Source organism: Pseudomonas sp. S3E12, assembly GCF_001702295.1.
Taxonomy (GTDB): domain Bacteria; phylum Pseudomonadota; class Gammaproteobacteria; order Pseudomonadales; family Pseudomonadaceae; genus Aquipseudomonas; species Aquipseudomonas marginalis.
Map to the genome: position 1 here is coordinate 1 of NZ_MBDT01000038.1, position 55957 is coordinate 55957.

Annotated in this window: 56 protein-coding genes (1 of these 56 cut by a window edge); 24 read left to right on the forward strand and 32 right to left on the reverse strand. The window is 60.7% G+C overall.

Features of this window, described 5'->3' with window-relative positions; all coding sequences use genetic code 11:
- The 8 genes from BB029_RS31215 to BB029_RS31245 form a co-directional block, all read left to right on the forward strand.
- Positions 1-3256: RHS repeat-associated core domain-containing protein (locus BB029_RS31215; RefSeq protein ID WP_065942234.1), on the forward strand; the 3256-nt coding region annotated here is incomplete at its 5' end.
- Complete coding sequence (locus BB029_RS34015; protein ID WP_065942235.1) at positions 3256-3894, forward strand: hypothetical protein; 639 nt, start codon at positions 3256-3258, stop codon at positions 3892-3894. The genes BB029_RS31215 and BB029_RS34015, both read left to right, overlap by 1 nt.
- Positions 3895-4170 carry a hypothetical protein gene (locus BB029_RS33150; protein WP_141696618.1) on the forward strand — a complete coding sequence of 92 codons (276 nt, stop codon included), beginning with the start codon at positions 3895-3897 and terminating at the stop codon, positions 4168-4170.
- A gap of 582 nt (positions 4171-4752) precedes the next feature.
- Positions 4753-5892 carry a Fic family protein gene (locus BB029_RS31225; protein WP_065942236.1) on the forward strand — a complete coding sequence of 380 codons (1140 nt, stop codon included), beginning with the start codon at positions 4753-4755 and terminating at the stop codon, positions 5890-5892.
- A gap of 86 nt (positions 5893-5978) precedes the next feature.
- Positions 5979-6221, forward strand: a complete 243-nt coding sequence (locus BB029_RS31230) for an exodeoxyribonuclease VII small subunit (protein WP_003176346.1) — start codon at positions 5979-5981, stop codon at positions 6219-6221.
- Positions 6218-7105 carry a (2E,6E)-farnesyl diphosphate synthase gene (gene ispA / locus BB029_RS31235; RefSeq protein ID WP_065942237.1) on the forward strand — a complete coding sequence of 296 codons (888 nt, stop codon included), beginning with the start codon at positions 6218-6220 and terminating at the stop codon, positions 7103-7105. The genes BB029_RS31230 and ispA overlap by 4 nt, the downstream gene beginning before the upstream one ends.
- Before the next feature lie 110 nt (positions 7106-7215).
- Complete coding sequence (gene dxs / locus BB029_RS31240) at positions 7216-9114, forward strand: 1-deoxy-D-xylulose-5-phosphate synthase (RefSeq protein ID WP_065942238.1); 1899 nt, start codon at positions 7216-7218, stop codon at positions 9112-9114.
- A gap of 75 nt (positions 9115-9189) precedes the next feature.
- Positions 9190-11079, forward strand: coding sequence for a TonB-dependent receptor domain-containing protein (locus tag BB029_RS31245; RefSeq protein ID WP_065942239.1), 1890 nt, complete (start codon positions 9190-9192; stop codon positions 11077-11079).
- An 18-nt stretch (positions 11080-11097) separates the two neighbouring features.
- Here the strand turns inward: BB029_RS31245 and BB029_RS31250 are convergent, their stop codons facing one another.
- From BB029_RS31250 to nrdR, 11 genes are all read right to left on the reverse strand, one after another.
- Positions 11098-11886: a cobalamin-binding protein gene (locus BB029_RS31250; protein ID WP_065942240.1), complete on the reverse strand. Its 789-nt coding sequence runs from the start codon at positions 11884-11886 to the stop codon at positions 11098-11100.
- A complete protein-coding gene (locus BB029_RS31255; RefSeq protein WP_027605198.1) occupies positions 11883-12302 on the reverse strand; it encodes a hypothetical protein in 420 nt (139 codons plus the stop codon). Before BB029_RS31255 ends, BB029_RS31250 begins: the two co-directional genes overlap by 4 nt.
- On the reverse strand, positions 12299-12916 hold the full coding sequence (ribA, locus tag BB029_RS31260; protein WP_065924905.1) for a GTP cyclohydrolase II: 618 nt from the start codon (positions 12914-12916) through the stop codon (positions 12299-12301). Before ribA ends, BB029_RS31255 begins: the two co-directional genes overlap by 4 nt.
- Before the next feature lie 129 nt (positions 12917-13045).
- Positions 13046-13774: an ABC transporter substrate-binding protein gene (locus BB029_RS31265; RefSeq protein WP_065942267.1), complete on the reverse strand. Its 729-nt coding sequence runs from the start codon at positions 13772-13774 to the stop codon at positions 13046-13048.
- A gap of 64 nt (positions 13775-13838) precedes the next feature.
- Positions 13839-14804 carry a thiamine-phosphate kinase gene (gene thiL, locus BB029_RS31270; RefSeq protein WP_065942241.1) on the reverse strand — a complete coding sequence of 322 codons (966 nt, stop codon included), beginning with the start codon at positions 14802-14804 and terminating at the stop codon, positions 13839-13841.
- Between the two features lie 18 nt (positions 14805-14822).
- Complete coding sequence (gene nusB, locus BB029_RS31275; RefSeq protein WP_027605194.1) at positions 14823-15323, reverse strand: transcription antitermination factor NusB; 501 nt, start codon at positions 15321-15323, stop codon at positions 14823-14825.
- A complete protein-coding gene (ribE, locus tag BB029_RS31280; protein ID WP_065942242.1) occupies positions 15320-15796 on the reverse strand; it encodes a 6,7-dimethyl-8-ribityllumazine synthase in 477 nt (158 codons plus the stop codon). The genes nusB and ribE overlap by 4 nt, the downstream gene beginning before the upstream one ends.
- 88 nt (positions 15797-15884) lie before the next feature.
- Positions 15885-16976 carry a bifunctional 3,4-dihydroxy-2-butanone-4-phosphate synthase/GTP cyclohydrolase II gene (gene ribBA / locus BB029_RS31285; RefSeq protein WP_027605193.1) on the reverse strand — a complete coding sequence of 364 codons (1092 nt, stop codon included), beginning with the start codon at positions 16974-16976 and terminating at the stop codon, positions 15885-15887.
- Between the two features lie 15 nt (positions 16977-16991).
- On the reverse strand, positions 16992-17654 hold the full coding sequence (locus BB029_RS31290) for a riboflavin synthase (RefSeq protein WP_027605192.1): 663 nt from the start codon (positions 17652-17654) through the stop codon (positions 16992-16994).
- Between the two features lie 48 nt (positions 17655-17702).
- Complete coding sequence (gene ribD / locus BB029_RS31295; RefSeq protein ID WP_065942243.1) at positions 17703-18839, reverse strand: bifunctional diaminohydroxyphosphoribosylaminopyrimidine deaminase/5-amino-6-(5-phosphoribosylamino)uracil reductase RibD; 1137 nt, start codon at positions 18837-18839, stop codon at positions 17703-17705.
- Complete coding sequence (gene nrdR, locus BB029_RS31300; RefSeq protein ID WP_027605190.1) at positions 18836-19306, reverse strand: transcriptional regulator NrdR; 471 nt, start codon at positions 19304-19306, stop codon at positions 18836-18838. The genes ribD and nrdR overlap by 4 nt, the downstream gene beginning before the upstream one ends.
- 140 nt (positions 19307-19446) lie before the next feature.
- On the opposite strand from nrdR, the gene BB029_RS31305 reads away from it, so the two are divergent.
- Genes BB029_RS31305 through trxA form a run of 3 tightly spaced genes read left to right on the forward strand, consistent with a single transcriptional unit; the run spans position 19447 to position 21466 of the window.
- Entirely contained in the window at positions 19447-19902 is a 456-nt protein-coding gene (locus tag BB029_RS31305) for a YbaY family lipoprotein (protein WP_065942244.1), read from the forward strand.
- Positions 19899-20561, forward strand: a complete 663-nt coding sequence (locus BB029_RS31310) for a methyltransferase (RefSeq protein WP_065942245.1) — start codon at positions 19899-19901, stop codon at positions 20559-20561. Before BB029_RS31305 ends, BB029_RS31310 begins: the two co-directional genes overlap by 4 nt.
- Before the next feature lie 32 nt (positions 20562-20593).
- Positions 20594-21466 carry a thioredoxin gene (trxA, locus tag BB029_RS31315; protein ID WP_065942246.1) on the forward strand — a complete coding sequence of 291 codons (873 nt, stop codon included), beginning with the start codon at positions 20594-20596 and terminating at the stop codon, positions 21464-21466.
- Between the two features lie 101 nt (positions 21467-21567).
- Here trxA and BB029_RS31320 read toward each other — a convergent pair whose 3' ends face one another.
- The gene (locus tag BB029_RS31320) at positions 21568-21918 is read right to left on the reverse strand and encodes a hypothetical protein (protein WP_065942247.1); all 351 of its coding nucleotides are present in this window, start codon (positions 21916-21918) and stop codon (positions 21568-21570) included.
- A gap of 131 nt (positions 21919-22049) precedes the next feature.
- Between BB029_RS31320 and BB029_RS31325 the strand changes: the two genes are divergently transcribed.
- The 5 genes from BB029_RS31325 to BB029_RS31345 all read left to right on the forward strand — a co-directional run bounded on the left by BB029_RS31325 (position 22050) and on the right by BB029_RS31345 (position 25959).
- Entirely contained in the window at positions 22050-22649 is a 600-nt protein-coding gene (locus BB029_RS31325) for a DUF2796 domain-containing protein (protein ID WP_065942248.1), read from the forward strand.
- 6 nt (positions 22650-22655) lie between these two features.
- The gene (locus BB029_RS31330; protein ID WP_065942249.1) at positions 22656-23366 is read left to right on the forward strand and encodes an ABC transporter ATP-binding protein; all 711 of its coding nucleotides are present in this window, start codon (positions 22656-22658) and stop codon (positions 23364-23366) included.
- A gap of 1 nt (position 23367) precedes the next feature.
- On the forward strand, positions 23368-24633 hold the full coding sequence (locus BB029_RS31335; protein ID WP_065942250.1) for an ABC transporter permease: 1266 nt from the start codon (positions 23368-23370) through the stop codon (positions 24631-24633).
- A gap of 11 nt (positions 24634-24644) precedes the next feature.
- Positions 24645-25166, forward strand: coding sequence for a DUF3299 domain-containing protein (locus tag BB029_RS31340; protein WP_065942251.1), 522 nt, complete (start codon positions 24645-24647; stop codon positions 25164-25166).
- Positions 25167-25260: 94 nt separating this feature from the next.
- The gene (locus BB029_RS31345; RefSeq protein WP_027605181.1) at positions 25261-25959 is read left to right on the forward strand and encodes an OmpW family protein; all 699 of its coding nucleotides are present in this window, start codon (positions 25261-25263) and stop codon (positions 25957-25959) included.
- A gap of 99 nt (positions 25960-26058) precedes the next feature.
- On the opposite strand, the gene BB029_RS31350 is transcribed toward BB029_RS31345, so the two are convergent.
- On the reverse strand, positions 26059-26943 hold the full coding sequence (locus BB029_RS31350) for a sugar nucleotide-binding protein (RefSeq protein ID WP_027605180.1): 885 nt from the start codon (positions 26941-26943) through the stop codon (positions 26059-26061).
- A gap of 166 nt (positions 26944-27109) precedes the next feature.
- Here BB029_RS31350 and BB029_RS31355 point away from each other — a divergent pair, with 166 nt between their 5' ends.
- Entirely contained in the window at positions 27110-31357 is a 4248-nt protein-coding gene (locus BB029_RS31355) for a DEAD/DEAH box helicase (RefSeq protein WP_065942252.1), read from the forward strand.
- Positions 31358-31368: 11 nt separating this feature from the next.
- Here BB029_RS31355 and BB029_RS31360 read toward each other — a convergent pair whose 3' ends face one another.
- Positions 31369-33474, reverse strand: coding sequence for a mechanosensitive ion channel family protein (locus tag BB029_RS31360; RefSeq protein WP_065942253.1), 2106 nt, complete (start codon positions 33472-33474; stop codon positions 31369-31371).
- A 244-nt stretch (positions 33475-33718) separates the two neighbouring features.
- Between BB029_RS31360 and BB029_RS31365 the strand changes: the two genes are divergently transcribed.
- Genes BB029_RS31365 through BB029_RS31380 form a run of 4 tightly spaced genes read left to right on the forward strand, consistent with a single transcriptional unit; the run spans position 33719 to position 37623 of the window.
- Entirely contained in the window at positions 33719-34645 is a 927-nt protein-coding gene (locus BB029_RS31365; RefSeq protein ID WP_065942254.1) for a DUF72 domain-containing protein, read from the forward strand.
- Positions 34642-35418, forward strand: coding sequence for an endonuclease/exonuclease/phosphatase family protein (locus BB029_RS31370; RefSeq protein ID WP_027605176.1), 777 nt, complete (start codon positions 34642-34644; stop codon positions 35416-35418). Before BB029_RS31365 ends, BB029_RS31370 begins: the two co-directional genes overlap by 4 nt.
- Positions 35415-36677 carry a cardiolipin synthase ClsB gene (gene clsB / locus BB029_RS31375; RefSeq protein ID WP_065942255.1) on the forward strand — a complete coding sequence of 421 codons (1263 nt, stop codon included), beginning with the start codon at positions 35415-35417 and terminating at the stop codon, positions 36675-36677. Before BB029_RS31370 ends, clsB begins: the two co-directional genes overlap by 4 nt.
- The gene (locus BB029_RS31380; protein ID WP_065942256.1) at positions 36667-37623 is read left to right on the forward strand and encodes a lysylphosphatidylglycerol synthase domain-containing protein; all 957 of its coding nucleotides are present in this window, start codon (positions 36667-36669) and stop codon (positions 37621-37623) included. The genes clsB and BB029_RS31380 overlap by 11 nt, the downstream gene beginning before the upstream one ends.
- A gap of 5 nt (positions 37624-37628) precedes the next feature.
- On the opposite strand, the gene BB029_RS31385 is transcribed toward BB029_RS31380, so the two are convergent.
- From BB029_RS31385 to BB029_RS31395, 3 genes are all read right to left on the reverse strand, one after another.
- The gene (locus BB029_RS31385; protein WP_027605173.1) at positions 37629-38384 is read right to left on the reverse strand and encodes a S9 family peptidase; all 756 of its coding nucleotides are present in this window, start codon (positions 38382-38384) and stop codon (positions 37629-37631) included.
- Complete coding sequence (locus tag BB029_RS31390; RefSeq protein ID WP_065942257.1) at positions 38374-39483, reverse strand: DUF3182 family protein; 1110 nt, start codon at positions 39481-39483, stop codon at positions 38374-38376. Before BB029_RS31390 ends, BB029_RS31385 begins: the two co-directional genes overlap by 11 nt.
- 171 nt (positions 39484-39654) lie before the next feature.
- Complete coding sequence (locus tag BB029_RS31395) at positions 39655-40614, reverse strand: GlxA family transcriptional regulator (RefSeq protein ID WP_065942258.1); 960 nt, start codon at positions 40612-40614, stop codon at positions 39655-39657.
- Positions 40615-40710: 96 nt separating this feature from the next.
- Here BB029_RS31395 and BB029_RS31400 point away from each other — a divergent pair, with 96 nt between their 5' ends.
- Positions 40711-41274 carry a cysteine hydrolase family protein gene (locus BB029_RS31400; protein WP_065942259.1) on the forward strand — a complete coding sequence of 188 codons (564 nt, stop codon included), beginning with the start codon at positions 40711-40713 and terminating at the stop codon, positions 41272-41274.
- Between the two features lie 21 nt (positions 41275-41295).
- Here the strand turns inward: BB029_RS31400 and tam are convergent, their stop codons facing one another.
- Positions 41296-42057, reverse strand: a complete 762-nt coding sequence (tam, locus tag BB029_RS31405; RefSeq protein ID WP_065942260.1) for a trans-aconitate 2-methyltransferase — start codon at positions 42055-42057, stop codon at positions 41296-41298.
- A gap of 343 nt (positions 42058-42400) precedes the next feature.
- Here tam and BB029_RS31410 point away from each other — a divergent pair, with 343 nt between their 5' ends.
- Complete coding sequence (locus BB029_RS31410; RefSeq protein ID WP_065942261.1) at positions 42401-43225, forward strand: alpha/beta fold hydrolase; 825 nt, start codon at positions 42401-42403, stop codon at positions 43223-43225.
- 81 nt (positions 43226-43306) lie between these two features.
- Here BB029_RS31410 and BB029_RS31415 read toward each other — a convergent pair whose 3' ends face one another.
- Positions 43307-43822: a single-stranded DNA-binding protein gene (locus BB029_RS31415; protein WP_003232445.1), complete on the reverse strand. Its 516-nt coding sequence runs from the start codon at positions 43820-43822 to the stop codon at positions 43307-43309.
- Between the two features lie 9 nt (positions 43823-43831).
- Positions 43832-45226, reverse strand: coding sequence for an MFS transporter (locus BB029_RS31420; RefSeq protein ID WP_015886131.1), 1395 nt, complete (start codon positions 45224-45226; stop codon positions 43832-43834).
- Positions 45227-45404: 178 nt separating this feature from the next.
- Between BB029_RS31420 and uvrA the strand changes: the two genes are divergently transcribed.
- Positions 45405-48239 (forward strand): excinuclease ABC subunit UvrA, encoded by a 2835-nt coding sequence (gene uvrA, locus BB029_RS31425; protein ID WP_065942262.1) that lies wholly within the window; start codon positions 45405-45407, stop codon positions 48237-48239.
- Between the two features lie 66 nt (positions 48240-48305).
- Here uvrA and bfr read toward each other — a convergent pair whose 3' ends face one another.
- From bfr to rpsE, 12 genes are all read right to left on the reverse strand, one after another.
- Positions 48306-48770: a bacterioferritin gene (bfr, locus tag BB029_RS31430; protein WP_017525959.1), complete on the reverse strand. Its 465-nt coding sequence runs from the start codon at positions 48768-48770 to the stop codon at positions 48306-48308.
- Positions 48771-48925: 155 nt separating this feature from the next.
- The gene (locus BB029_RS31435) at positions 48926-50374 is read right to left on the reverse strand and encodes a catalase (RefSeq protein WP_065942263.1); all 1449 of its coding nucleotides are present in this window, start codon (positions 50372-50374) and stop codon (positions 48926-48928) included.
- Positions 50375-50619: 245 nt separating this feature from the next.
- Positions 50620-51006 carry a 50S ribosomal protein L17 gene (rplQ, locus tag BB029_RS31440; protein WP_003176402.1) on the reverse strand — a complete coding sequence of 129 codons (387 nt, stop codon included), beginning with the start codon at positions 51004-51006 and terminating at the stop codon, positions 50620-50622.
- A gap of 41 nt (positions 51007-51047) precedes the next feature.
- The gene (rpoA, locus tag BB029_RS31445) at positions 51048-52049 is read right to left on the reverse strand and encodes a DNA-directed RNA polymerase subunit alpha (protein WP_003176403.1); all 1002 of its coding nucleotides are present in this window, start codon (positions 52047-52049) and stop codon (positions 51048-51050) included.
- A gap of 22 nt (positions 52050-52071) precedes the next feature.
- Positions 52072-52692, reverse strand: a complete 621-nt coding sequence (gene rpsD, locus BB029_RS31450) for a 30S ribosomal protein S4 (RefSeq protein ID WP_003176404.1) — start codon at positions 52690-52692, stop codon at positions 52072-52074.
- A gap of 18 nt (positions 52693-52710) precedes the next feature.
- The gene (rpsK, locus tag BB029_RS31455) at positions 52711-53100 is read right to left on the reverse strand and encodes a 30S ribosomal protein S11 (protein WP_002555466.1); all 390 of its coding nucleotides are present in this window, start codon (positions 53098-53100) and stop codon (positions 52711-52713) included.
- Positions 53101-53130: 30 nt separating this feature from the next.
- The gene (gene rpsM, locus BB029_RS31460; RefSeq protein WP_024077676.1) at positions 53131-53487 is read right to left on the reverse strand and encodes a 30S ribosomal protein S13; all 357 of its coding nucleotides are present in this window, start codon (positions 53485-53487) and stop codon (positions 53131-53133) included.
- A 129-nt stretch (positions 53488-53616) separates the two neighbouring features.
- Positions 53617-53733 (reverse strand): 50S ribosomal protein L36, encoded by a 117-nt coding sequence (gene rpmJ / locus BB029_RS32675; RefSeq protein WP_002555468.1) that lies wholly within the window; start codon positions 53731-53733, stop codon positions 53617-53619.
- A gap of 27 nt (positions 53734-53760) precedes the next feature.
- On the reverse strand, positions 53761-55089 hold the full coding sequence (secY, locus tag BB029_RS31465; RefSeq protein ID WP_003194637.1) for a preprotein translocase subunit SecY: 1329 nt from the start codon (positions 55087-55089) through the stop codon (positions 53761-53763).
- On the reverse strand, positions 55090-55527 hold the full coding sequence (gene rplO, locus BB029_RS31470; protein WP_003176407.1) for a 50S ribosomal protein L15: 438 nt from the start codon (positions 55525-55527) through the stop codon (positions 55090-55092).
- Between the two features lie 3 nt (positions 55528-55530).
- Positions 55531-55707 carry a 50S ribosomal protein L30 gene (gene rpmD, locus BB029_RS31475; protein ID WP_003176408.1) on the reverse strand — a complete coding sequence of 59 codons (177 nt, stop codon included), beginning with the start codon at positions 55705-55707 and terminating at the stop codon, positions 55531-55533.
- Positions 55708-55709: 2 nt separating this feature from the next.
- Positions 55710-55957, reverse strand: partial view of a 30S ribosomal protein S5 gene (gene rpsE, locus BB029_RS31480; RefSeq protein ID WP_003186035.1) — the 3' portion only. 253 nt of this gene lie beyond the right edge of the window; 248 of the gene's 501 nt are visible here — the last part of the coding sequence; its start codon lies off the right edge, out of view; its stop codon occupies positions 55710-55712.

Consider the following 55957-nt stretch of genomic DNA (forward strand, 5'->3'; position numbering starts at 1 on the left):
GGTGTCGGGCGATTCGGTGGTGTGGACGGACCATGAGAATCGCTCGATTGGGTTTCCACTGCCGACTGTTGCTCGACCTGCCATCACCAATAGCCTGGCCGAAGCCGCCATCTATTTGGGCGCGTCGCCGGATGAACTGGTGCTGGCCCAGGCGTCGCGCTTTTATCACTTTCGCGACGGTGTGCTGGTCTCCATCAGCGATGCGTACGACAACCGGCTGCGGATTTCCCGGGATTATTTGGGGCGCATCGAGCGGCTGGATAACGGTGTCGGGCGTTCGCTGTTCCTGCGCTATGCATTTGGCCGCATCGTCGCGGTGGACTATCAGGTCCAGCGCGCCAAAGGGCGTGAACCCTTCGAGTGGGTGACCGAGCAGACCGTTGTTTCCTACGCCTATGACGACCTGGGACGGTTGGTTTCGGCGACCAATGCCATCGGCGAAAGCGAGGTTTATCGCTACGACGATCAGCACGTCATTCTTGAGCGGGGCTTGGCCGGTGGGGCGAGTTTCTTCTGGGCGTGGGAACGGGCGGGCAAGGCCGCGCGATGTGTCCGGCATTGGGCCAGTTTTTCCCAGATGGACACGCGGTATGCCTGGGGGGACGACGGCCGTGTCACGGTGCATAACGCCGATGGCAGTCAGGAAGTGTACGTCCATGACGACCGGGCGCGGCTGGTGCAGCGGATTGATCCGGACGGTGCCCAGCATTTCAAATCCTACGATGCCAAAGGCCGACTGACGGTTGAGCAGGATCCGCTGGGGGCGGTGACGGCGTATCAGTACGACGAAGCCGGACGCTTGGTGGCGTTGTTTCCCGGGGATGATGAGCCGACGTCCTACGAGCATGAAAACGGCTTCGTACGGGTTATGCGCCGTGGTGAGGCGGTCTGGAAGTACGAGCGCAATGACCAGGGCGATGTCATTCGTAAGACCGATCCCGACGGACATGTTACGGATTACAGCTACGACCAATACGGGCAACTGGTTGGGGTTTGGTACCCGGATCACAGTTGCCATCGGCTGGTGTGGAATGAGCGGGGGCAACTGGTTGAGGAGCAGTTGCCCAATGGCGGGATCAAGCGTTATCGCTATGACGATCTTGGCCGGCAGTTGGCGCGCGAGGATGAGCATGGCGCGCTGACCCAGTATCAGTGGGACAGCGTGGGTCGGTTGGTTCGCGTCGTATTACCAGGCGGTGCATGTCGGGAATACAGCTACAACCCCTACGGAAAAATCACCGCCGAACGCGACGAACTGGGCCACGTCACCCGCTACGAATACGCCGACGGGTTGCACCTGATCAGCCGCCGTATCAACGCCGACGGTAGCCAGGTCAAGTACCGCTACGACAACGTGCGGTTATTGCTGACCGAGATCGAAAACGAGGTTGGCGAGACCTACCGACTTGCTTATCACCCCAACGGCCTGATCCAGCAGGAAACCGGGTTTGACGGGCAGCGTACGGCCTACGTCTACGACCTCAATGGCAACCTGCAGGAAAAGACCGAACACGGTGACGACGGCAGTCAGCTCGTTACCCGTTACGAGCGAGACCATGCCGGACGCCTCGTCAGAAAAACCCTGCCCGACGGTAGCCTTGTTGAATATGCCTACGACCGTCAGGGCAACCTCCTCAGCGTCGACGACGGCCATTGGGCGCTGGCCTACGAATACGATAGCCAAAACCGCCTCACCGCCGAACACCAAGGCTGGGGCACCTTGCGTTATGGCTACGACGCCTGCGGCCAGCTTCAACACCTGCGCCTGCCCGATAACAACCGGCTGGTTTTTAATCACGCGAAAGGCGGCCACCTCGCCACCGTCGAATTAAACGGCGCGCTGCTGACCTCTCATCTGTTCAAAGCCGGCCAGGAACACCAACGCCAACAAGGCCAACTCCTCAGCCACTACCACTACGACGACCAACACCGCCTCCATGCCCACGCGATCACCCAGCAACAAGACCACCTCTACCAACGTCAATACGACTACGACAAAACCGGCAACCTCACCCGCCTGCTCGACACCCGCAAAGGCGAACACCACTACCACTACGACCCACTAGGCCGCCTTACCCGCGCCGACCACTCCCAAGACCTGCAGGAACGCTTCGGCCACACCCACGCCGGCAACCTGCTCATGCAAGACCGCCCCGGCCCCGATATCGTTGCCGGCAACCGCCTGATGATCCAGGGCGACCGCCACTACGACTATGACGCCTTCGGCAACCTGATCCGCGAGCGGCGTGGCAAAGGCCATCAACTCGTCACCGAATACCGCTACGACTGCCAGCATCGGCTGATCGCCATCACCCAACCCAACGGCCAAACCGCCAGTTACCGCTACGACCCATTTGGGCGGCGCATCAGCAAAACCGTGGACGGCCTAACCACGGAGTTTTTCTGGCAAGGCGACAGGCTGATTGCCGAGCACCATGCGGACCGCCATCGCAGCTATCTCTATGAACCCGACAGCTTTCGTCCACTGGCCCTACTGGATGGCTTTGGTCCACAAGACACCAAAGCCTTTCACTACCAACTCGACCACCTCGGCACACCGCAGGAACTCACCGACCCCGACGGCGACATCGTGTGGTCCGCGCATTACCGCGCCTACGGCCAGATCAGCCGTCTCGACAAAGGCACAATCGACAACCCGCTACGTTTTCAGGGGCAGTACTTTGATCTGGAAAGCGGGCTGCACTACAACCGTCATCGCTACTACAATCCGGATGTTGGTCGCTATCTGACGCCTGATCCGGTGAAGTTGGGCGGCGGGATCAATGCGTACTTGTACGCGCCCAACCCTACTGGGTGGGTGGATCCCCTGGGACTGAGCGTCTGCCCAGGTGGGGATGGATGTAAACCATCCTACAACGCTGAAAGCCCAACAAAGCACGCAAAAGCTAACAATGGCGAGCCAACGCTCCCCGCTCCCGCGTCAAAACAAGACACCACCGTCAGAGTACGGCATTACACAAGCAGAGCAGGCTCAAAAGGAATTGAAAAAACAGGAGTGATATTGGCCCAAGATAACAACAGAGTCTATCTCGAACCTGCAAAGAGCAAAGTGCTAAGTCCTAGAGATGCACAGGAAAAATATCAGATCGACAAAAGCAAAGGCCGAGATTACATTGAAACGGACGTACCTGAGTCACAATTAGAACTGGTAAAAAACCCCAGATATAGCACCATGGAACTAACCGTAAAAGGTAACCTGACATTAAACAACCCTACCTTTACGAGGAGAAAGTAATGCTAGAGCAAAATCAAAAAATAGTTCTTACCGGAAAAGAAGCACTTGACGCCCTTAAAGAAATTGAATACATACTTATATCCCTACACAAAATGGGCAGCTTTTATGCTGAAAAACCTGGCACTCTGGAAGAGTATCGCAAAGCGACCACTGACTTTATCGATGACTGTGCCGTTACCCAACGATTGTCAAAGGTACGCACGATAATTTCTCAACACTTTGACGACTCTCTCGGCGATGACGAACTGGATGATATAGAGAGACATTTTTCCGACTTGAAATTTTGGAAACCCGATCAACCCTTGAATAAAAAAACACCTGAAACAGAAGTACTGGAAGTCTCGAAGGGAACCATTCAACAAGTAACGTGCAAGCGTAACGAATTACTGGTGGTTTTTACCAACCAGCAAGGTGAACTTCTACTAATCACCTTTCACAGCCCCGTAGCATTCAAAGGCATTAGCGCGATTGGAACCGAAACAGATGGCCTTTTTAAAGAAGGAGACCCTACGCTTTTAGAAGACGCAAAATGCATTACCCCTCTGCCAAATACGGAAACTTATTGCTTCAAAGCAACCACGAGCAGAGAGATTATTTTTATAGTAACTTCAGAAGGATACAGCGTTGAAAAAATATGATTGAAAACGCAACAACCTTTCCAGATCAAAAATTCAAATTTTAGCGACCACCCAACGTATGAAACACTGATCAATACTCCTAATGAGCAAACCGCTACTTACCGTTACGACCTGCTTGGAAGGTTCGCAAAAAAAATGAGCTATTTTGATGACGAGCTAATTACGGAGCTGAATTCCCAGAATATTGCCTTTGATATTCCACCCACAAATGACCACGTTTCCATTGTTAGAGAACCTAATGAAAACATACCTTTTTCAGGAAGCAAAATTGCCTGAAACAAACTGCACAAAAGCATTAAGCTTGCGGACAACCTCCCGAACTTGGCAACCTCACGACCGGCCAGGAAAATCATAAAAATCGCCGACAATAAGATAATTATTGTGGGTAATTCGGTTTGTGAAGAAGCGTATTGCATAAATATCCAACAACCAGAAGAAGCACTCAGAGTCTTCTCCAAAATACCACGACACACATATATTCTTCAGAGAAATCCAGATTGGATTGCTTGCATTTTATTTGAGGGCGATATCGACTTCACACTATTGAATCCCCCTACACTACAAAGACCCATGTATTGAATGGCGCTGCCGATTCTAAAACACTCTATATGTACAAAATATCAACCTAGTTGGACGAGAAAGCTACTGCTTTATGGTGAGCGATGCCAGGTAGGTAATCTTCCAGTGGTTGCTGATCGATATATGATCCAAGAGGCATAAGTCAAAATTTCACATCACAAAAACTACAGAAAACACCGATCACCAGACTAGACCCTGAGCCGAATCCGCAGCACAATCGGCTCACCAAATGAGCCGAATAACTCTCTTTATTCGGCTCACGCACCCAGGCATTCCACCATGGCTCATCCGCACTGGATCTGGCAACACGCCGACTGGCCTCACTTCCACTGGCAACCCGGTCGCCTCGCGGCTTTGCTGCGCGAGTGCGGACAAGCCCAGGGCAAGTTGTTGGGCATGCTCGGCTCCGTCAGCCAGGCAGTCAGCGCACAGAATGAACTGGATGCGCTGCTGCAAAATATCCTGACGTCCTCGGCGATTGAGGGTGAGCAGTTGAATGTCGGCTCGGTGCGCTCGTCCCTGGCAAGGCGGATGGGCCTGGAAGCGATGGAAGGCGGTCAGGTAAGCCGCCGCAGCGAAGGCCTCGCCGAGTTGATGATGGATGCCACTCAACAATTCACCCAGCCGTTTACCCTCGCCCGCCTATTGAACTGGCATCACTTATTGTTCCCGGGCCCGGAAGCGGGCTATGCCGCTCGAGCGCTCAATATTGGATCCTTGAGGGGAGATGAGCCGATGCAAGTGGTGTCGGGCCGGCTTGATCGGCCGACCGTGCATTTCGAGGCCCCGCCACGTATGGGACTGGAGCAGGCACTGGCGGATTTCCTGGAGTGGTTCGAAACCAGCCGCGATCAGCCGGAACTGGACCCATTGGTACGCGCCGGCGTCGCGCACTTCTGGTTTGTCACACTGCACCCCTTTGATGACGGCAATGGTCGCCTGACACGGGCTATCACCGATTTGGCACTGGCCCAGGGTGAACACCAGGCCATCCGTTTCTATGCCATGTCAGCCAGCATCCTCGAAGACCGCACCGGCTACTACAACGCGCTGGAATCCAGCCAGAAGTCCTCCCTGGATATCACTGCCTGGCTGGAGTGGTTCCTTAAAACCCTGTTACGCAGCGTGCAGCAGGCCATGGCGCGGATTGACCGGGTGCTGGAAAACAGTCGCTTCTGGCAGCAACACCGCGACGTCCCTTTGTCGGCTGAACAGATCAAGGTCCTCAATCGACTGCTCGACGGTGGTGAGAAGGGCTTCGAACACGGCATCAGCGCGGCGCAGTACCAGGCGGTGGCAAAGGTCTCCAAGGCGACAGCGACGCGACACCTGGCGGACCTGCTGGAAAAAAACTGCCTGGTCCGTCTCCCCGGAGGCGGCCGCAGCACGCGTTATCAGGTCAATACAGGGGGCGAGTGACACCCCACTCATTTGCCCGCTCATTTGCCCAGAATCCCCATGTCTGCTAGTGTCGCGCCGGTTTACCGTCTACCGGAATAGCCGCCATGGCCCGCAAAAAAGTTGCACTCGATTTCGAACAATCCCTCGCCGACCTGCAAACATTGGTCGAGCGTCTGGAGAACGGCGAGTTGTCGCTGGAGGACTCGCTGACGGCGTTTGAGCAAGGCATCGGACTGACCCGTGACTGCCAGAGCGCGTTGGCGCAGGCGGAGCAGAAGGTCCAGGTATTGCTGGAGCGTGACGGAGAGTTGGCCGAAGAACCTTTCGATGCGGAACAGCCGGAATGATCGACGCGTATCAGGCCAGTAGCCAAGCCCGGGTGAATGCGGCGCTGGAGCCCTTGTTTGTTGCGCCAAGCCCGGAAATGAAGCGTCTGTATGAAGCCATGCGCTACAGCGTGATGAATGGCGGCAAGCGCGTGCGCCCGTTGCTGGCGTATGCGGCCTGTGAAGCGCTGGGCGCGCCGGCCGAACAGGCCAACGGTGCCGCCTGTGCGGTCGAGTTGATTCACGCCTATTCCCTGGTACACGACGATTTGCCGGCCATGGACGACGACGACCTGCGTCGTGGCCAGCCCACCACCCATAAAGCCTTTGATGAAGCCTATGCGATCCTCGCCGGCGATGGCTTGCAGAGCCTGGCGTTCAGCGCGTTGCTGGACCCACGCTTGAGCAGCGTCAACGCCGAGATTCGCCTGCGCATGGTCACGGCCCTGGCCCTGGCTGCCGGCCCTGCGGGCATGGTGGGCGGGCAAGCGATCGACATGGGTTCGGTCAGCGTCAAGCTGGATCAAAAAGCCCTTGAGCACATGCACCGCCACAAGACCGGCGCACTGATTGAAGCCGCCGTGCACTTGGGCGCCCTGGCCAGCGGGCGTGCCGAAACCGCGCAATTGGCGGCCCTGCAGACCTATTCCCGGGCCATTGGCCTGGCGTTCCAGGTGCAGGACGACATTCTCGACGTGGAAAGCGATACCGCGACCCTGGGCAAACGCCAGGGTGCCGATATCGCACGGGACAAACCGACTTATCCTGCACTGCTCGGACTGGAAGCCGCCAAGGCCTACGCCATCGAACTACGCGATCAAGCGCTGGATGCCCTGCGACCTTTCGACGCGGCGGCCGAGCCGCTGCGTGACCTGGCGCGGTATATCGTCGAACGCCGCCACTGATTACGGCGGCCATTGCAGCCGCATATCGGCCAAGTTCGGCGCTCTGCGTGGGCAGTTTGCGATGCTTGAGGTAAACTGCCGCCTCTTCTATACCTATAACGATTCGCCTGATGCCCACGACGTTTCAAGAGATTCCCCGCAAGCGCCCGTCCACGCCCCTGCTCGACCGTGCTGCCACGCCGGACGGCCTGCGTCGTCTGGGTGAAGCCGAGCTGGAAACCCTGGCCGATGAGTTGCGCCTGGAATTGCTCTACACGGTCGGCCAGACCGGTGGGCATTTCGGTGCCGGCCTGGGCGTCATCGAGCTGACCATCGCGTTGCACTACGTGTTCGACACCCCGGATGACCGGCTGGTGTGGGACGTGGGCCATCAGGCGTATCCGCACAAGATCCTCACGGGCCGCCGCGAGCGCATGGCGACTCTGCGACAGAAGGACGGTGTTGCCGCCTTCCCGCGCCGCGCCGAAAGCGAGTACGACACCTTTGGCGTCGGCCACTCCAGCACCTCGATCAGCGCAGCGCTGGGCATGGCGATTGCCGCCCGCCTGCAAGGCAGCGACCGCAAGGCAATCGCCGTGATCGGTGATGGCGCGCTGACTGCCGGCATGGCCTTCGAAGCGCTGAACCATGCGCCGGAAGTGAACGCCAACATGTTGGTGATCCTCAACGACAACGACATGTCGATCTCGCGCAATGTCGGTGGCCTGTCCAATTACCTGGCCAAGATTCTCTCCAGCCGCACCTACGCCAGCATGCGTGAAGGCAGCAAGAAGGTGCTCTCGCGCCTGCCTGGCGCCTGGGAAATCGCCCGGCGCACCGAAGAATATGCCAAGGGCATGCTGGTCCCCGGCACGCTGTTCGAAGAGCTGGGCTGGAACTACATCGGCCCCATCGACGGCCATGACCTGCCCACGCTGATCGCCACGCTGCGCAATATGCGTGACCTCAAGGGCCCGCAGTTCCTGCATATCGTGACCAAGAAAGGCAAAGGCTTCGCGCCGGCGGAAGTCGACCCGATCGGCTACCACGCGATCACCAAGCTGGAACCCCTGGACGCCCCCGCCGCTGCGCCGAAAAAAGCCAGCGGGCCGAAGTACTCCGGTGTGTTCGGCGAATGGCTGTGTGACATGGCTGCCGTCGACCCGCGCCTGGTGGGCATTACCCCGGCGATGAAGGAAGGCTCCGACTTGGTGGCGTTCAGCGAGCGTTTCCCGCTGCGCTATTTCGACGTGGCCATTGCCGAGCAGCACGCGGTGACCTTTGCCGCCGGCATGGCCTGTGAAGGTGCCAAGCCGGTGGTGGCGATCTACTCCACCTTCCTGCAGCGCGGTTATGACCAGTTGGTGCATGACGTCGCGGTGCAGAACCTCGACGTGCTATTTGCCATCGACCGCGCCGGTCTAGTCGGCGAAGACGGCCCGACTCACGCGGGCAGCTTCGACCTGTCCTACTTGCGCTGCATCCCCGGCATGCTGGTGATGACGCCGAGCGACGAAAACGAACTGCGCAAGATGCTCAGCACCGGCCACCTGTATAACGGCCCGGCCGCCGTGCGTTACCCACGGGGCAACGGCCCGAATGCGCTGATCGAGAAGGACCTGGAGCCGATCGAAATCGGCAAGGGCGTTGTGCGTCGCCAGGGCAGCAAGGCTGCATTCCTGGTGTTTGGCGTGCAATTGGCCGAAGCGCTCAAGGTGGCCGAGAAGATCGACGCCACCGTGGTCGACATGCGCTTCGTCAAGCCGCTGGATGAAGCCCTGGTGCGCGACATCGCCGGCAGTCATGAGCTGCTGGTGACCGTCGAGGAGAACGCCATCATGGGCGGTGCCGGTGCGGCGGTCAGTGAGTTCCTGGCGCGGGAGAATATCCTCAAGTCGGTGCTGCACCTGGGCTTGCCGGATACCTACGTCGAACACGCCAAGCCGGCGCAGATGCTGGCCGAGTGCGGGCTGGATGAAGCAGGGATCGAGGCTTCGGTGCGCGAGCGCCTGGCGCTGCTGGCCCTGTAGAAACCGGGACCCAATGTGAGAGGGGCTTGCCCCTCCCACATTTGATTGGAGCCATCCTCAACGCCATGGACAGCCATGAAACACCTGTACCTTGCCCTGCTGCTTCTGCCCTCCCCTGAATTGCTCGCCGACACCCGCGACAACGCCCTGAAACTCCCCGATGTCGTCATCAGCGCCAACCGCCAGGTCCAGGCACGCAACGACAGCAGCGCCGCCAACACCGTCTTCACCCGCGACGACATCGACCGCCTGCAACCCACCAGTCTCACCGACCTGCTCAGCCGTGTGCCCGGCGTACAAGTCGCCCCCTCCGGTGGCCGTGGCAGTTTGCCGGGCATCTACCTGCGGGGCACCAAGTCCGCCCAAAGCCTGGTGCTGGTAGACGGCCAGCGCATCGCCAACACCACCTCTGGCGACAGTGGCCTGCAATACCTCAACGTCGACCAGATTGAGCGGGTGGAAGTGCTGCGCGGTTCGCGCTCGGTGATCTACGGCAGCGACGCGATTGGCGGCGTGATCCAGGTATTCACCCGACGCAATGCCGAGCAAGGCGTGCAACCACGGGTGAAAGTCGGGTTCGGCAGCCACAACACCTGGGAGCGCAGCCTTGGCCTTTCGGGCGGTGACAGACAGACGCGCTTCAACCTGGGCGCGAGCCTGGATGACACGGCCGGCATCAACTCAACCCGCCAGTCGTTCCCCAGCGACGGCGACCATGATGCTTATCGCAACCAGTCCGTGAGCCTGAACCTCAGCCACTCCTTCAGCGATGAACTGGAGGCGGGCTTCAATCTGTTGGATAACCGCGGCAAGTCGGAGTACGACAACAGCTTCGGCCGCTACGACGCCGCCACCGGGCAAACCGTCGGCCAGAAACCCTACACCGACTACGCTGTGAGCAGCGCCAGCGGCTATGTCGACGCCACGCTCAATGAGCACTGGCAATCGCGCCTGGAGCTGGGCCACAGCGAGAATCGCGACACCAAGCGCGACACCCTCAGCGAGGATTTCAGCGTATTCAACACCTACCGTGATTCGGTCAACTGGCAGAACGACCTGAGGCTGGATGACCAGAACAGCCTGATCCTCGGCGGCGACTGGTACGAAGACCGCTTCCACGGCTCCACCACCTTTACCGAAAACAGCCGCTGGAACCGCGCCGCCTTTATGCAGCATCGCTTTCAAAGCGCGTGGTTTTCCACCGAACTGGGCCTGCGTCACGACCAGAACCAGCAGTTCGGCAGGCAGAACAGCTGGAGCGGCACCCTGACCTTGCCGGTCAACCCCGACAATGACGTGCTGCTGAGCTACAGCGAAGGCTTCCGCGCGCCGACCTTCAACGACCTCTATTATCCGGACACGAAGTACAGCAACCCCCACCTGCAGCCCGAAACATCAAAGAGCTACGAACTGCAGTGGCGCAGCCAGTTGAGTGACAGCACGCGCCTGGAGGCCTCGCTGTACCGCACCGATTTGAGCGATGCGATCATTCTCGACCAAACCGGCAAGCCGCAGAATGTGGCGTCGGCACGCATCAACGGTGTTGAGGCGGCGCTCAAGCAGGACCTGTTCGGCTGGCAAGGTAACCTCGGGCTGTCGCTCATCGACCCCCGCGACCGCGACAGTGGCCACACCCTGGCCCGCCGGGCACGGCGTACGTTGAGCCTGGACCTCGACCGGCAATTCGACCAGATGGGCGTGGGCGCCAGTTGGCAGGCGATCAGCCACAGCTATGACAATGAAGCCAACACCCAGCGTCTGGGCGGCTATGGGTTACTCGGGCTGCGTGGCAGTTGGGCGGTGACGCGGGAAGTGGCGTTGTCGCTGAAGGTCGATAACCTGCTGGACAAGTCCTATGCACGGGCGCGCTACAGCTACAACGATCCGGCATTCGTCAACAATCAGGATTACCGTGAAGAAGGCCGGACGTGGATGTTTGGCGTGACCTGGACACCTGAAATCTGATTGTGGCCTGGACCGGCCTCAGCGGCCCGGAGCAATCACCTGACACAGCCGCGCCAGCGCTTCCAGCATCTGCCCGCTGGGCCGTTCCAGGCCTTTGTCCGGAACCAGCCGCACCCGCGCCGCCATCGCTGGCCATACCTTCCAGGCTTCCTTCTGAGCCTGATCGCCCACCAGGATCATCTCGGGATTGCGCTGCAATACCGACTCGATGCTGACCTGCGGCGCGGGCAGCTTCAGGTCGTCAAACACATTGCGCGCACCGCACACGCTCAGCGCGTCGCTGATGATCTGGCCGCCGCCCACGGTGTACAGCGGCTGGTTCCACACCTGGTAGAACACCCGCACCGGTTCGGCCCGCTGATAACGCTGGCGCAACTGCGCCAGGCGCTGGCGCAGGTGCGCAGCCAATTGCCGGCCGGCGTCGGCACGGCCCAATTGCTCGGCGATGGCCTGGACCTGGGTGGTCATTTGTTCAAGGCTATGGGGTTCGGCGACATACACCGGGATATTCAGGCGCTGCAGTTGCTCGCGCTGGGCCGGGCCGACGCTGCCGGGCCAGAGCAGGATCAGGTCGGGCTTAAGGCTGAGCAGGCGCTCCATGTCCAACTGCCCATAACGCCCAACCGACGGCACGTTCGCCAGCGCCTCTGGCCGATCACCGCCATCGAGCACGCCCACCAGCAGGTCGGCAGCACCCAGCTCAGCCACGATTTCAGAAAGTGAAGGCGCCAGACTGACGACACGTTCGACCGCCAGGCCCTGGGCACTGAATGCCAGCAGCAGAATCGCCAGCCAGCGGCGCATCATCCCAACTGACGCGGGATGCGGTAGAGGTAAAACAGCACCGTCGTCGACAGCGCCAACAGGAAAAGCGGCACCGCCTCCAGGCCGACGAATACCGCCAATGCGCCCACCCAGGCCGGCACGGCCGCCACCATCAAGGCCGTGCGCCGACGCGCCGCCAGGGTGATCCAGGCAGCCGGTTCTTCAGCGGTATCGAGGGCTTTGGAGGTGGCGATCAGGGCGTGTTTATAACCGTTGAAGTAGCGCAGGCTGAGGAACATCGACGCCACGCCGGCGATAAAGAACGGCATGGCCAGCACCGGCAATAAGGGCTCGGCCTGGCCAAACACCAGGTTGATCACGAACAGTGGGAGCAGCGCCAGGGCCAGGTACTGCCACCAGCTGAAGGACAGTCGCCGTTTCACCTGGCCACGGGTCACGCGCGGTCGACCTCGCCTTGATGCTCGTTGCCCATCATGTGGTCGAGCTTGCTGGCCTTGGTCGCCAGGTAGAGCTTGTTGTGCGGGTTGTGCCCGGTGTGCAGCGGTACGCGCTCGGCCACGGTGATGCCCATCTCGGTCAAGGCCTTGACCTTGCGCGGGTTGTTGGTCATCAGGCGCAGGGACTTCACGCCCAGGTGCTCCAGCATCGGCAGGCAGATCGCGTAGTCACGCTGGTCGGCGGCGAAGCCCAGGCGCTCGTTGGCCTCGACAGTATCGGCGCCGCCGTCTTGCAGCTCATAGGCGCGGATCTTGTTCAGCAGGCCAATGCCACGGCCTTCCTGACGCAAGTACAACAGCACCCCACGGCCTTCACGGGCGATGGCGCGCATCGCGGCTTCCAATTGCGAGCCGCAGTCACAGCGCTGGCTGAACAGCGCATCGCCGGTCAGGCACTCGGAGTGCACGCGACCGAGAACCGGTGCGCCATCGGCGATATCGCCGAGGCTGAGCACAACGTGCTCGCGCCCGGTGGCTTCTTCGAGAAAGCCGCTCATGGTGAACGTGGCAAAAGGGGTAGGCAGCTTGGAAGCAGCGACGAAAACGACGGGCACCGTGTGCTCCTGATTTCAGATTTCACAGAGGCGGGCATTGTAACAGCAGGTTCCTACAGACGCTTAAGCTGAATTATCGCTGATAAAGATCAATCGGTTCGATTGGCCTTCGTCCCGGTTCTATGCAGGTCAGAACGGATACGGCAGTTTCCAGCGCAGGAAAATCGGCTTCAGCTCGCCGCTTTTCACCAGGACGGCCATGCGCTGGTCAAACACGGTGCGTAATGCCCGACCACGCTCGGTATCGGCAAAACCCACGTAGAGCGGCAGGTCGATGATATGGGTGAGCCGGAACTGGGACGGGGCGTCCGCCTGACTGAGGACGTATCGGGCTTCGGTGAGCGCATCAATGTAGAAGTCGGCACGACCATGTTGCAGCATCGGCAAGATGCCATCGCGCCGCTGGATCTGATTGAAACGGCGCACATGGGGCAAATACGCCTCGTACTTGTAGCCCCGCACCCAGGCCAGGCGATAATCCCCCAGCGTCGCGGCGCTCGGTATCGGCGAGGTCGCCAGCCCAAGGGCGTAGATGGGGTCGGAATCGAAGTTCCAGTGCGGGTAGAGCACACCCTTGACTTCATCGCGGTAGGAACCGACCCAGCCATCCACTTCACCGCGCTGGGCCAGGCCGACCGAGCGGGTATAGGGCTCAATGCGGGTTCGCAAGGTGATCCCGACCGGTTCGAAGACGTGCCGCAACACATCCCAGGCCAGGCCGCTGCCGTCGGCATTGGTGTAGTCATCCCAGGCCTCGCTGGCCAGCATGACCTTGCCGGGCACCACCGGCACCTCCTGCGCCTGGGACCATGACGGAAGGGCACACAGCAGCATCAGCGCCCAGCGGCGTACATCCATGGCGATGATCTCCTGCAAATCCAGCATCCAGAACGACGTAATAGAGCGTAGCGCAGCACGCGATTCAGGGTGCCGGGCAAAAATGTTGATAGCCACGGATGGCCGGGGTGATGTCTTGCCCGAGAGCGTCAAGCAGCATGACCCCCTGCCCCGCCTGGACCTGGCCGATAACATGCACCGGCCAACCGTCAGCCAGCAACGGCGCCAACTCGACGGGCGGCAGGGTGAACACCAGCACGTAGTCATCGCCGCCGCTCAATGCGGCGACCCGCGCCTCGTCATCACCGACAAACGCCAGCAACGCGTTGGACAGCGGCAGCTTCTGGCGCTCGATCAACAGGCTGACAGCCGAGGCCTTGGCGATATGCCCGCAATCGGCCAGAAGGCCGTCAGAAATATCCATCGCCGATGTGGCCTTGCCCCGTAGAGCCAGGCCAAGGGCCAACTGTGGCTGTGGCGACCAGTAATGGGCCAGCAGCGGGTCGGCAATCGCGGCATCGGCGCTGCGCTGCCCCAATACCAGCGGCAAGGCACCGGCGGCATTACCCAACTCGCCGCCGACACACAAGAGGTCGCCCGGCTGTGCGCCGCTGCGAGTTAACGCTTGACCGGCCGGGACACGACCAAACACGGTCAGGGTCAGGCTCAGCGGACCGCGCGTGGTGTCGCCGCCCACCAGGCCCACACCGCAGTTTTGCGCCATGGCGTTCAACCCCTGGGCATAGCGTTGCAGCCAATCGGCATCGACGGTCGGCGTAGTGAGTGCGAGGGTAAACGCGAGGGGGTGGGCGCCCATGGCGGCCAGGTCGCTGACCGCCACGGCCAGCGAGCGCTGGCCGAGCAGGAACGGGTCACAGGGGTCGGCAAAGTGCACGCCGGCCACCAAGGTATCGGTGGAAATTGCCAGTTGCTCCCCGGCGGGGAGCGCCAGCAGGGCACAGTCGTCGCCGATCCCCAGGGCAATGCCCTCGCCGCCCTGTGCGCACGGCGCGGCGGCGAAGTACTGGTGGATCAGCTCGAACTCGCCCATTCAGGACTCAAGCGCAGGTTAGCGCTTGTACGCCTTCACTTCGGCTTCACGCAGGCGCGGGGCCAGCTTGTCGAGCACGCCGTTGACGAACTTGTGACCGTCGGTCGAACCGTAGACTTTCGCCAGTTCGATGCCTTCGTTGATCACCACGCGGTACGGCACGTCGACGCGCTTGAGCAGCTCCCAGGTGGACAGGCGCAGTACGGCCAGTTCAACCGGGTCCAGCTCTTCGAGGGTCAGGTCCAGGCACGGCGTCAATGCCGCATCGATCTCGGCCAGGTTGGCCGGAACGCCGTGCAGGATGTCGTGGAAGTAGCTCTGGTCGGCAAACGTGAAGTCGTTATCGACGCGAAACTGCGCTTCGATCTCGTTCAGCGAGGTGCCAGCCATGTGACGCTGGTACAGCGCCTGGGTGGCGAGCTGGCGGGCAGCACGGCGCTTTTCGCTTTTCGACGGCTTGCCGGCGTCCGCTGGACGCTCGTCGCGTGGGTTGAAGCAATCGCTCTCGTCGGAAATCACTTGGCCTCCAACTGCGACAGCAGGCTGACCATTTCCAGGGCGGATAGGGCAGCTTCAGCGCCTTTGTTGCCGGCCTTGGTGCCGGAACGCTCGATGGCTTGCTCGATGGAATCCACGGTCAGTACGCCGAAAGCGACTGGCACGCCGAACTCCATGGACACCTGGGCCAGGCCCTTGGTGCATTCGCCGGCCACGTATTCGAAGTGCGGAGTACCGCCACGAATGACCGCGCCCAGGGCGATGATCGCCGCGTATTCACCCTGCTGAGCAACTTTTTGCGCAACCAGTGGAATTTCGAAGGCGCCAGGGGCGCGGATGATAGTGATGTCGCTCTCGCTCACACCGTGGCGAACCAGGGCATCCACGGCACCGCCTACCAGGCTTTCAACCACGAAGCTGTTGAAGCGGCCAACCACCAGGGCATAGCGGCCTTTGGGGGCGATGAAGGTACCTTCGATGGTCTTCAGGGTCATTCGACAAATCTCTTAAAGAGCCGGGACGCGAAAAGTGCGTCCCTCAGTGATGATTTAACCGCGAACAAGGGGCAAAAAGCGCCGGCCTTTATTCGGAGGGCACGTATTCTACAACTTCCAGATCGAATCCGGATATCGCATTAAATTTCATCGGGGCGCTCATCAGGCGCATTTTGCGCACACCGAGGTCACGCAGGATCTGCGAACCGGCACCGACGATGCTGTAGGTGGTCGGCGTTTTCACCTGGGTCTGCTCGGCGGTTTCGCGAATATGCGCGAGCAGCACGTCGCCATCTACCGGGTTACCCAGCAGCAGCACCACACCGCTGCCGGCCTCGGACACCGCAGCCATGGCGGCGCGCAGGCTCCAGCGGCCCGGTTGCTTGACCATCAGCAGGTCACGCAACGGGTCCATGTTGTGCACGCGCACCAGGGTCGGCTCGTCGGCGCAGATAGTGCCCAGGGTCAGGGCCATGTGCACGTCGCCTTCCACCGAATCACGGTAGGTCACCAAATTGAATTGGCCCAGTTCGCTGTCCAGTGGCTGCTCGGCAATCCGCTGAACGGTACGTTCGTGGATCATCCGGTAGTGAATCAGGTCGGCAATGGTGCCGACCTTGATGTTGTGTTCGGCGGCAAAGGCTTCGAGTTCGGCGCGGCGGGCCATGGTGCCGTCGTCGTTCATCACTTCGCAGATCACGCCGCAGGGCTCGAAACCGGCCATGCGCGCCAGGTCGCAGGCGGCTTCGGTGTGGCCGGCGCGAGCGAGGGTGCCGCCCGGTTGAGCCATCAACGGGAAGATGTGGCCGGGGCTGACGATGTCTTCGGCCTTGGCGTCCTTGGCGGCAGCGGCTTGCACGGTGCGGGCACGGTCGGCGGCGGAAATGCCGGTGGTGACGCCGGTGGTCGCTTCAATCGATACGGTGAACTTGGTACCAAACCCTGAACCATTGCGCGGCGCCATCAACGGCAGCTTGAGCAACTCGCAGCGCTCGCGGCTCATGGGCATGCAGATCAAGCCACGGGCGTGCTTGGCCATGAAGTTGATGTGCTCAGGCTTGCAGGCCTCGGCGGCCATGATGATATCGCCTTCGTTTTCGCGGTCTTCGTCATCCATCAGGATGACCATCTTGCCTTGGCGGATGTCTTCAACCAGTTCTTCGATGCTATTGAGCGCCACAGGGCACCCCCTTGGTCAGGATTTCAGGTAGCCGTTAGCGGCCAGAAAACTTTCGGTGATGTTCCCGGCTGCAGGCTCTGCGGCCTTATCGCCCAACAGCAGGCGCTCCAGGTAACGGGCAAGCAAGTCGACTTCCAGGTTCACCCGGCGGCCAGGCTGGTACGACGCCATGATGGTCTCGCTCAGGGTGTGGGGAATGATGGTCAGTTCAAATTCGGCGCCATTCACGGCGTTCACGGTCAGGCTGGTGCCGTCGACGGTGATCGAGCCTTTGTGGGCAATGTACTTGGCCAGCTCCTTGGGCGCGCGGATGCGGAATTCCACGGCACGCGCATTTTCGCTGCGGGCCACCACTTCGCCGACGCCGTCGACGTGGCCACTGACCAGGTGGCCGCCCAGGCGAGTGGTCGGGGTCAGGGCTTTTTCCAGGTTGACCGGGCTGCCGGCCTTGAGGTCGTTCATCGCGGTGCAGTCCAGGGTTTCCCGGCTGACGTCGGCGGCAAAGCCGTTGCCCGGCAGTTCGACGACGGTCAGGCACACGCCGCTGACGGCGATGCTGTCCCCCAGCTTGACGTCGCCGAGGTCGAGCTTGCCGGTTTCAACCAGCAGGCGCACGTCGCCGCCCTTGGGGGTCATGGCGCGGATGCTGCCGATGGATTCGATAATGCCGGTGAACATGGCCTTACTCCTGGAAAACGGTGCGGGCACTTGAGCGCCCGGTCAGAATTATACGCTCGCTGCTGGCACAGGGATGGCAGTGACTCGCCAGTCGTCGCCTACAGCGCGCATTTCAGTGATCTTGAGTTGGGGGGCGTCGGCCAGCTTCTCAAGTGGCCAGTCCAGCAAAGGCCGGGCAGCGGAGCCGAGGAACTTGCCGGCGACGAAAATCACGTATTCGTCCACCAGGCCCTGCTGGGCAAACGCGCCCGCCAGGCTTGGGCCGGCCTCCACCAGTACGTCGTTGACGCCACGGGCGGCCAGCGCCACCAGCGCCGAGCGCAGGTCGACCTGGCCATCCACGCCCGGCACCACCAGGCACTCGGGGCCACGGGGGAACTGGTTTTCCGCGGTGACGCAGGTGATGACCAACGCCGGGCCGGCCTTGAAGAACGGTGCGTTGAGCGGCACGCGCAAACGGCCGTCGATCAGCACGCGCAGCGGCGGACGCGACATAGCCAGGGCCGTGGTGGCGTCGTCCAGGCCGAGTTCGGCGGCGCGGACGGTCAGGCGTGCGCCGTCGGCCAATACGGTGTCGGCACCGGTCAGCACCACGCTGGCCTCGGCGCGCAAGCGCTGCACGGCGGCGCGGGCGGCGGGGCCGGTGATCCATTGGCTTTCGCCGCTGGCCATGGCAGTGCGGCCGTCCAAACTCATCGCCAGCTTGACCCGCACAAACGGCAGGCCATGCTCCATACGCTTGAGGAAGCCCTTATTCAGGGCCCTGGCTTCACCTTCCAGCACGCCGCTGCGCACCTCGATTCCGGCCTGGGCCAGGCGCTGCATGCCGCGCCCGGCGACTTCCGGGTTGGGGTCCTGCATCGCTGCGACCACCCGCGCCAGCCCGGCACTCACCAGCGCATCGGCGCACGGCGGGGTATGGCCGTAGTGGCTGCAGGGCTCGAGGGTTACGTACGCCGTGGCGCCGCGCGCCTTGTCACCGGCAGCCCGCAAGGCATGCACTTCCGCATGGGGCTCGCCGGTGCGCACATGCCAGCCTTCGCCGACAATCTGCCCAGCGCGGACAATCACGCAGCCCACACGCGGGTTGGGGTGGGTGGTGTACAGGCCGTTGCGCGCCAGTTCGAGGGCGCGGGCCATGTAATGGGCGTCCAGCACAGCCTGTTCAGCAGAAAGTGGGTTCATTCTTTGACCGGCTCACGGGCCAGGCGGTCGATCTCTTCACGGAACTCGTTGAGGTCCTGGAAGCGTCGATACACCGAGGCGAAACGGATATAGGCGACTTCGTCGAGCTTTTGCAGCTCGCCCATCACCAATTCTCCCACCACCAGGCTCTTGACCTCGCGCTCGCCGGTGGCGCGCAGCTTGTGCTTGATATGCGCCAGCGCCGCCTCCAGCCGCTCGACACTCACCGGGCGTTTTTCCAGGGCGCGCTGCATACCGGCGCGCAGTTTTTCTTCGTCGAAAGGCTGGCGGCTGCCGTCGGACTTGATCAGGCGCGGCAATACCAGTTCGGCGGTTTCGAAGGTGGTGAAACGTTCACCGCAGCCAGAGGCCAGGCATTCGCGCCGGCGACGCACTTGATCGCCCTCGGCGACCAGACGCGAGTCAATGACCTTGGTGTCGTTGGCACCGCAGAAGGGACAGTGCATGGTGGCAGGCAACAAAAAAAGGGAGGGCCATGGTAGCGCATCCCTGTGGCAAGACAAGCCATAGCCTTTACGGTATATAGGCAGGCCTATATGTTTCTTATATTTCAAGCCACGGATTTTGTCCTTTTCTGGAGCCGTACATGCAGTTACGACCACTTGTTTTGCTCACCGTGTTCAGTGTCCTGGTCGCCTGCAGCAGCGAAGCCCCCAAGCCGGCCGCCCCTCAACCGACGCCCGCACAAGAGAAAAAAGTCCCCGGCATTGAAGACCTCGGTCCCCTGCCCGCCTATCAACGCGAAATCAGCGGCAGCCTCACCAACGTGCCGGCCGGCGCCGAAGTCGAGATGGCGCTGCTGGTGATCGATGGCCGTTCGCGCCCGCAACAACTGTTGGCGAGCAGCGTCTTGACCGGCAACGGCAAGCCCCTGGCCTTCCGCCTGCGCTACAACCCCGAGGCGTTCCCAGCCGGTGCGCGGGTCGAATTGCGTGGCCGTGCCAGCCAGTCCGGCCAGTTGATCCTGCACCTGCCTGCCGTACGCATCACCCAGGCGATCACCCAGACCACCGGCCCCCTGGAACTCGTCAAGGCACCATGACGCCGCCGCTGGACTTGCAGCGCGCCCTGAGCGCGCTGATCGGCGACGCCCAACTGGTGCCCTGCCCGCTGCCAGGTACCGCGCTTTCATTGTGGCTGCTGGATGCGGACAACATGGACCGCGCCTTCAGCCCCGAGGAAACCCGACGCATCCTGCATGAACCGCCCTACTGGAGTTTTTGCTGGGCCAGCGGTTTGGCGCTGGCGCGGTATCTGGCGGCGAACCCGCAATGGGTGAAAGGTAAGCGTGTGCTGGATTTCGGCGCGGGCTCCGGTGTGGCCGGGATTGCGGCGGTCAAAGCCGGCGCGCTGGAAGTGGTGGCCTGCGACCTGGACCCGCTGGCGTTAGCGTCCTGCCGAGCGAATGCCGAACTCAACGGTGTGGAACTGAGTTACTCGGCGGACTTTTTCGCCGAAGCCGATCGCTTCGACCTGATCCTGGTCGCCGACGTGCTCTACGACCGCGCCAACCTGCCGTTGCTCGACCACTTCCTCAGCCGAGGCCGCGAAGCGCTGGTGGCGGACTCGCGCGTGCGGGACTTCCAGCACCCGGCTTATCAACGGCTGGAGATACTCGATGCACTGACGTTGCCGGACTTGGCCGAGCCTTGGGAGTTTCGCAAGGTGAGCCTGTACCATTCGCGGCGCCAGCCCTTATAGTTGCCCCATTCCCGCTTTATTCGAGACGCCCCATGAGTGAACCCACGCCGTACATCTTCGACGTCACCAGCGCCAATTTCGACCAGGCCGTGATCCAGAACTCCTTCGAAAAACCCGTGCTCGTGGATTTCTGGGCCGAGTGGTGCGCGCCGTGCAAGGCGTTGATGCCCATGCTGGCGCAGATTGCCCAGAGTTATCAGGGTGAGCTGCTGCTGGCCAAGGTTGATTGCGAAGCGGAGCAGGACATCGTCGCGCGCTTTGGCATTCAAAGCCTGCCGACGGTGGTGCTGTTCAAGGATGGCCAGCCGGTGGATGGGTTTGCCGGGGCGCAGCCGGAGTCGGCGGTGCGGGCGATGCTGGAGCCTCACGTGAAGATGCCACCACCGGCGGCGGCTGACCCACTGGAGCAGGCCCAGGCGCTGTTTGCCGATGGCCGCATCAGCGACGCCGAGGCCGTGCTGGTGGCGCTGCTGGGTGAAGACAACAGCAACGCCGCCGCGTTGATTCTGTACGCCCGTTGCCTGGCCGAACGCGGTGAGTTGGGTGAAGCCCAAACCGTGCTCGATGCGGTGAAGAGCGATGACCACAAAGCAGCGCTCGCCGGCGCCAAGGCGCAAATCACCTTCCTGCGCCAGGCCGCCGACCTGCCGGACGCCGCCGAGTTGAAAAGCCGCCTGGCGCAAAACCCGCAGGATGACGAAGCCGCCTATCAACTGGCCATCCAGCAGCTGGCGCGCCAGCAGTACGACGCGGCGCTGGAAGGCTTGCTCAAGCTGTTTATCCGCAACCGCAGCTACAGCGAAGGCCTGCCGCACAAGACCTTGCTGCAGGTGTTCGAGCTGTTGGGCAATGATCACCCGCTGGTGACCGTGTACCGCCGCAAGTTGTTTGCCGCGCTGTACTAATCGCGCTGTAGGAGCGAGCTTGCTCGCGAAAAACTCAAGGGCGCCGCGGTCATCCAGAATGCCCGCGTTATCGTTAACGACCTTCGCGAGCAAGCTCGCGCCTACAAGGGTTCGATCCAGGTATACAGCGGCGTATCCCCGCCGCTGGCCACCTTGACCTTGGCGCTATGGCGCAGGCGCACCAACAGGCGCTTGCCCGCCGCGGCATCCCCCGCCAAACCTTCCAGTCGATCAAGCAGCTCCAGACCGCTGAGTTGCCCGGCGTTGCGCAACAGGTCCTGGGCGTTCTGCCACAGATCATCGTTCTGCTTGACCGGCGCTGCCGGCGCGGCGGGCGCACTTGCCATGGGCGTTGCCTGCAACTGCGCGCCGAGTCGCGCCCAATCGCCGTCGTCCAGCTCCAGGGTCAAGTCCACCGGCAGGTCGCCGATGGTTCCACGAATTCGCAACATCGTCCTTACTCCTGCATTTTTTCTGACGAGCATGCTCCCATGCGGCTTGCGCAACGCCAAGCGGGCGGGCAAACTCTCGGCACTATTGTTATAAGATCACATAACAAAACTTTCATCTGTGGAGCTTTCCCATGCGCCGTCTGTTGCTTGCTTTGCCGTTTGCCCTGTTGCCACTCGCCATCGCTCAAGCTGCCGACGAGCATGACCACGATCACGAACACGGCAGCCTCGGCGCCCACGAACATGGCGTAGGCCGCCTTAACGCGGTACTCGACGGCCAGGCCCTGGAGCTTGAACTGGACAGCCCGGCGATGAACCTGGTGGGCTTCGAACACCTCGCCACCAGCGCAGCCGACAAAGCCAAGGTCGCCGCTGCACGCAAACAACTGGAGAACCCACTGGCGCTGTTCAACCTGCCCAAGGCAGCGGGTTGCGTGATCAGCTCCCAGGAACTCAACAGCCCGCTGTTCGGCGACAAACCGGAAGCCGACCACGACGACGATGATGACCACGACGCCAAAGGCGGTACCCACGAGCATCATCACGATCACAGTGAAATCCACGCCCACTACCAATTCACCTGTGCCACGCCGACCGCCCTGGGCAACCTGGACCTGACCCAGGTGTTCAAGACCTTCCCCGCCACCCAGAAAATTCAGGTACAACTGATCGGCCCGAGCGGCCAGCAAGGTGTTGAAGCGACCGCCACCGCAGCCACCCTGAAGTTCTGAGTGCCCATGACCCACCCATTGATCGAACTGTCTGACCTGGGCTTTAACTGGCCCGGTCACCCACAGTTACTGGACATCCCCGCGTTCCGCCTGGAAGCGGGGGAAACCCTGTTTCTCAAGGGGCCGAGCGGCAGTGGCAAAACCACCTTGCTCGGCCTGCTCGGCGGTGTGCAGAAGCCCAACCAGGGCAGCATCCGCCTGCTCGGCCAGGAGCTGACCGAACTCTCGGCCGGCGCCCGGGACCGCTTTCGTGTTGACCACACCGGCTATATCTTCCAGCAGTTCAACCTGCTGCCGTTCCTGTCGGTGCGCGAGAACGTCGAGTTGCCCTGCCACTTTTCCAAGCTGCGCGCGCAACGGGCGATCCAACGCCACGGCAGCGTCGACCAGGCCGCCGCGACCTTGCTGGCGCACCTGGGTTTGAAGGACAAAGACCTGCTGGAGCGCCGTGCCGACTCGTTGTCCATCGGCCAACAGCAACGGGTGGCCGCCGCCCGTGCGCTGATCGGCCAACCGGAGCTGGTGATCGCCGACGAGCCCACCTCGGCCCTGGACTACGACGCCCGCGAAGCCTTCATTCGACTGCTGTTCGCCGAATGCCGCGAAGCCGGCGCCAGCCTGTTGTTTGTCAGCCATGACCAGAGCCTGGCGCCGTTGTTCGACCGCAACCTGTCGCTGGCCGAACTCAATCGCGCCGCCACGCCCGCAGAGGTTTGAGATGTATCTGTTTCGTCTAGCCATGGCCAGCCTGGCTAACCGCCGCTTTACCGCGCTCCTCACCGCCTTCGCCATCGCCTTGTCGGTGTGCCTGCTGCTGGCGGTGGAGCGCGTGCGCGTTGAGGCGCGCAACAGTTTCGCCAGCACCATCAGCGGCACCGACCTGATCGTCGGCGCGCGCTCCGGTTCGGTCAACCTGCTGCTGTACTCGGTGTTCCGCATCGGCAACGCCACCAACAACATTCGGTGGGACAGCTACGAGCACTTCGCCGCCAGCCCCCAGGTGAAATGGGCGATCCCGATTTCCCTCGGCGACTCCCACCGCGGCTACCGCGTCATGGGTACCAACGAGTCGTACTTCGAGCACTACCAGTACGGGCGCAAGCAAAACCTGGAGCTGGCCAGCGGCCGTGCCTTCGCCACCGACCCGTTCGAAGTAGTACTCGGCGCCGAAGTCGCCGATGCCCTGCACTACAAGCTCGGCGACAAGCTGGTGCTGGCCCACGGCGTGGCGGTGGTCAGCCTGGTAAAACACGATGACAAACCGTTCACCGTGGTCGGTATTCTCAAGCGCACCGGTACACCGGTGGACCGCACGCTGCATATCAGCCTCGGCGGTATGGAGGCGATCCATATCGACTGGCACAACGGCGTACCGGCCCAGGGCAAAGGCCGCATCAGTGCCGACCAGGCGCGCAACATGGACCTCACCCCGCAAGCCATCACGGCCTTTATGCTCGGCCTGAACAACAAGATTTCCACCTTCGCCCTGCAGCGGGAGATCAACGAATTCCGTGGCGAACCGATGCTGGCGATCCTGCCCGGCGTGGCGCTGCAAGAGCTGTGGAGCATGATGGGCACCGCCGAAAAAGCCCTGTTCGTGATCTCGCTGTTCGTGGTGCTGACCGGTTTGATCGGCATGCTCACGGCGATTCTCACCAGCCTCAACGAACGCCGCCGCGAAATGGCGATCCTGCGCTCGGTGGGCGCGCGGCCGTGGCATATCGCAACCTTGCTGATTTTCGAAGCCTTCGCCCTGGCCCTGTCCGGCGTGATCGCAGGCGTGGGCTTGCTGTATGTGTGCATCGCCGCATCGCGCGGGTATTTGCAGGCCAATTACGGTCTCGACCTGCCGATGTCGTGGCCCAGCGAATATGAATGGACCCTGCTCGCCGGTATCCTGGCTGCAGCGCTATTGATGGGCAGCGTGCCCGCGTGGCGCGCCTACCGACAATCCCTGGCCGATGGCCTGTCCATACGTTTATGAGGAAGGCTTCGATGCGTCGCGCTCTGTTTGCATTATTGCTGCTGGTGGCCGTGCCCGCCTGGGCAGAGGACCAGCCCAAGGACTTGTCCTGGCAGGAGATGATCCCGCCGGACGCGCCGCCGGAAATCCCCAACATGAAACCGCTGCACGACCTGTCGAACATGGCCGATGCCTTGTCCGTCGAAGCGGCGCCAGCGGCCAAGCAGGATCTGCCCAATGCGCCGGTGGTGCAGAGCCTCGATGGCCAGCACATCCGCCTGCCCGGGTATATCGTGCCGCTGGAAGTCAGTGAAGAAGGCCGCACCACCGAGTTCCTGCTGGTGCCGTACTTCGGCGCGTGCATCCATGTGCCGCCGCCGCCATCGAATCAGATCGTGCACGTGAAAAGCGAACTCGGCGTGAAGCTCGATGAGCTCTACCAGCCGTACTGGATCGAGGGGGCGATGCAGGTCAAACCGTCCACCAGTGAACTGGCCGACGCCGGCTATCAGATGGATGCCGAGAAAATTTATATCTACGAACTGCCGGAATAACGCTGATCGCCCTTTCATTGAGCTGAGTCAAAAGACCGGACGGAACGATCTTTACCATTGGACGTACAACTTCTAAACGTCCTCTGGAGCTCCCATGAACAAGTCTCTGCTCGGCGCGTCCCTCTTCGCCCTCGCACTCGCCGCCCCTGCCGTCCACGCTCACGAAGCGGGCGACATTCTGATTCGTGCCGGTGCAATCACCGTGAACCCGAAGGCAGACAGCAGCACCGTCAAAGTTGACCAGGGCCCACTGGCCGGCGCCAACCTGGGCGGCAAGGCGACCATGAGTAGCGACACCCAGCTGGGCTTGAACTTCGCCTACATGCTCACCAGCCATGTCGGTATCGAACTGCTGGCGGCCACGCCGTTCGAGCATGACGTGAAGATCAAGGGCACCGCCCTCGGCGCCGCCAACGGCAAGCTCGGTACGCTGAAACACCTGCCACCGACCCTGAGCGTCGTGTACTACCCGCTGGACAACAAATCCCCGTTCCAGCCGTACGTAGGCGCCGGTATCAACTACACCTGGATCTACGACGAACACGTCGGCAGCCGCGCCTCCGAAGCCGGCTTCAGCAACTTCAAGGCCGAGAACTCCTGGGGCTGGGCTGCGCAGATCGGCGCGGACTACATGATCAACGACAAGTGGATGATCAACGCCCAGGCGCGCTACATCGACATCAGCACCAAGGCCACCGTGGAAAACAACGCCGTGGCGCCTGGCACCCGTGCCAAGGTCAATGTGGACGTTGACCCGATGGTTTACATGGTGGGTATCGGCTACAAGTTCTAAGCAACACTGCATAACCAATGTGGGAGGGGGGGTTGCTGTGGTGAGGGACAAGTCCCCATCACCATAGCAACCCCCTCCCACATTTTGCTTTGTGTCGTGTCAGCTATGGCGGTAGAACCGGTCCAGCAACGCCGGTAACCCCGCTCGCCACGCCCGCGGCTTGATGCCGAAGGTGTGCAGGATTTTCTTGCAGGCCAGCACCGCATGCTGCGGTTCGTCTGCCGCATCCGGCCGTGCCGCGTGGGCCTGGGCGGTGGGCGCTTCAATGGCCAGCGCATGGTAGCTGCGCGCTTCGGTGAGGATCGCCTGGCCCAGCGCCAGCGGCGTGGTCGCCTCATGCCCGGCGTAGTGGTAAGTGCCCCACAGCGGCGCCGCGCAATCGAGTTGCTTGAGCACCGAGATGATCACCCGTGCGGCATCGTCCACCGGCGTCGGGTTACCGCGGCGGTCGTCGGCCATCAGCAACTCATCCGGTTTCTCGGCCCGGGCCAGGAAGCGCCCGAGGGTACCGTCGACGCTGTCATCCAGCAGCCAGCCAAAACGCAACAGCACATGTTGCGGACACGTCGCGCGCACGCTCTGCTCGATCCGCCACAACGCCTGGCCGCGCAGGCCCAGGGGCACCGGCTCGTCCTTTTCGCTGTAGGCGGTGGCGCGGGAGCCATCGAACACGCGGTAGCTGGACGGTTGCAGCAGGGTAATGTTGTGGTGCTGGCACAATTCGGCCAGGCGCTCGATGGCGAACTCCTGGGCGGCCAGGCGGGTTTCGCTGACGGCTTCGGCCTGGAACCAGTCGAAATAGTAGGCGAGGTTGATCAACGCATCGGGACGGGTGTCGTCGAGCAATTGGGTGAGGCTTGCGGCATCCCAGCCGTCTTGGGGCGGTTTGGGTGCGAGGAAACCAATGTCTTCCTCTGCACCGAGGCGAATCAGCGCCTGCCCGAGGGCATTCCCGCCGCCCAGTAACATAAGGCGCATTCGCATAGATTGAGCAGGCCCGGTCTGTTTGGAACGATGGTTATGGTCGGCAAGCCCGTGAGGCGTGCCGTAGGTTTATTCCAGAATCGTTGCATTTTGCGGGTTTGTAGCGCAACCGTCACGGATAAAGTGCGGGGTTGCAACTTGTTGGAGTGGGCTGCATAACTTAGGCATGAACCTTCCTGAATCAACCGACACGGTCTTGAACGGCTTCCACCCCGCCGTCAGCACCTGGTTCCGACACACCTTCCCTTCGGTGACCAGCGCCCAGGCCCAGGCGTGGCCGCTGATCCGCCAGCGCCGCTCGACGCTGATCGCGGCGCCCACCGGCTCCGGCAAGACGTTGACGGCGTTCCTCGCGGTGCTCGATGACCTGGTGCACCAGGGCCTGGCCAACGGCGGGCAACTGCCGGACGAGACGCTGGTGGTGTATGTGTCGCCGCTCAAGGCGCTGTCCAATGACATCCAGATCAACCTGCAAACCCCGCTGGCCGGGATCACCGAGCATTTGCAGCGCCTGGGCCTGCCGCCGCTGGTGATTCGCACCGCCGTGCGCACCGGCGACACCCCGCAGAAAGACCGCGCACAGATGCGCAAGCGCCCGCCGCATATCCTGGTGACCACACCGGAATCGCTCTACGTGCTGCTGGGCTCGGACTCCGGCCGGCACATGCTGGCCAGCGCGCGCACGGTGATCGTCGATGAAATCCACGCCATCGCCGCCAGTAAGCGAGGCAGCCACCTGGCCCTGAGCCTGGAACGCCTGCAAGGCTTGTGTGCCGAGCCACTGACCCGCATCGGTCTGTCGGCCACGCAAAAGCCTATCGAGGCGGTGTCGCGCTTTCTGGTGGGCACTGAGCGAACGTGCGACATCGTCGACATCGGCCATGCCCGCCGCCGTGACCTGGATATCGAAGTGCCGCCGGTGCCGCTGTCGGCGGTGATGGCCAACGATGTCTGGGAGCTGGTCTACGACCGTCTCGCCGCCCTTGCCCGTGAGCACCGCACCACGCTGATCTTCGTCAACACCCGGCGCCTGACCGAACGCCTGGCTCGGCACCTGAGCGAGCGCCTGGGCAAGAGCGCCGTGGCCGCCCACCACGGCAGCCTGGCCAAGGAAATGCGCCTGGATGCCGAGCAACGGCTCAAGGCCGGCGAGTTGCAAGTGCTGATCGCCACCGCATCCCTGGAGCTGGGGATTGATATCGGCGATGTCGATTTGGTGTGCCAGATCGGTTCGCCGGGCTCCATCAACGGTTTTCTGCAACGGGTGGGCCGCTCCGGGCATCAGGTCGGCGGCACGCCCAAGGGGCGCCTGTTCGCCACCACCCGCGACGACCTGATCGAATGCGCCGCCCTGCTCGATTGTGTGCGGCGGGGCGAACTGGACACCTTGCAGATCCCGGTGGCGCCCCTGGACGTGCTGGCCCAGCAGATCATCGCCGAGGTCAGTGCCCAGGAGTGGCCGGAGCAGGCCCTGCTCGACCTGATCCACCGCGCCGCGCCCTACGCCGTCCTGGATGAACGCCACTACCAGGCGCTGCTACAGATGCTCGCCGACGGCTACAACGGGCGCCAGGGTATCCGCAGCGCGTACCTGCACCGCGATGCCCTGACCCGCACCCTGCGCGGCCGCCGTGGCGCCAGGCTGACCGCCGTGACCAGCGGCGGCACCATCCCCGACAACGCCGATTACAGTGTGTTGCTCGAACCCCAGAGCCTGAACATCGGCAGCGTCAACGAAGACTTCGCGGTGGAAAGTATCGCCGGGGATATCTTCCAGCTCGGTAATACGTCCTACAGGATCTTGCGGGTCGAAGCCGGCAAAGTGCGGGTCGAAGACGCCCATGGCCAGCCGCCGACCATTCCGTTCTGGCTCGGCGAAGCGCCGGGGCGCAGCAATGAGTTGTCCGCCGCTGTCGCGCGTTTGCAGGGGCAACTCGACACCCTGCTCAGCGCCAGCCCTGGCGACCTGCAACCGGCGCAAGAGTGGCTCACCGGCACCCTTGGCCTGAACCGCGCCAGCGCCGAACAGATCCTCGACTACCTGGCCCGCGCGCGCCTGGCCCTCGGCGCGTTGCCGTCCCAAGACACGTTGATCATGGAGCGGTTTTTCGACGAATCCGGCGGCACCCAGTTGATCATCCACACGCCGTTCGGCAGCCGCGTCAATCGGGCCTGGGGCCTGGCCTTGCGCAAGCGTTTTTGCCGCACCTTCAATTTCGAATTGCAGGCGGCAGCCAGCGAAAATGCGATCGTGCTGTCGCTGTCCACCAGCCACAGTTTCGAGCTGGATGAGGTGTGGCGTTACCTCAACAGCAACAGTGCTGAACACCTGCTGATCCAGGCGGTGCTGGATGCGCCGCTGTTCGGCGTGCGCTGGCGCTGGAACGCCGGCGTGGCCCTGGCGCTGCCGCGCTTTACCGGCGGGCGCAAAGTGGCGCCGCAGCTGCAGCGTATGAAGAGCGAAGACCTGATCGCCAGTGTGTTCCCCGACCAGATCGCCTGCCTGGAAAACCTCGCCGGCGAACGCGAAGTGCCCGAGCACCCGCTGGTGGAACAAACCCTCGACGACTGCCTGCACGAAGCCATGGACAGCGACGCCTGGCTTGCCTTGCTTCGGCGCATGGAGCGCGGCGACGTGCGCTTGATCAGCCGCGACCTGCCGGCGCCCTCGCCCATGGCCGCCGAAATCCTCAGCGCGCGCCCCTACACCTTTCTCGACGACGCACCGCTGGAAGAACGCCGCACCCAGGCCGTGCTCAACCGCCGTTGGAGCGACCCGCAGAGCACCGACGACCTCGGCGCATTGGATGCGGACGCCATCGCCGGCGTGCGCGAAGAGGCCTGGCCGGCGCCCCATGGCGTGGATGAAATGCATGAGGCACTGATGAGCCTGGCGTGCATCGCCAGTCACGAAGTCACGGCGCAATGGGCCGAGTGGCTGAACGCCTTGGCCAAGGGTGGACGCGCCTTTCAGTTGTCCAATGGCCTGTGGGTCGCGCTGGAACGCCTGGGATGTTTGCAGGCGATCTACCCCAACAACTTGCCGTTGCTCCCCGGCTTCGATGAGGCATGGACCTTTGACGACGCGCTGGTAGAAGTGCTGCGTGCGCGCCTGGGTGGCTTCGGCCCGCAGAGCATTATCGAGATCGCCGCGCCACTGACCTTGCCGGTGGCCGACATCACCCAGGCGCTGGCACGCCTGGAGCAGGAAGGCTACGTGCTGCGCGGTCACTTCAGCCCCGGCGCACTCGAGGAACAATGGTGCGAACGACATCTGCTTGCACGCATTCATCGCTACACGGTCAAGCGCCTGCGCCGGGAAATCGAGCCGGTGGCACTGCAGGATTTCATGCGCTTCCTGTTCGATTGGCAGCACCTATCCGACAGCACGCGGGGCCAGAGCAGCGCCATGCTGCCGCAGATTGTCGGCCAGTTCGAAGGCTACGCCGCCGCCACGTCGGCCTGGGACAGTGACCTGCTCAGTGCACGGCTCAAGGATTACTCATCGACCTGGCTCGACGAGCTGTGCCGCAGCGGCAAGCTGGTGTGGACGCGCTTGAGCAACAAGTCCGGCGCCATGGCCCTGCGCAGTACGCCGGTGGTGCTGTTGCCGCGCAGCCAGGTGGCATTGTGGAGCGGGCTCACCGAACCCACCGACAGCACGACGCTGTCGCCCAAGGCGCAGAAAGTCCACCTGGCCTTGCGCGAACACGGCGCGCTGTTTTTCGATGAGCTGGTGCACGAAGCCCATCTGCTGCGCAGCGAACTGGAAAGCGCGTTGCAGGAACTGGTCGGCGCCGGCCTGGTGAATGCCGACAGTTTTGCCGGGTTGCGCGCACTGACCACCCCGGCCAGCAAGCGCCAGGCGCGCAGCAGTCGGCGCGGGCGTGGGGCGTTTATCGGCGGCATGGACGATGCCGGGCGCTGGGCGCTGATTCGCCGCCCATCGACCGCCGCCGGCCCGCACTCGGCCGAAACCCTGGAACATGTGGCGATGACCTTGCTGCGCCGTTATGGCGTGGTGTTCTGGCGTTTGCTGGAGCGCGAGGCGGATTGGTTGCCGAGTTGGCGCGAACTGCTACGCACATTCCATCGGCTGGAGGCCCGGGGTGAGATTCGCGGCGGGCGGTTTGTCAGCGGGCTGGCGGGTGAGCAGTTTGCGTTGCCCGAAGCGATCCCGTTGCTGCGCGAAGTGCGGCGCAGGCCCCATGACGGGAGTTTGATCGCCGTGTGCGGGGCTGACCCGCTGAACCTGGTGGGCACACTGTTGCCGGGCAGCAAGGTGCCGGCGGTGAGTGGGAATCGAATTGTGTATCGGGATGGGTTGCCGGCGGCGGTGATGGTCGCCGGCAAGCAGCAGCTGTTGCTGGAGGTGGATCAGCAGGCGGTGCAGGAGAAGTTGATCAGGCATTGAATTTGAGGGCCTCATTGAGGCCTGGGCTGCTCCGTCAACACCACCGACGCCGGCACCTCTTCATCCGGCTCATCCACCTGGGATGCACGCTTGGGCAACAAAACCTGCTGTGGATAAGTCTGCGCGAAGTGCACCTCATCACAGTTATCCACAAGCTTTTTCAAACGCTGGTTGAACGCACGGCTCACCGCGTATTGCCCACCCGACACAGTACGAAACTGCGCCGTGAGCACCACGCCATTGAGGTCCATCTTGTCGACGCCAAACACCTCCAGCGGCCCTTGCAGGTTGTACTTGAGGAACACATCGTCGCGGATCGACTGCCCGGCCTCGCGGATCAGTTCCACGGCCTTGTCCACATCGGTGTCGTAGGTGAACTGCACCGAGAAGAACGCATAGGCAAATTGCCGCGACTGGTTGGTGACCGCCTTGATCTGCCCGAACGGCACCGAATGCACGAACCCCTTGCCGTCGCGCAGGCGCAGGGTGCGGATGGTCAGGCCTTCGACGGTGCCGGCGTGGCCGGAGTCGAGCACCACCCAGTCGCCGATGGACAAGGTGTCTTCGATGATGATGAACAGGCCGGTGATCACGTCCTGCACCAATTGCTGGGAGCCGAAACCAATCGCCAGGCCGACCACACCGGCCCCCGCCAGCAACGGCGCGACGTTGATGCCCAGGTTGGCCATGGTGGTGATTGCGCAGATCACCACCAGGATGATTTTGATCGCATTGCGCAGCAGCGGCAGGATGGTCTTCACCCTTGTGCTGGGCTGGCGATTGGAGCGTTTGTTCACCGGCGGTTTCAGCGCTTCCTGGATCGCCGTGTCGAGTACGACCCAGAACAACCATGTCATCAACAGGATCAGGCCGATGCTGCTGAGGGAGTCGCTGATCGCACGGCCTACCGAGTTGCGCTGGGCAAATTCGAACAGCGATACGCCCCAGATGCGCCCGAGGATTTCGATAAAGGCGATGGCCATGACGATACGCAGGATCGCATGCAAGAGGCTGAGGAAACGCTCCTTATAGGCACTGCTGCGCTGGATCGCCACTTGGCTGCGGGACTTGAACAGGTGTTGCAGCACCGTGCTCAGGAAGACCGTGCCGATCAACAGAATCGTGGTGAACAGCGCGCAGCGCAGGGCTTTCTGGTTGTCGTCTCCGGCGCCGATCAGGTTGATCGCCGAGACCAGCACCATCAACAGGATCGGCCAGTACCAAAGGCCGGAAAATATCCGTAGCGACTGTTGCAACGCCGGGTGTTTCAGGCGCTGGGCCAGCGGTCGATTACGAATCAGGTGGGCCACCGGGCGGCGCAGGCGCACCACCAGCACGCCAAAGATCACCGCCGCGAACAGGCCGGTAAACACCGCGATACTGCTGGTGATATTGCCGCCGAGCTGGCGGGCGATCTGCGGACTGGTCAGGGCGTCGCTGAGGGCGGCGAGGAAGCCGATCAGGAACAGCGGCTTGGGGCAGTAGTCGCGAATGATCTGCACCGCCGGCCGCTTATGGCCGACGTTGAACATCACAATCACGCACAGCAGCATCGACGTGGAGAAGATGCCGCTGCTGGTCGCATAGGCAAAGCACAGCGCCAGGGCGCGGCCTATGGACGTGGGCAGGAAGTGACTGACATAGAGCGTCAGCGGCAGGCAGATCAGCGCCGGGATCGTGTAGGGCACCACATAACCCAGTACGCCTTGCAGGCGCCTGCGGCGTTCGACGAACTGGCGCCGGTTCAAGCGCCGCACGATAAAGCGCCCCAGCAACGTCAACAGCGCGAAGGCGCCAATCCACACACTGGACAGCAGCAGGAAGTCGCCGGCCACGCTCCACGGCGAACGCTCCGACGTCTGGTCAACCAACCGGCCGACTTCATCCGCCGCCCGATCCGCGCGCAAGCGCCAGGCATCAACGAGGTTCTGATTGAGGTCGAGCTTGTTCTGCACATCATCGATGCTGGAACTGATGGCACCGAGCAATCCACCCTCCACCAGCAACTCCGGTTTGGCCGGTGCCTCGGGCTCCGGCGCGGTGGCCGCGGCGTACAGTGCGCCGCTGCCGCAGAACAGCAGCGCGCCGAGCAGTAATGCAGTCTTTAGATTCAGCAAAACACCGGGCTCCTTCAGAAGGGTCTGTAAGGAACTGACGGATTTGAGCACTGATCGTTCCCCTGTTTCAGCATCTTTGCCGCTTGGGCAACTATCAAATGCGGCCTGCATGCCGGGGTGAGGCGTGGTGGCCCCTTTGCACAGTTTTGAACCTGCACCGTCTGTAGGACGGTGGAAACTTTCGCGCAAATTGCACGGTCATCCCAAAACGGAGGTCAATCGACCCACATCGACGGGAGTAACCATGGCGGCGATTCATATCGGCATTTCCGGCTGGCGCTACACGCCTTGGCGGGGGGATTTCTACCCCGAGGGGCTGACCCAGAAACGCGAGCTGCAGTTTGCGTCACGCGCCGTCAACAGCATCGAGATCAACGGTTCGTTCTACGCGCTGCAAACTCCCAAGCGTTACGCCGAGTGGTATGCCCAGACGCCTGAAGACTTCATGTTCAGTGTCAAGGCACCGCGCTACATCACGCATATCCTGCGCCTGCAGGATGTGCACAAGCCGATGGCGAACTTCTTCGCCTCCGGAGTGCTGGAGCTGAAAGACAAACTCGGCCCGATCCTGTGGCAGTTTCCGCCCAGCTTTAAATTCGATCCGCTGCTGTTCGAAGCCTTCCTCGCCGAATTGCCCACCGACACCCGGCAGGCCGCCACCCTCGCCCACCAGCATGAGCCGCGCCTGAACGGCAAGGCCAGCCTGCAGGCCCACGGCAAGCGCGCCCTGCGCCACGCGGTGGAGATTCGTCATAACAGTTTTGCGGTGCCGGAGTTCGTGCAGATGCTGGAAAAGCACAGCGTGGCGCTGGTGGTGGCAGACACCGCCGGCAAGTGGCCGTATCTCGAAGATGTTACCGCCAACTTCATGTACTTGCGTTTGCACGGCGACAAGCAGCTGTACGCCAGCGGTTATACCGATGAAGCCCTCAAGCGCTGGGGCGATCGCATCGAACGTTGGGCCCACGGCAAGCAACCGGCCGATGCGCACCTGGCCGCTCCGCAGCACAAACCGCGCGCCCGCAAACAGCGGGATGTGTTTTGCTTTTTCGACAATGACATCAAAGTGCGTGCGCCCTTCGATGCACGCCACTTGCTGCAGCGTTTCGGGCTGGACAGGCAGCTTTGCACCGAACCCGGCAAGTTGCCTGAACCGGGGGTGTTGCCATGACACATCCGGAATGGGTCCCCATTACGCCCACCGTCGCCATCACCCACTTCACGGTGCTGACGGTCAATATCCACAAGGGCTTCACCGCCTTGAACCGACGTTTCATCCTGCCGGAACTGCGCGAAGCAGTGCGCAGTGTGGGCGCTGATATGGTGTTCCTGCAGGAAATCCACGGCACCCACGAGCGCCATCCCCAGCGCTACAGCGACTGGCCGAACATGCCGCAGTACGAGTTCCTCGCCGACAGCATCTGGCCGCAGTTCGCCTACGGGCGCAACGCGGTCTACCCCCATGGCGACCATGGCAATGCGTTGCTGTCGAAATTCCAGATCGTGCGCTACGACAACCTCGATATCTCCCAAAGCGGCCATGAAAACCGTGGCCTGTTGCATTGCGTGCTGCGCTTGCCTGGCACCGGACAGGAAGTGCATGCGATCTGCATCCACCTGGGCTTGCGCGAGGTGCATCGCCAGCAGCAATTGCGCTTGTTGGAGCAGCGTATCAGCGAGATCCCGGCGGATGCGCCGTTGGTGGTTGCCGGCGATTTCAATGACTGGCGCCAACGCGCCGACCTCAGCCAGAGCGGCCTGCAGGAAGTCTTCATGCAGGCCCACGGCAAACTCGCACGCACCTTTCCCGCGCGCCTGCCGCTGCTGGCGCTGGACCGCATCTATGTGCGCAATCTAAAGATTCATAACCCCAAGGTGCTGACCACCCGCCCCTGGTCCCATCTGTCAGACCACGTGCCCCTGTCGGTGGAGATTGAACTATGAACATTGCCGTTGAGCACATTGCTACCGACCAGCCGCCGGATGAAGCCAAGGCCCGCGACGTCGATTACGGCTGGCAGCCTGACAACCGGCTCGAGTTGCTGGAGAACGGCGAGGCGTACTTTCCCAAAGTGTTCGACGCCTTGCGCGGGGCACAGCGGGAGATCCTGCTGGAGACCTTTATCCTCTTCGAAGACAAGGTCGGCCATGAGCTGCAACGCATCTTGATCGACGCGGCGCAGCGTGGTGTCAAGGTGGTGGTCAGCCTGGATGGCTTTGGCTGCGGCGAACTGAGCCGCGCTTTTCTCGGCGAATTGGCCCAGGCCGGGGTGGCCGTGCAGATGTTTGACCCGGCGTCCAAGACCCTGGGTATTCGCACCAACTGGTTTCGCCGCCTGCACCGCAAGATCGTGGTGGTGGATGCCGCCGTGGCGTTTATCGGCGGGATCAATTTTTCTGCCGATCACCTGGGGGATTTCGGCCCCGAGGCCAAGCAGGATTACGCGGTGCAGGTGATAGGCCCGGCGGTGGCCGACCTGCATCATTTTGCCCTCGCCCAAAGCGGCCGCCAGGTGCGCACGCGGCGCGGTTGGCGACGGCGCCAGCAACGGCCATCGCCTTGGCCGACCGACACAGGCGAGGGCCTGGTGCGCCTGATTTACCGCGACAACCTGCAGCACCGCGACGACATTGAAGAGGCCTACATCCATGCCTTGAGCAAAGCCCGGGAACGCGCGGTGATTGCCAATGCCTATTTCTTCCCCGGTTACCGCCTGCTGCGCGAGATCCGCAATGCGGCGCGCCGTGGCGTGAAGGTGCAATTGATCATGCAGGGCCAGCCCGATGTGCTGCTGGCCAAGCTGGCCGCGCGCATGCTCTACGACTACCTGCTCAAGGATGGCGTGGTGATTCATGAATATTGCCAGCGCCCGCTGCACGGCAAGGTTGCGCTGGTGGATGACGAGTGGAGCACCGTGGGTTCGAGCAACCTCGACCCGTTAAGCCTGTCGCTGAACCTGGAGGCCAACGTGCTGATTCGTGACCGGGCGTTCAATCAGCAACTGTACGAACGCCTGGACGTACTCGCCAAGGAGCATTGCCAGACCATGCCGGAAAACCGCAAGCCGCGCCTGTGGCTATGGCGATTGACCGTCGGTTTCCTGGTGTTCCATGTGATGCGCCACTTCCCCGCGCTGACCGGCTGGTTGCCGGCGCACAAGCCACGGTTGAAACCCTTCGAGGCTCGAACCCATGACATCTGAAGCCAACGGTTCCCGCTTCAAGCGCTGGAAGAAACCGCTGACCGTGGCGTTCTTCCTGTTGCTGATCGTGCTGTTCACCCTGCTCGCAAGGCGTATCGACTGGAGCGAAGTGTTCCAGACCCTGGGCGATTTCAAGCTGCGCACCCTGCTGATCGCGGGCACGCTGACGTTGTGCAGCTTTATCGTCTACGCCTGCTTCGACTTGATCGGCCGCACCTACATTCGCCAACCGCTGCGCTGGAAGCAGATCCTGCCGGTCGGGATCATCAGCTATGCGTTCAATCTGAACCTGAGTGCCTGGGTCGGCGGGATCGCCATGCGCTATCGGCTGTATTCGCGGCTGGGGGTGAGCACCGGCAATATCGCCAAGATTCTCGGGCTGAGCCTGGCCACCAATTGGTTCGGTTATATGGCATTGGCCGGGGTGGTGTTCAGCAGCGGCCTGGTGACCATGCCGCCGGGCTGGAAGCTCAGCAGCGGCGCCCTGCAGGGCGTGGGTGTGCTGTTGGTGCTGGCGAGCCTGGGCTATCTGGCGGCGTGCCAATTCTCGACAAAGCGTGCGTGGTCGATTCGCGGCATCGAGATCAACCTGCCGTCGCTGCGCATGGCCTGCCTGCAGTTGGCATTGGGCGCGTTGAACTGGTCGCTGATGGCGGCGGTGATTTTCACCTTGTTGCCCGCCAAGCTGGACTACCCGCTGGTGCTGGGCGTGCTGCTGATCAGCGCGATCGCCGGTGTCATCACCCATATCCCCGCCGGGCTCGGGGTACTGGAAGCGGTGTTTATCGCACTGCTGCAACATGAAGCGTCGCGGGGCAGTTTGCTGGCCGGGCTGATCGCCTATCGCGCCATCTACTTTATCCTGCCGCTGCTGATCGCTCTGGTGATGTACCTCGGTGTCGAGGCCAAAGCCAAGGCATTACGGGTGAAGAAAACACCGGCATGATCGCGTTACTGGGACTGGATGATGCTCAACCGCTCGCCCACCACCATCTCGGTGATCCAGTCCACCAGGATCGAGGTGTAGGCTTGCTGTGACACTGGATCGCTCAGGGAGTGGTCGGCACCATCGATGATGCGGTGCGTCAGGGAGTGCGTGTGCTGGCACGCCGCGCGGTAGCTCATGATGGTGGCGTGGGGCACATGGTCGTCGGTTTCCGATTCGACAATCAGCACATCACCGGTAAATTGCGCGCAGGCCTGCAGCGCGCGGTTGGTTTCGGCGTGCACCAGGGTGCTGCGGTAATCCATCAGGTCGGCCTTATCGAGGTCACGCTTGGGCTTGAGCCATTCCTGGTCGCGGTACAGCGCCGGCACGCGCAGCGCCAGCCAGCGCACCGGGCGCAATGAGGTGAGAATCGCCGCCAGGTAGCCGCCATAGCTGGTGCCCACCACCGCCACCGCCGAGGTGTCGATGGCCGGGTGCGAGAGCAGTCGGTCGTAGGCCGCCAGCAGATCGCGCAGGTTGTCTTCCCGGGTGACGCGGGACAAGGGAATACCTGTGCCCGCGTGACCACGCAGATCGAACGTCAGGCACACGCATCCCAGGCCGGCGATACCTTTGGCGCGCTCCAGGTCACGCTCCTGACTACCGCCCCAGCCGTGCACGAATAACACCCCCGGCACCTTCGATTTGGGGCTGAGGAACGTGCCGCTCATCTGTTCGTCGTCGATGTCGATCGCAATGCTTTCGCTTCTAGCCGTCATAAGATTTAACCGTCACGTACTTGAGAAGAAAGTCGCTGTTTTCCGCCGGGCCTCGGTACACCTCGATAGCATCCGCGGGCAGCGCCTGGTCCACGTAGGTCTCTACCGAAGACACCTGAATGGCCTTGAGGCCCGGGTGGTTGATAAAGCTCTGCAGCGCCGCGACTTCCGCGCTGCTGGCGCCACCCATGCGCCAGGATTGTTCAAGCACACCACTGCGCCGCTGGCCGTCGCTGTCCAGGCCCTGGGCGATGTCGTAGTTGCGCCGGGACGCGTAGAAACCTGGGTAAGCCTCATCGGCGGCCGCGTCGAAGACCTGGGCTTGCTCGATGGCTTGGCGCACGTCGCCGGGCAGCTCGAGCTTGAGCAAATCGTCATAACCGCCAGGCACCACCAGCAGGTTGGAGCCACCGTAGACCTCCTCGCCCTGTCCGTCCTGGGTCAGGTATTGCTCGCCGCAGTAGCTGATGACGTGATCGCCGATAAAACTCTGGCCCACACTATGGGTGACCACATCGTGCAGGTCTTGTTCCAGCACCACGCCTTCGCTGAACATCCGGGCCGCTTCGGGGCGCGCCAGCACGGCCTCGAACTCATCCAGGCTGTGGATAACTTCCTGGCCGCGCCCGGCGCAGGCATGCACCGGCTTCAGGCGGATCGGCCCGCTGTAGAGCAGGCGTTTGGCGGCTTCCCGTGCATCGTTGAGCGCAAATACGCTCAGGCCGTCCAGCACAACGTCGCGCACGCGCTCGCAGAACAACGGCGACCAGCCTTCGGGGGCTGCGGCGTCCGGGCCCAGCAGGCCGTGACTGATGGCTTTGGTGCCGATGAAGTCATGCTCCACATAACCGCCCCACAGGTCTTCGGGGCCCTTGATATTAAGGGCCCGCGCCTGCGCAGGGCCAATCAGTGTTTGCGTGGGAAGCAGGTAACGTTCACGGCCGGCGTGTTTACGTGGATCGTAATCACCGCCGTACTTGAGCCCAAGGATTTGCGCCAGCCAGCGCGCAAGGGCTCGGTTGGTTTCGACTTCATGCCGGGGAGCGCCTTCTCGCGTGGAGTGAGCGACTACCCATTTCTTGCGTTGAGTCGGGGTCATGCATCCCCCTTGGCCTTCCCGCCATGTGTGTGGGTGGAAGGTTGCAGGGATCAGGCCAAGGCAGGTTCAAAAGTGAGGGGTTTGAAATCAATCACTTGCGCAAAAAGCGATAGCAGTTGGCCTGTATTATTCTGCACGACACCCCCTTGACCGTGGGGCGTTCTGCACGATTCACACGCCAAAACGGCTGCGGTAATCACTGGGTGCCAAACCGGTGATCCTCTTGAAGGTGGCGCGAAACGCACCAGGGTCCTGATACCCCACGGTCCAGGCGATGTGGTCGATGGTGGCGGTGGTGAATTCCAGCATTTGCCGCGCCTTGCCGACACGTAAATGCTGGCAGTATTCGGTGGGCTTCAATCCCGTGGCACTGCGAAAACGCCGTAGGAACGTGCGCTCTTCCAGCCCCGCCTCTTGCGCCATGGCGGCCACGGACACATCCACCGCGCCACTGGCTTGCAACCAATGCTGGACCTTGAGGATGGCCGCATCGCCATGGCTGAAGATCGGCGCAAAGTTGCTGCCGCACTGGCTGGCACTGTCGCTGTGCTCGATCACCAGGAAACGCGCGGTAGCGGCGGCAACGCTGGGGCCCATCAGGCGGTCGACCAGGCGCAGGCCCAGCTCGGACCAGGCCATCAGCCCGGCGGTGGTGATCAGGTCGCCGTCATCGACGATCGGTTTATCCGCCTCAAGGCGTACGGCCGGATAACGGGTCGCGAAGGATTTGGCTGAGGACCAATGGGTGGTGGCGCTGCGCCCGTCCAACAGACCGCTGCGCGCCAGCAGGATCGAACCGATGCAAACGCCACCGAGCACGGTGCCCGCAGCGTGTTGCTGGCGAATCCACTCGAGCAGTGCGGGCGGCGCCTGGTCTTCGGTGAACTCGCCGATTGAAGGCGGCACCAGCACCGCCATCATCGGTTGCTCAGGCCCTGGGTGGCTGTCGAATACCCGCGTGGGTATACCATCGCCATCCACCTGCCAGTGGCTCACCCGCAGCAACGGCAGCTGTGCGGATTGATGCTCGGCGGCGATCCGGTTGGCGACACCAAACAGATCGGTCAGCCCGTGCACCGCTGCCAACTGCGCACCGTGGTAGATCAACACGCCCAGCTCAACAACCGCCATTGTCAGTTTTCCCCCTGTTATTGTCGGTGCAGCCAATCCCCCGCTGCGGCGCCAGCTAACATACTGGCCCCATCAACCCATCACGAGGCAATACCCATGGCCAAGCAAGCACTCATCCTAATCGATATCCAGAACGACTACTTCCCTCAAGGCAAGTGGCCGCTCGATGGCGTGGAAGCCGCCGCGGACAAGGCTGCGCAGGTGCTCCAGGCGTTTCGCCAGAACGGGGATGCAGTGATTCATGTGCGCCATGAGTTCACGTCCGAGGATGCACCGTTTTTCACGCCGAACTCTGAGGGTGCCTATTTGCACCCCAAGGTGCTGAACGAGGGCAGCGAGCCGGTGGTGCTTAAACATTTCGTGAATGCGTTCCGCGAAACCCCTCTACGCGCCCTTCTGGAACAGCGCAGCATCACCGAACTGGTGGTGGTCGGCAGCATGAGCCATATGTGCATCGATGCGGTGGTGCGGGCCGCAGCGGACCTGGGCTACAAGGTCACGGTGATTCATGACGCGTGCGCCACCCGCGACCTGGAATTCAACGGACAGGTGATTCCGGCGGCGCAGGTGCATGGCGCGTATATGGTGTCGTTGGCATTTGGCTACGCGGGCGTAGTGTCGGCGGATGAGTATTTGAAGGCGCAAGCAGCAGCGGCGTAAGCGCTGCTTGCTTCTGTGCCGTCAGCGGGTCGCGATGATAAACAGGCGCGGGAAGGGCAGTAATACGGTGCCATCACCTAGTGCTGGATAAGCCTGTGTAATCCGCGCCTGGTATTCCTGTAGGAAGGCGGCTTTTTCGCTATCGCTCAGTGGCGCAAGAAAGGGTCGCAAGCCTGAGCCCTTGAACCACTCCACCACCGCCGCGTGATCCGCCAACGGGTGCTGGTAAGTGGTGCGCCATACGTCCACGGTGCCGCAGTGTTTGCTCAGCAACTCGTAGTAGTAGCTCGCCGAGTGGCGCTCATTGTGTTGGAACGCGCCGATCTTTGCCGCCCATGGGCCATCTGCAGCCACTTCGCGCGCCAGCCGGTGGGCGGGCTCATTGAGGTTGTCTGGGGTTTGTACGGCGAGCGTGCCGCCAGGCGCCAACTGGTCGACCAGATGCGGATAGAGCGTGGCGTGGTTTGGCAGCCATTGCAGCGAGGCGTTGGCGAGGATCACGTCGAATGGCTGCGACGGACTCCAGGCACCGATGTCCGCCAGCTCAAAGTTCAGCGCGGGCAGGCGTTTGCGGGCGTCGACCAGCATATCGTCGGAACTGTCCAGGCCAGTGACCTGCGCCTCTGGGAAACGCTCGGCCAATACTTGCGTGGAATTGCCGGGACCGCACCCCAGATCGACAGCAGTGCGCACATCGACATTGGGAATGGCCGCGACCAGATCACGCACAGGGCGCGTGCGCTGTCGTTCGAACATCGTGTACTGCTTGGCGGACCAGGTCATCACAGATTTCCTTCTTTTGAGAGGTTGGCCACAGCCTAAATCTTGTTAGTCATGAGAACAAATTCCAGGATTGCTGGCCTTCCCTGCCTGGAAAGTGTGGGGCACGAGAAACCTGCCATGGCGTCGACCACTATGCCCCTCAGTGGCGTTTAACTGTTGCAGGACGACCATCCGAAGACGGTTTTTTCCCGCAGTGCCGCTCGAAAAACCGAGCTAAACTCATTTTTGCCCCGTGCAGACTCGGCATCAAGGGGGCGTTAATGAAAATGCCAGCGTAGTGTCCACGGACGATTTTTCTGGCCATCACCAGCCAAATTCATCCGCATGTCCATGGAGCTATGCCATGTCTTATCTGAAAACTCGCGAAGGCAATGATCTTTATTACAAGGACTGGGGCAGCGGTCAGCCCGTTGTGTTCTGTCACGGGTGGCCACTGAGCAGCGACAGCTGGGAGTCGCAGATGCTGCATTTCGCCAATAACGGTTTTCGCGCCATTGCGCATGATCGCCGTGGGCATGGCCGTTCAAGCCAGCCCTGGGACGGCAACGACATGGACCATTACGCAGATGATTTGGCGGAGCTGATCGAACACCTGGATCTGACAGAGGTGATCCTTTTCGGATTTTCTACCGGCGGCGGCGAAGTCGCGCGGTATATCGCTCGCCATGGCACTGCGCGCGTGGCCAAGGCGGGTTTGATTTGCGCCGTTACGCCACTGATGCTCAAAACCGTCAGCAACCCCCAAGGGACACCCATTGAAGTTTTCGACGGCATGCGAGCCGACTCCATCGCCAACCGCTCGCAGCTCTACCTTGATCTGGCCAGCGGCCCATTTTTCGGATTCAACCGGGAGGGCGTCGAACCCTCTCAGGGCTTGATCAATTCATTCTGGATGCAGGGTGTCATGGGGGGGCATAAAAATACTTTTGATAGCATCAAAGCGTTTTCGGAAACCGACTTCCGAGAGGACTTGAAGCACTTCAATATGCCCACGCTCATCATCCACGGCAGCGACGATCAAATCGTGCCGATACAGGCTTCTGCGTTGCAGACTAACTTCTTGATCCCGCACTCCGAACTGCTGATCTACTCGCGCGCGCCTCATGGTTTGACGGACACTCACAAGCAGCGAGTCAACACAGATATGCTGGCCTTCGCCCTGCGTTAGGCGCCGTCAATACAAAAAAACCGCGCGGCCTTGTCGGCAGCGCGGTTTTTTTCAGCTTGCAGCGAATAGCTTTGGCACGGCTCAGAACGGGATATCGTCATCAAAGCTGTCGAAATCCGGAGCTGGCTGCGGCGCGGCCTGTTGTGGCGCTGGGCGCGACTCACGCTGTGGCTGCTGGCTTGGCTGTGGACGCGACTGCTGTGGGCGCGGTGCCGAGTTGGACATGCCACCCTGGCCTTGTTGGTCGCCCTGTGGACGGCCGCCCAGCAGTTGCATGGTGCCTTGCATGTCGACCACGATTTCAGTGGTGTAACGTTTGATGCCGTCTTTTTCCCACTCGCGGGTTTGCAGCTTGCCTTCGATGTAGACCTGCGAACCTTTGCGCAGGTACTCACCGGCGATCTCTGCCACCTTGCCGAACATCGACACACGGTGCCACTCGGTTTTCTCGACCTTCTGGCCGGTTTGCTTGTCGGTCCACTGTTCGCTGGTCGCCAGACTCAGGTTGGTCACGGCGTTACCGTTAGGCAAGTAGCGAACTTCGGGATCCTGGCCGCATGTACCGACCAATATGACTTTGTTAACCCCACGGGCCATAACGTTCTCCTATGCTGGGCGCGCTGTCGGCACTGGGTTGACCAGTTGCTCGAGCGTCGCGCGATCCAATAATTCGGTGTCCAATTTGATGTAAATGGCCGCCTCTTCCGCGACCACGACGGCATCCGTTACCCCTACGACGGCCTTCAGGCGCTCTACCAGGCCGCTTTCACGGATCGCCTCAGGCGATAGCGGCAAACGCAGACTTGTGACGTAGGGAGGTTCGCGCATGGTAACAGCAAAGGCCAACCAAAGTGCAGCCAGCCCGGCGCATCCGAGGAACACAACCGACAGACCGCCATGCTGGAACATCCAGCCGCCCATGATGCCGCCCAACGCCGAGCCCAGGAACTGGCTGGTGGAATACACCCCCATCGCCGTGCCTTTGCCACCGGCCGGTGAAACTTTACTGATCAGCGAAGGCAACGAAGCCTCCAGCAGGTTGAACGCGGTGAAGAACACCACCGTACCGATAACCAGCGCCCGTAGGCTGTCGCCGAACTGCCAGAAGAATAGTTCAGTGAGCATCAATGTCGCGACGGCGCCCAGCAAAACTCGTTTCATTTTGCGTTTCTTCTCGCCATAGATGATGAACGGGATCATGGCGAAGAACGAAATCAGCAGTGCGGTGAGGTAGACCCACCAGTGCTGTTCCTTGGGCAGCCCGGCTTTTTCCACAAGCGCCAGGGGCAAGGCGACGAAGCTGCACATCAGCATTGCGTGTAATACAAAGATACCTAAATCCAGGCGCAACAGATCCGGGTGCTTGAGCGTCGGCAACAGTGCCTTGCGTGCGACGCCCGACTCACGGTGCTGCAACGTACCAGTGGAGCGCGGCACCATAAAGGCCACGATCACGATCCCGAACAACGCCATGCCGCCGGTGGCAAGGAACAGGCCGTGCAAGCCAAAGGCACGCGTCAGCAACGGGCCCACGACCATGGCCACGGCGAACGACAGACCGATGGTCATGCCGATCATGGCCATGGCCTTGGTGCGGTGTTGCTCACGGGTCAGGTCGGACAGCAGCGCCATGACGGCAGCGGAAATCGCCCCGGCACCTTGCAGGATGCGTCCGGCGATCACGCCCCAGATCGAATCGGATTGTGCCGCGAGCACGCTGCCGAGGGCGAAGACAATCAGCCCGAGGTAAATCACCGGGCGCCGGCCAATGCGGTCGGAAATGATTCCGAACGGGATCTGAAAAATCGCCTGGGTCAGGCCATAGGCACCAATCGCCAGGCCGATCAGTGCGGGGGTCGCGCCTGCCAGATCCATTCCATAGGTCGCCAGTACCGGCAACACCATGAACATGCCAAGCATACGGAACGCGAACACCAGGGCCAGACCGCTTGCTGCTCGGGTCTCGCCGCTACTCATGCGTTCGCTGTGGGGATCGTGCATGGAAAAACCTCGTGTGAACCGGCGGCGATTCTACCAGTCCCATCGATTGAGAGGGTATATGCGGCGCTTTGCCGCGCAGCTTTCATGTAAGGCTGCACCCGGCACTTTGACAGTGTATATTCATCCAGTCTTTAGCCGTATACTCCTGCATTATTTACGCCCGCCGTGCGAGGCCATCTTGGACAAGATCCTGATTCGTGGGGCTAGAACCCACAACCTGAAGAACATCGACCTGACCCTGCCCCGGGACAAACTGATCGTCATCACCGGCTTGTCCGGCTCCGGCAAATCGTCCCTGGCGTTCGACACGCTGTATGCCGAAGGTCAGCGTCGCTATGTGGAATCGCTGTCGGCCTATGCCCGGCAGTTCCTGTCGATGATGGAAAAGCCCGACGTCGACACCATTGAAGGCCTGTCGCCGGCGATTTCCATCGAGCAGAAGTCGACCTCCCATAACCCACGCTCCACCGTGGGCACCATCACCGAAATCTACGACTACCTGCGCCTGCTCTACGCGCGGGTGGGTATCCCCCGCTGCCCGGACCACGACATTCCGCTGGAAGCCCAGACCGTCAGCCAGATGGTCGACCTGGTGCTGGCCCAACCGGAAGGTGCCAAGCTGATGCTGCTGGCGCCGGTGATTCGCGAGCGCAAGGGCGAACATCTCTCTGTATTCGAAGAGCTGCGTGCTCAAGGTTTCGTACGTGCGCGTATCAACGGCAAGCTGTATGAGCTGGACGAAGCGCCGAAACTCGACAAGCAGAAGAAGCACTCTATTGATGTAGTGGTCGATCGCTTCAAGGTGCGGTCCGACCTGCAGCAGCGTCTGGCGGAATCGTTCGAGACCGCGTTGAAGCTGGCGGATGGCATTGCCCTGGTGGCGCCGATGGATGACGAGTCGGGTGAAGAGATCATCTTCTCCGCGCGCTTTGCCTGCCCGATCTGTGGCCACGCCATCAGCGAGCTGGAGCCCAAGCTGTTCTCCTTCAACAACCCGGCCGGTGCCTGCCCGACCTGCGATGGCCTGGGCGTGAAGCAATTCTTCGACATCAAGCGCCTGGTCAACGGCGACCTGACATTGGCGGAGGGCGCGATACGCGGCTGGGACAGGCGTAACGTCTACTACTTCCAGATGCTCGGGTCGTTGGCGTCCCATTACAAGTTCAGCCTTGAAGTACCTTTCAACCAACTGCCGGCAGACCAGCAGAAAGTCATCCTCAATGGCAGCGGCTCGCAGAATGTCGACTTCAAGTACCTGAACGACCGTGGCGACATCGTCAAGCGCTCACATCCGTTCGAAGGCATCGTGCCGAACCTGGAGCGGCGCTACCGCGAGACTGAATCGGCGAGTGTGCGCGAGGAGCTGGCGAAATTCCTCAGCACCCAACCTTGCCCGGATTGCCGGGGCACTCGCCTGCGTCGTGAGGCGCGGCATGTATGGGTGGGTGAGAAGACGCTGCCGGCGGTGACCAACCTGCCGATCGGCGATGCCTGTGAATACTTTGGTGTACTGAAGCTCACCGGGCGCCGTGGGGAAATAGCCGACAAGATCCTCAAGGAGATCCGCGAGCGCCTGCAGTTCCTGGTTAACGTTGGCCTGGACTATCTGTCGCTGGATCGCAGCGCGGACACGTTGTCCGGTGGTGAGGCGCAGCGAATTCGCCTGGCCAGCCAGATTGGTGCCGGCCTGGTGGGAGTGTTGTATATCCTCGATGAACCGTCGATTGGCTTGCACCAGCGGGATAACGATCGTCTGCTGGGCACGCTGAAACATCTGCGGGATATCGGCAATACGGTGATCGTGGTCGAGCACGATGAAGATGCGATTCGCCTGGCGGACTATGTGGTCGATATTGGCCCAGGCGCCGGCGTGCATGGAGGACATATTGTCGCCGAGGGCACGCCTGCCGAGGTAATGGCACATCCCGACTCGTTGACCGGCAAGTACCTGTCCGGTCGCGTGAAGATCGCAGTGCCAACCAAGCGTACACCGCGCAACAAGAAGATGGCGTTGCACCTCAAGGGCGCGCGCGGCAACAATTTGCGCAATGTTGACCTGGAAATCCCACTGGGCCTGCTGACCTGCGTGACCGGTGTTTCCGGCTCAGGCAAGTCGACGCTGATCAACAACACGCTGTTCCCCTTGAGTGCCACCGCCTTGAACGGCGCCACCACCCTGGAAGCCGCCGCGCACGACAGCATCAAGGGCCTGGAACACCTGGACAAGGTGGTCGATATCGACCAAAGCCCGATTGGCCGCACACCGCGCTCCAACCCCGCGACCTACACCGGGCTGTTCACGCCTATTCGTGAGCTGTTTGCTGGCGTGCCGGAATCCCGTTCACGGGGCTACGGGCCAGGCCGCTTCTCGTTCAACGTCAAGGGCGGTCGCTGTGAAGCGTGCCAGGGCGATGGCCTGATCAAGGTGGAGATGCACTTCCTGCCGGATATCTACGTGCCGTGCGATGTATGCAAGAGCAAGCGCTACAACCGTGAAACCCTGGAAATCAAGTACAAGGGCAAGAGCATCCACGAGACCCTGGAGATGACCATCGAGGAAGCGCGGGTGTTCTTTGATGCGGTTCCGGCGCTTGCGCGCAAGCTGCAGACGCTGATGGATGTGGGTCTGTCGTATATCAAGCTGGGGCAGTCGGCGACCACGCTGTCCGGTGGTGAGGCGCAGCGGGTTAAGCTGTCTCGCGAGCTGTCCAAACGCGATACGGGCAAGACCTTGTATATCCTGGACGAACCGACAACTGGCTTGCACTTTGCGGATATTCAGCAATTGCTGGATGTGTTGCACCGCTTGCGTGATCACGGCAACACCGTGGTGGTGATCGAGCACAACCTGGATGTGATCAAGACGGCCGACTGGCTGGTGGATTTAGGGCCGGAAGGCGGATCCAAGGGCGGCCAGATCATTGCGGTGGGTACGCCGGAGCAGGTCTCCGAGATGCCACAATCGCATACGGGTTACTACTTGAAACCATTGCTGGCGCGCGATCGGGCCTGATTTATCAAGCTCAATAAAAAGCCCCTGTCACTGCTGAGGTGACAGGGGCTTTTTTGTAGTTGGAAATCAGAACTGCGATTGCAGGTAGTTTTCCAGGCCAATCAGCTTGATCAAGCCCAACTGCTTTTCCAGCCAGTAGGTGTGATCTTCTTCGGTATCGTTCAACTGCACACGCAGGATTTCCCGCGTGACGAAGTCGCTGTGCTGTTCGCAGAGCTCGATGCCCTTGCAGAGAGCGGCACGCACCTTGTATTCAAGACGAAGATCGGCTGCAAGCATGTCAGGTACGCTGGTGCCCACATCCAGATCGTCGGGACGCATACGTGGCGTGCCTTCGAGCATCAGGATACGGCGCATCAGTGCATCGGCGTGCTGCGCCTCTTCTTCCATTTCGTGGTTGATACGCTCGTAGAGTTCAGTAAAACCCCAGTCTTCGTACATGCGCGAGTGGATGAAATATTGGTCACGAGCTGCCAGTTCGCCCGTCAGCAACGTGTTGAGGTAATCGATTACGTCGGGGTGACCTTGCATCGCCCTACATCTCCCTGCTTGAAAGTCTGTAGTTTGAACCATGCGGACTCGGAGGTCACGGGACTAACGGCAGAAAAGTGAAGATTTCCGCAGAAAAGTAGCTGAAATAACGCAAAAACCGCCCAAATGAGGGCGGTTCTGCTTATCGTTTAGAGTCAGTTCAGCGATATACCCAGTGCCTTTGCGATTGCGTCTCCATAAGCAGGATCTGCCTTATAGAAGTGCTGCAGTTGACGCTGGACTACATCACTGGAGACACCGCTCATTGCGCCGGCGATGTTATTGGTGAGCAGTGCTTTCTGCTCATCATTCATCAGGCGGAACAGCGCACCTGCGTGGCTGTAGTAGTCGGTATCTTCACGGTGATCGTAACGATCAGCCGCACCGCTCAAGGGCAATGCAGGCTCGGCGTACTGTGGCGCTTGCTTCGGAGCTTCGGCGTAGCTGTTCGGTTCGTAGTTCGGTGTCGCCCCACCATTGCTGCCAAACGCCATCGAACCATCACGCTGGTAGCTGTTCACCGGACTGCGCGGAGCATTCACCGGCAATTGCTGGTGGTTGGTACCCACCCGGTAGCGGTGAGCATCTGCGTAAGCGAAAACACGACCTTGGAGCATACGGTCTGGCGACAGGCCAACGCCTGGAACCATGTTGCTTGGGCCAAATGCAGCCTGCTCTACTTCAGCGAAGTAGTTCTGCGGGTTGCGGTTAAGTTCCAGCTCACCCACTTCAATCAACGGGAATTCTTTCTGCGACCAGGTTTTTGTCACATCAAACGGATTCTCGTAATGGGCGTTCGCCTGGGACTCGGTCATGATCTGGATGCAGACCCGCCATTTCGGGAAGTCACCACGCTCAATTGCACCAAACAGATCACGCTGGGCGTAATCAGGATCAGTACCGGCCAGGCGGGCCGCTTCAGCCGGTGCCAGGTTCTTGATACCTTGCTTGGTTTTGTAGTGCCACTTCACCCAATGACGCTCGCCCTTGGCGTTGATCAGACTATAGGTGTGGCTGCCGAAGCCGTGCATGTGGCGATAGCCGTCAGGAATACCACGATCCGAAAACAGAATCGTAACTTGGTGCAGCGCTTCTGGGGAGTGGGACCAGAAGTCCCACATCATCTGCGCGCTTTTCAGATTGCTTTGCGGCAGGCGTTTCTGGGTGTGGATAAAGTCCGGGAATTTCAGGGGGTCACGGATGAAGAATACCGGCGTGTTGTTACCCACAATGTCCCAGTTGCCTTCTTCGGTGTAGAACTTCAAGGCGAAACCACGAGGATCACGCTCTGTGTCCGCTGACCCGCGCTCACCACCCACGGTTGAGAAACGCAGGAATGTAGGGGTTTGCTTACCAACAGACTCGAACAATTTGGCGCTGGTGTACTGCGTGATGTCCCGGGTAACCGTGAAAGTACCGTAAGCACCTGACCCCTTGGCGTGCACGCGACGCTCAGGGATATTTTCACGGTTAAAATGGGCAAGCTTCTCGATCAGGTGAAAATCGTCGAGCAGCAACGGACCACGGGGGCCGGCGGAACGGGAATTTTGATTGTCGGCAACGGGGGCACCGCTGGCGGTGGTAAGGATTTTATTCTGGCTCATGCTCAATTTTCCTCAGGTCAGACTTGGAACTGCCGGCTAATCGGCCTGGAGGAAGTATTGCCGATCAAGATGACACCATCAAATTCATTAAATCATGGCCTTTGATAGAGAATAACTAATCAACCACCAGCACAAATAATTGGGAGCTTAGGAAAGTCGGCAGCGACCTGAAAAATATAGATCGCTTTTGCTACGCCCACAAAAAACCGGGCACTGGGCCCGGTTCTTCGTTACAGCTTGTCGTCTTACTCGGCGCTTACAGCTTCGCCGGCAGTAGCACGATCAACCAACTCGACGTACGCCATAGGCGCGTTGTCGCCAGCGCGGAAACCGCACTTGAGGATGCGCAGGTAGCCACCCTCACGGGTAGCGTAACGCTTGCCCAGGTCGTTGAAGAGCTTACCAACGATAGCTTTCGAACGAGTACGGTCGAAAGCCAGACGGCGGTTAGCCAGGCTGTCTGTCTTGGCCAAAGTGATCAGCGGCTCAGCAACGCGACGCAGTTCTTTAGCTTTCGGCAGTGTAGTTTTGATCAGCTCGTGCTCGAACAGCGACACCGCCATGTTTTGAAACATGGCCTTGCGGTGCGAGCTGGTACGGCTCAGGTGACGACCACTTTTACGATGACGCATGGTTCATTCCTTACCAAACTCACGTTCGGTGATTACGACGATCAGGCAGTCGCCTTGTCGTCCTTCTTAAGACTTGCAGGCGGCCAGTTGTCGAGGCGCATGCCGAGGGACAGACCGCGGGAGGCCAGAACGTCCTTGATTTCAGTCAAGGATTTCTTGCCCAGGTTCGGAGTCTTCAACAGTTCTACTTCGGTACGCTGAATCAGGTCGCCGATGTAGTAAATGTTTTCCGCCTTAAGGCAGTTAGCCGAACGTACAGTCAGTTCCAGATCGTCAACCGGGCGAAGCAGGATCGGATCGATCTCGTCTTCCTGCTCGATTACCACTGGTTCACTGTCACCTTTGAGGTCGACGAACGCAGCCAACTGCTGTTGCAGAATGGTTGCAGCGCGGCGGATAGCCTCTTCAGGATCCAGAGTACCGTTGGTTTCCAGATCAATAACCAGCTTGTCCAGGTTAGTACGCTGCTCGACACGGGCGTTTTCCACCACGTATGCGATACGGCGAACCGGGCTGAACGAAGAGTCAAGCTGCAAGCGACCAATGCTGCGGCTTTCGTCTTCATCGCTCTGACGCGAGTCGGCCGGTTCATAACCACGACCACGAGCTACGGTGAGCTTCATGTTCAGGGCGCCGTTAGACGCCAGGTTAGCGATTACGTGATCGGGGTTAACGATCTCGACATCATGATCCAGCTGAATATCGGCAGCGGTAACCACCCCCGAACCCTTCTTCGACAAGGTCAGCGTAACTTCGTCACGGCCGTGCAGCTTGATAGCCAGACCTTTAAGGTTCAACAGGATTTCAATTACGTCTTCCTGTACACCTTCGATGGCGCTGTACTCGTGGAGCACACCGTCAATCTCGGCCTCGACTACTGCACAGCCGGGCATTGAGGACAACAGGATGCGGCGCAGCGCGTTGCCCAGGGTGTGGCCAAAACCACGCTCGAGAGGCTCGAGAGTGATCTTGGCGCGGGTTGGACTGACAACCTGCACATCAATGTGGCGGGGTGTCAGGAACTCATTTACCGAAATCTGCATGGATGCACCTATTTTCTAGCCCTTACTTGGAGTAGAGCTCGACAATCAGGCTTTCGTTGATGTCGGCGGACAGATCACTGCGAGCAGGAACGTTCTTGAAAACGCCCGACTTCTTCTCAGTGTCTACTTCTACCCATTCTACGCGGCCACGTTGGGCACACAGATCGAGAGCTTGGACAATGCGAAGTTGGTTTTTTGCTTTCTCGCGAACTGCGACCACGTCACCAGCACGAACCTGGTAGGACGGAACGTTTACGGTCTGACCGTTAACGCTGATCGACTTGTGCGATACCAGCTGACGGGATTCGGCACGAGTCGAACCAAAGCCCATACGGTATACAACGTTGTCCAGACGGCATTCGAGCAGTTGCAGCAGGTTTTCACCGGTTGCACCTTTCTTGCCAGCAGCTTCTTTGTAGTAGCCGCTGAACTGACGCTCGAGAACGCCGTAGATACGACGGACCTTCTGCTTTTCACGCAGTTGGGTGCCGTAATCGGACTGGCGACCGCGGCGTTGGCCGTGGATACCAGGTGCTGCTTCAATGTTGCACTTCGATTCGATCGCGCGCACGCCGCTCTTCAGGAAGAGATCGGTGCCTTCGCGACGAGCGAGTTTGCATTTTGGACCAATGTAACGAGCCATTCTTTACAATCTCCTGGATTACACGCGGCGCTTCTTCGGCGGACGGCACCCGTTGTGCGGGATTGGCGTCACGTCGGTGATGCTGGCGATCTTATAGCCACAGCCGTTCAAAGCACGGACAGCAGACTCACGACCTGGACCTGGACCTTTGACGTTAACGTCGAGGTTTTTCAGGCCATATTCCAGCGCAGCTTGACCAGCACGTTCAGCAGCTACTTGAGCAGCAAACGGCGTGGACTTGCGGGAACCGCGGAAACCCGAACCACCGGAGGTAGCCCAAGAAAGCGCGTTACCTTGACGGTCGGTGATGGTCACGATGGTGTTGTTAAAAGATGCATGGATGTGGGCGATGCCATCAACCACTGTCTTTTTAACTTTTTTACGAGGACGAGCAGCAGGTTTTGCCATGATAATTTTCCTGTCGATTCGCTGGGGCGATTACTTGCGGATCGGCTTACGCGGACCTTTACGGGTACGCGCGTTAGTCTTGGTACGCTGACCGCGCACTGGAAGACCACGACGATGACGCAGACCGCGATAGCAACCGAGGTCCATCAAACGCTTGATTTTCATGTTGATTTCGCGACGCAGGTCACCTTCAGTGGTGAACTTCGCCACTTCGCCACGCAGCAATTCAATCTGCTCGTCGCTCAGATCCTTGATCTTAGCGGCTGGGTTTACCCCAGCAACTGCGCAAATTTTCTGCGCAGTAGTGCGACCAACACCATAGATGTAGGTCAGCGAGATAACAGTGTGCTTGTTATCTGGAATGTTAACGCCTGCAATACGGGCCATTCAGTGGGACTCCAATTGACAGCTACCTACGCCCCGGAAGCCAAGAAATAGGGCGCGAGATAATATCGCTGTAATAACAAATAATCAACCCGGCAGCGCACTAGCTGCCGGGCTTCAAGCGGATCACACTCAGCCTTGGCGCTGTTTGTGACGCGGTTCCGCGCTGCAAATTACTCGAACAACACCTTCGCGGCGAATAATCTTGCAGTTACGGCACAGCTTTTTCACCGATGCACGAACTTTCATCACCAACTCCTCGAACCTTATGGGTACTCAGCGCAACATGCCGCTGCCGTAACCCTTCAGGTTGGCTTTCTTCATCAGGGATTCGTACTGGTGCGAAACGAGGTGCGATTGTACTTGGGACATGAAGTCCATCACAACCACGACCACGATCAGCAACGAGGTCCCGCCAAGGTAGAACGGAACGTTTGCTGCAACCACCAGGAACTGGGGCAACAAGCACACGGCCGTCATATATAGAGCACCGAACAGGGTCAAACGAGTCAGAACGCCATCAATGTAGCGTGCCGACTGCTCACCTGGACGAATACCCGGAATAAAGGCACCGGACTTCTTCAGGTTTTCCGCTACGTCTTTCGGATTGAACATCAACGCCGTATAGAAGAAGCAGAAGAAAATAATCCCTGCACTAAACAGCAGAATATTCAACGGCTGACCAGGAGCGATCGACTGAGAGAGGTCCTGCAGCCAGCCCATATTTTCAGACTGACCAAACCAGGTACCCAACGAAGCCGGAAACAGCAAAATGCTGCTCGCGAAAATTGCCGGAATAACACCGGCCATATTCACTTTCAGCGGCAAGTGGCTGGTCTGCGCAGCAAAAACCTTACGGCCCTGCTGACGCTTGGCGTAGTGAACAGCAATACGACGCTGGCCACGCTCAATGAACACCACAAAACCGATAATCGCTACTGCCAGCAAACCGATGGCAACCAGGGCGAAAATATTGATATCACCCTGACGTGCAGACTCGAAAGACTGCCCGATTGCTCTCGGAAGACCGGCGACGATACCTGCGAAAATCAACATCGAGATACCGTTACCAACACCACGCTCAGTAATCTGCTCACCCAGCCACATCATGAACATCGCACCAGCCACAAACGTGGATACCGCGACGAAATGGAAGCCAAAGTCACCAGTGAACGCAACGCCCTGCCCTGCCAGGCCAACGGACATGCCGATAGCCTGGACCAGGGCGAGGACGACAGTGCCGTAGCGGGTGTACTGGCTAATCTTGCGACGGCCAGCTTCACCTTCCTTCTTCAACTGCTCCAACTGCGGGCTGACGGCGGTCATCAGTTGCATGATGATCGATGCCGAGATGTACGGCATGATCCCCAGTGCAAAAATGCTCATCCGTTCCAGCGCGCCGCCGGAAAACATGTTGAACAAGCTAAGAATGGTCCCCTCATTCTGTCGAAACAGGTCTGCGAGTCGGTCCGGGTTGATACCTGGAACCGGGATGTGTGCGCCTATTCGGTAGACGATAATCGCCAGGAACAGAAAACGCAGACGAGCCCAAAGTTCAGACATACCGCCTTTGCCGAGCGCTGAGAGAGCACCTTGCTTAGCCATTTATTCCTCGAACTTGCCGCCAGCTGCTTCGATAGCCGAACGCGCACCTTTGGTGGCGCCGATTCCCTTGCCGATAGTGACAGCGCGAGTCACTTCACCGGACAGCATGATTTTCACACGCTGTACGTTGACGTTGATCACGTTGGCATCTTTCAGGGTCTGCACAGTAACGATGTCGCCTTCCACTTTAGCCAGTTCGGACAGACGCACTTCTGCGCGGTCCATGGCCTTCAGGGAAACGAAGCCGAACTTAGGCAGGCGACGATGCAGCGGCTGTTGACCGCCTTCAAAGCCTGGAGCAATGGTGCCACCGGAGCGGGAGGTTTGACCTTTGTGGCCACGGCCACCAGTCTTACCCAAACCGCTACCGATACCACGGCCCGGACGATGCTTTTCGCGACGGGAACCCGGCGCTGGACTCAGATCATTGAGTTTCATCGATTAACCCTCGACACGCAGCATGTAGTAAGCCTTGTTGATCATCCCGCGATTCTCGGGAGTATCCTGGACTTCTACAGTGTGACCGATGCGACGCAGACCCAAACCCTTAACGCACAATTTGTGGTTAGGGATGCGGCCGGTCATGCTTTTGATCAGCGTTACTTTAACGGTAGCCATGATCAGAAGATCTCCTTGACGCTTTTGCCACGCTTGGCGGCAATGGATTCAGGAGATTGCATAGCTTTCAAACCCTTGAAAGTGGCGTGAACCACGTTTACCGGGTTAGTCGAGCCATAGCACTTGGCCAGAACGTTCTGAACGCCAGCAACCTCGAGGACAGCACGCATAGCGCCGCCAGCGATGATACCGGTACCTTCAGAAGCAGGCTGCATGTACACCTTCGAAGCACCGTGAGCGGACTTCATTG

Excerpts from the sequence above, each read along its gene's own strand:
- BB029_RS31385 (WP_027605173.1), bottom strand. The coding sequence starts at position 38,384 with ATGACGGCTAGAAGCGAAAGCATTGCGATCGACATCGACGACGAACAG.
- BB029_RS31330 (WP_065942249.1), top strand. The coding sequence starts at position 22,656 with ATGACCCACCCATTGATCGAACTGTCTGACCTGGGCTTTAACTGGCCC.
- BB029_RS31435 (WP_065942263.1), bottom strand. The coding sequence starts at position 50,374 with ATGAGCCAGAATAAAATCCTTACCACCGCCAGCGGTGCCCCCGTTGCC.
- BB029_RS31355 (WP_065942252.1), top strand. The coding sequence starts at position 27,110 with ATGAACCTTCCTGAATCAACCGACACGGTCTTGAACGGCTTCCACCCC.
- BB029_RS31325 (WP_065942248.1), top strand. The coding sequence starts at position 22,050 with ATGCGCCGTCTGTTGCTTGCTTTGCCGTTTGCCCTGTTGCCACTCGCC.
- BB029_RS31225 (WP_065942236.1), top strand. The coding sequence starts at position 4,753 with ATGGCTCATCCGCACTGGATCTGGCAACACGCCGACTGGCCTCACTTC.
- BB029_RS31415 (WP_003232445.1), bottom strand. The coding sequence starts at position 43,822 with ATGGCCCGTGGGGTTAACAAAGTCATATTGGTCGGTACATGCGGCCAG.
- BB029_RS31245 (WP_065942239.1), top strand. The coding sequence starts at position 9,190 with ATGAAACACCTGTACCTTGCCCTGCTGCTTCTGCCCTCCCCTGAATTG.
- ispA (WP_065942237.1), top strand. The coding sequence starts at position 6,218 with ATGATCGACGCGTATCAGGCCAGTAGCCAAGCCCGGGTGAATGCGGCG.
- BB029_RS31340 (WP_065942251.1), top strand. The coding sequence starts at position 24,645 with ATGCGTCGCGCTCTGTTTGCATTATTGCTGCTGGTGGCCGTGCCCGCC.
- clsB (WP_065942255.1), top strand. The coding sequence starts at position 35,415 with ATGAACATTGCCGTTGAGCACATTGCTACCGACCAGCCGCCGGATGAA.
- rplQ (WP_003176402.1), bottom strand. The coding sequence starts at position 51,006 with ATGCGTCATCGTAAAAGTGGTCGTCACCTGAGCCGTACCAGCTCGCAC.
- BB029_RS31410 (WP_065942261.1), top strand. The coding sequence starts at position 42,401 with ATGTCTTATCTGAAAACTCGCGAAGGCAATGATCTTTATTACAAGGAC.
- BB029_RS31305 (WP_065942244.1), top strand. The coding sequence starts at position 19,447 with ATGCAGTTACGACCACTTGTTTTGCTCACCGTGTTCAGTGTCCTGGTC.
- ribD (WP_065942243.1), bottom strand. The coding sequence starts at position 18,839 with ATGAACCCACTTTCTGCTGAACAGGCTGTGCTGGACGCCCATTACATG.
- BB029_RS34015 (WP_065942235.1), top strand. The coding sequence starts at position 3,256 with ATGCTAGAGCAAAATCAAAAAATAGTTCTTACCGGAAAAGAAGCACTT.
- BB029_RS31345 (WP_027605181.1), top strand. The coding sequence starts at position 25,261 with ATGAACAAGTCTCTGCTCGGCGCGTCCCTCTTCGCCCTCGCACTCGCC.
- BB029_RS31390 (WP_065942257.1), bottom strand. The coding sequence starts at position 39,483 with ATGACCCCGACTCAACGCAAGAAATGGGTAGTCGCTCACTCCACGCGA.
- rpmD (WP_003176408.1), bottom strand. The coding sequence starts at position 55,707 with ATGGCTACCGTTAAAGTAACGCTGATCAAAAGCATGACCGGCCGCATC.
- trxA (WP_065942246.1), top strand. The coding sequence starts at position 20,594 with ATGAGTGAACCCACGCCGTACATCTTCGACGTCACCAGCGCCAATTTC.
- rpsD (WP_003176404.1), bottom strand. The coding sequence starts at position 52,692 with ATGGCTCGTTACATTGGTCCAAAATGCAAACTCGCTCGTCGCGAAGGC.
- BB029_RS31320 (WP_065942247.1), bottom strand. The coding sequence starts at position 21,918 with ATGTTGCGAATTCGTGGAACCATCGGCGACCTGCCGGTGGACTTGACC.
- thiL (WP_065942241.1), bottom strand. The coding sequence starts at position 14,804 with ATGGGCGAGTTCGAGCTGATCCACCAGTACTTCGCCGCCGCGCCGTGC.
- BB029_RS31400 (WP_065942259.1), top strand. The coding sequence starts at position 40,711 with ATGGCCAAGCAAGCACTCATCCTAATCGATATCCAGAACGACTACTTC.
- BB029_RS31290 (WP_027605192.1), bottom strand. The coding sequence starts at position 17,654 with ATGTTCACCGGCATTATCGAATCCATCGGCAGCATCCGCGCCATGACC.
- BB029_RS31370 (WP_027605176.1), top strand. The coding sequence starts at position 34,642 with ATGACACATCCGGAATGGGTCCCCATTACGCCCACCGTCGCCATCACC.
- rpoA (WP_003176403.1), bottom strand. The coding sequence starts at position 52,049 with ATGCAGATTTCGGTAAATGAGTTCCTGACACCCCGCCACATTGATGTG.
- rplO (WP_003176407.1), bottom strand. The coding sequence starts at position 55,527 with ATGAAACTCAATGATCTGAGTCCAGCGCCGGGTTCCCGTCGCGAAAAG.
- BB029_RS31380 (WP_065942256.1), top strand. The coding sequence starts at position 36,667 with ATGACATCTGAAGCCAACGGTTCCCGCTTCAAGCGCTGGAAGAAACCG.
- BB029_RS31420 (WP_015886131.1), bottom strand. The coding sequence starts at position 45,226 with ATGCACGATCCCCACAGCGAACGCATGAGTAGCGGCGAGACCCGAGCA.
- ribE (WP_065942242.1), bottom strand. The coding sequence starts at position 15,796 with ATGACCCTGAAGACCATCGAAGGTACCTTCATCGCCCCCAAAGGCCGC.
- rpmJ (WP_002555468.1), bottom strand. The coding sequence starts at position 53,733 with ATGAAAGTTCGTGCATCGGTGAAAAAGCTGTGCCGTAACTGCAAGATT.
- BB029_RS31250 (WP_065942240.1), bottom strand. The coding sequence starts at position 11,886 with ATGATGCGCCGCTGGCTGGCGATTCTGCTGCTGGCATTCAGTGCCCAG.
- bfr (WP_017525959.1), bottom strand. The coding sequence starts at position 48,770 with ATGCAAGGTCACCCCGACGTAATCGATTACCTCAACACGTTGCTGACG.
- BB029_RS31230 (WP_003176346.1), top strand. The coding sequence starts at position 5,979 with ATGGCCCGCAAAAAAGTTGCACTCGATTTCGAACAATCCCTCGCCGAC.
- BB029_RS31335 (WP_065942250.1), top strand. The coding sequence starts at position 23,368 with ATGTATCTGTTTCGTCTAGCCATGGCCAGCCTGGCTAACCGCCGCTTT.
- rpsK (WP_002555466.1), bottom strand. The coding sequence starts at position 53,100 with ATGGCAAAACCTGCTGCTCGTCCTCGTAAAAAAGTTAAAAAGACAGTG.
- rpsM (WP_024077676.1), bottom strand. The coding sequence starts at position 53,487 with ATGGCCCGTATTGCAGGCGTTAACATTCCAGATAACAAGCACACTGTT.
- dxs (WP_065942238.1), top strand. The coding sequence starts at position 7,216 with ATGCCCACGACGTTTCAAGAGATTCCCCGCAAGCGCCCGTCCACGCCC.
- BB029_RS31350 (WP_027605180.1), bottom strand. The coding sequence starts at position 26,943 with ATGCGAATGCGCCTTATGTTACTGGGCGGCGGGAATGCCCTCGGGCAG.
- BB029_RS31395 (WP_065942258.1), bottom strand. The coding sequence starts at position 40,614 with ATGGCGGTTGTTGAGCTGGGCGTGTTGATCTACCACGGTGCGCAGTTG.
- BB029_RS31265 (WP_065942267.1), bottom strand. The coding sequence starts at position 13,774 with ATGGATGTACGCCGCTGGGCGCTGATGCTGCTGTGTGCCCTTCCGTCA.
- nrdR (WP_027605190.1), bottom strand. The coding sequence starts at position 19,306 with ATGCACTGTCCCTTCTGCGGTGCCAACGACACCAAGGTCATTGACTCG.
- BB029_RS31310 (WP_065942245.1), top strand. The coding sequence starts at position 19,899 with ATGACGCCGCCGCTGGACTTGCAGCGCGCCCTGAGCGCGCTGATCGGC.
- tam (WP_065942260.1), bottom strand. The coding sequence starts at position 42,057 with ATGACCTGGTCCGCCAAGCAGTACACGATGTTCGAACGACAGCGCACG.
- secY (WP_003194637.1), bottom strand. The coding sequence starts at position 55,089 with ATGGCTAAGCAAGGTGCTCTCTCAGCGCTCGGCAAAGGCGGTATGTCT.
- BB029_RS31365 (WP_065942254.1), top strand. The coding sequence starts at position 33,719 with ATGGCGGCGATTCATATCGGCATTTCCGGCTGGCGCTACACGCCTTGG.